Annotated in this window: 59 protein-coding genes and 1 pseudogene (1 of these 60 only partly in view); 33 read left to right on the forward strand and 27 right to left on the reverse strand. The window is 70.7% G+C overall.

What is annotated here, in order from left to right; all coding sequences use genetic code 11:
- Positions 1-127: 127 nt before the first annotated feature.
- Complete coding sequence (locus OQ02_RS34895) at positions 128-907, forward strand: phosphodiesterase (RefSeq protein WP_033442949.1); 780 nt, start codon at positions 128-130, stop codon at positions 905-907.
- Between the two features lie 456 nt (positions 908-1,363).
- Here OQ02_RS34895 and OQ02_RS34900 read toward each other — a convergent pair whose 3' ends face one another.
- Complete coding sequence (locus tag OQ02_RS34900; RefSeq protein ID WP_442973724.1) at positions 1,364-1,786, reverse strand: carboxypeptidase regulatory-like domain-containing protein; 423 nt, start codon at positions 1,784-1,786, stop codon at positions 1,364-1,366.
- 59 nt (positions 1,787-1,845) lie between these two features.
- Complete coding sequence (locus OQ02_RS34905) at positions 1,846-2,451, reverse strand: RNA polymerase sigma factor (RefSeq protein ID WP_033442950.1); 606 nt, start codon at positions 2,449-2,451, stop codon at positions 1,846-1,848.
- Positions 2,452-2,891: 440 nt separating this feature from the next.
- Between OQ02_RS34905 and OQ02_RS34910 the strand changes: the two genes are divergently transcribed.
- The 5 genes from OQ02_RS34910 (at position 2,892) to OQ02_RS34930 (ending at position 8,006) form a co-directional block, all read left to right on the forward strand.
- Positions 2,892-3,545 (forward strand): copper homeostasis protein CutC, encoded by a 654-nt coding sequence (locus OQ02_RS34910; RefSeq protein WP_033442951.1) that lies wholly within the window; start codon positions 2,892-2,894, stop codon positions 3,543-3,545.
- A gap of 99 nt (positions 3,546-3,644) precedes the next feature.
- A complete protein-coding gene (locus OQ02_RS34915; RefSeq protein WP_033442952.1) occupies positions 3,645-4,922 on the forward strand; it encodes an extracellular solute-binding protein in 1,278 nt (425 codons plus the stop codon).
- Positions 4,919-5,809 (forward strand): carbohydrate ABC transporter permease, encoded by an 891-nt coding sequence (locus tag OQ02_RS34920; protein WP_033442953.1) that lies wholly within the window; start codon positions 4,919-4,921, stop codon positions 5,807-5,809. Before OQ02_RS34915 ends, OQ02_RS34920 begins: the two co-directional genes overlap by 4 nt.
- Positions 5,806-6,651, forward strand: a complete 846-nt coding sequence (locus OQ02_RS34925; RefSeq protein WP_051773168.1) for a carbohydrate ABC transporter permease — start codon at positions 5,806-5,808, stop codon at positions 6,649-6,651. The genes OQ02_RS34920 and OQ02_RS34925 overlap by 4 nt, the downstream gene beginning before the upstream one ends.
- A complete protein-coding gene (locus tag OQ02_RS34930) occupies positions 6,651-8,006 on the forward strand; it encodes a beta-N-acetylhexosaminidase (protein WP_442973725.1) in 1,356 nt (451 codons plus the stop codon). The genes OQ02_RS34925 and OQ02_RS34930 overlap by 1 nt, the downstream gene beginning before the upstream one ends.
- Positions 8,007-8,030: 24 nt before the next feature.
- Here OQ02_RS34930 and OQ02_RS34935 read toward each other — a convergent pair whose 3' ends face one another.
- Positions 8,031-8,252, reverse strand: coding sequence for a PspC domain-containing protein (locus tag OQ02_RS34935; RefSeq protein ID WP_033442954.1), 222 nt, complete (start codon positions 8,250-8,252; stop codon positions 8,031-8,033).
- Positions 8,253-8,402: 150 nt separating this feature from the next.
- On the opposite strand from OQ02_RS34935, the gene OQ02_RS34940 reads away from it, so the two are divergent.
- A complete protein-coding gene (locus tag OQ02_RS34940) occupies positions 8,403-9,287 on the forward strand; it encodes an AAA family ATPase (RefSeq protein ID WP_033442955.1) in 885 nt (294 codons plus the stop codon).
- A gap of 94 nt (positions 9,288-9,381) precedes the next feature.
- Here OQ02_RS34940 and OQ02_RS44385 read toward each other — a convergent pair whose 3' ends face one another.
- From OQ02_RS44385 to OQ02_RS34950, 4 genes are all read right to left on the reverse strand, one after another.
- Complete coding sequence (locus tag OQ02_RS44385; RefSeq protein WP_156077498.1) at positions 9,382-10,164, reverse strand: hypothetical protein; 783 nt, start codon at positions 10,162-10,164, stop codon at positions 9,382-9,384.
- 152 nt (positions 10,165-10,316) lie between these two features.
- Complete coding sequence (locus OQ02_RS43065; protein WP_081916162.1) at positions 10,317-10,748, reverse strand: very short patch repair endonuclease; 432 nt, start codon at positions 10,746-10,748, stop codon at positions 10,317-10,319.
- Positions 10,749-10,758: 10 nt separating this feature from the next.
- Positions 10,759-11,550, reverse strand: coding sequence for a GIY-YIG nuclease family protein (locus OQ02_RS34945; RefSeq protein ID WP_197043635.1), 792 nt, complete (start codon positions 11,548-11,550; stop codon positions 10,759-10,761).
- Between the two features lie 4 nt (positions 11,551-11,554).
- Positions 11,555-12,736, reverse strand: a complete 1,182-nt coding sequence (locus OQ02_RS34950; protein ID WP_231500355.1) for a DNA cytosine methyltransferase — start codon at positions 12,734-12,736, stop codon at positions 11,555-11,557.
- 139 nt (positions 12,737-12,875) lie between these two features.
- Here OQ02_RS34950 and OQ02_RS34955 point away from each other — a divergent pair, with 139 nt between their 5' ends.
- The 7 genes from OQ02_RS34955 to OQ02_RS34985 all read left to right on the forward strand — a co-directional run bounded on the left by OQ02_RS34955 (position 12,876) and on the right by OQ02_RS34985 (position 20,724).
- Entirely contained in the window at positions 12,876-13,961 is a 1,086-nt protein-coding gene (locus tag OQ02_RS34955) for a vWA domain-containing protein (protein ID WP_156077500.1), read from the forward strand.
- Positions 13,954-15,060 (forward strand): XdhC family protein, encoded by a 1,107-nt coding sequence (locus tag OQ02_RS34960; RefSeq protein WP_033442956.1) that lies wholly within the window; start codon positions 13,954-13,956, stop codon positions 15,058-15,060. Before OQ02_RS34955 ends, OQ02_RS34960 begins: the two co-directional genes overlap by 8 nt.
- 76 nt (positions 15,061-15,136) lie before the next feature.
- Entirely contained in the window at positions 15,137-15,682 is a 546-nt protein-coding gene (locus OQ02_RS34965; RefSeq protein ID WP_033442957.1) for a (2Fe-2S)-binding protein, read from the forward strand.
- Positions 15,679-18,144: a xanthine dehydrogenase family protein molybdopterin-binding subunit gene (locus tag OQ02_RS34970; RefSeq protein WP_033442958.1), complete on the forward strand. Its 2,466-nt coding sequence runs from the start codon at positions 15,679-15,681 to the stop codon at positions 18,142-18,144. The genes OQ02_RS34965 and OQ02_RS34970 overlap by 4 nt, the downstream gene beginning before the upstream one ends.
- Positions 18,141-18,995, forward strand: a complete 855-nt coding sequence (locus OQ02_RS34975) for an FAD binding domain-containing protein (protein WP_033442959.1) — start codon at positions 18,141-18,143, stop codon at positions 18,993-18,995. The genes OQ02_RS34970 and OQ02_RS34975 overlap by 4 nt, the downstream gene beginning before the upstream one ends.
- Positions 18,992-19,627: an SRPBCC family protein gene (locus tag OQ02_RS34980; protein WP_033442960.1), complete on the forward strand. Its 636-nt coding sequence runs from the start codon at positions 18,992-18,994 to the stop codon at positions 19,625-19,627. The genes OQ02_RS34975 and OQ02_RS34980 overlap by 4 nt, the downstream gene beginning before the upstream one ends.
- Positions 19,628-19,701: 74 nt before the next feature.
- Positions 19,702-20,724 carry a CapA family protein gene (locus tag OQ02_RS34985; RefSeq protein WP_231500356.1) on the forward strand — a complete coding sequence of 341 codons (1,023 nt, stop codon included), beginning with the start codon at positions 19,702-19,704 and terminating at the stop codon, positions 20,722-20,724.
- Between the two features lie 85 nt (positions 20,725-20,809).
- Here OQ02_RS34985 and OQ02_RS34990 read toward each other — a convergent pair whose 3' ends face one another.
- From OQ02_RS34990 to OQ02_RS35015, 6 genes are all read right to left on the reverse strand, one after another.
- Entirely contained in the window at positions 20,810-21,766 is a 957-nt protein-coding gene (locus OQ02_RS34990; protein ID WP_033442962.1) for an o-succinylbenzoate synthase, read from the reverse strand.
- Positions 21,767-21,790: 24 nt separating this feature from the next.
- Positions 21,791-23,542, reverse strand: a complete 1,752-nt coding sequence (locus OQ02_RS34995; RefSeq protein ID WP_156077501.1) for a flavin monoamine oxidase family protein — start codon at positions 23,540-23,542, stop codon at positions 21,791-21,793.
- Positions 23,543-23,601: 59 nt separating this feature from the next.
- A complete protein-coding gene (locus OQ02_RS35000; RefSeq protein ID WP_331281569.1) occupies positions 23,602-25,527 on the reverse strand; it encodes a thiamine pyrophosphate-binding protein in 1,926 nt (641 codons plus the stop codon).
- 221 nt (positions 25,528-25,748) lie between these two features.
- A complete protein-coding gene (locus OQ02_RS35005) occupies positions 25,749-26,351 on the reverse strand; it encodes a hypothetical protein (protein ID WP_156077502.1) in 603 nt (200 codons plus the stop codon).
- A gap of 42 nt (positions 26,352-26,393) precedes the next feature.
- Complete coding sequence (locus OQ02_RS35010) at positions 26,394-26,612, reverse strand: DUF397 domain-containing protein (protein ID WP_033442998.1); 219 nt, start codon at positions 26,610-26,612, stop codon at positions 26,394-26,396.
- A gap of 5 nt (positions 26,613-26,617) precedes the next feature.
- Positions 26,618-27,487: a Scr1 family TA system antitoxin-like transcriptional regulator gene (locus OQ02_RS35015; RefSeq protein ID WP_033442999.1), complete on the reverse strand. Its 870-nt coding sequence runs from the start codon at positions 27,485-27,487 to the stop codon at positions 26,618-26,620.
- A 141-nt stretch (positions 27,488-27,628) separates the two neighbouring features.
- Here OQ02_RS35015 and OQ02_RS35020 point away from each other — a divergent pair, with 141 nt between their 5' ends.
- Positions 27,629-27,880 carry a hypothetical protein gene (locus OQ02_RS35020; protein ID WP_033442964.1) on the forward strand — a complete coding sequence of 84 codons (252 nt, stop codon included), beginning with the start codon at positions 27,629-27,631 and terminating at the stop codon, positions 27,878-27,880.
- On the opposite strand, the gene OQ02_RS35025 is transcribed toward OQ02_RS35020, so the two are convergent.
- Complete coding sequence (locus OQ02_RS35025) at positions 27,873-29,534, reverse strand: DNA repair helicase XPB (RefSeq protein WP_033442965.1); 1,662 nt, start codon at positions 29,532-29,534, stop codon at positions 27,873-27,875. The two genes, OQ02_RS35020 and OQ02_RS35025, sit on opposite strands and share 8 nt — an antisense overlap.
- Before the next feature lie 223 nt (positions 29,535-29,757).
- Here OQ02_RS35025 and OQ02_RS41635 point away from each other — a divergent pair, with 223 nt between their 5' ends.
- From OQ02_RS41635 to OQ02_RS46840, 4 genes are all read left to right on the forward strand, one after another.
- A complete protein-coding gene (locus OQ02_RS41635; RefSeq protein ID WP_051773171.1) occupies positions 29,758-30,336 on the forward strand; it encodes an LppU/SCO3897 family protein in 579 nt (192 codons plus the stop codon).
- Positions 30,337-30,404: 68 nt separating this feature from the next.
- Positions 30,405-30,962, forward strand: a complete 558-nt coding sequence (locus tag OQ02_RS35035; protein ID WP_033442966.1) for an LppU/SCO3897 family protein — start codon at positions 30,405-30,407, stop codon at positions 30,960-30,962.
- 68 nt (positions 30,963-31,030) lie between these two features.
- Positions 31,031-31,504, forward strand: a complete 474-nt coding sequence (locus OQ02_RS41640) for an LppU/SCO3897 family protein (protein ID WP_051773172.1) — start codon at positions 31,031-31,033, stop codon at positions 31,502-31,504.
- A 63-nt stretch (positions 31,505-31,567) separates the two neighbouring features.
- On the forward strand, positions 31,568-32,515 hold the full coding sequence (locus OQ02_RS46840) for an LppU/SCO3897 family protein (RefSeq protein WP_156077503.1): 948 nt from the start codon (positions 31,568-31,570) through the stop codon (positions 32,513-32,515).
- 93 nt (positions 32,516-32,608) lie between these two features.
- Here OQ02_RS46840 and OQ02_RS35050 read toward each other — a convergent pair whose 3' ends face one another.
- Positions 32,609-33,475 carry an ABC transporter substrate-binding protein gene (locus OQ02_RS35050; protein ID WP_231500357.1) on the reverse strand — a complete coding sequence of 289 codons (867 nt, stop codon included), beginning with the start codon at positions 33,473-33,475 and terminating at the stop codon, positions 32,609-32,611.
- 553 nt (positions 33,476-34,028) lie between these two features.
- Between OQ02_RS35050 and OQ02_RS35055 the strand changes: the two genes are divergently transcribed.
- The 4 genes from OQ02_RS35055 to OQ02_RS35070 are packed head-to-tail and all read left to right on the forward strand — an operon-like array spanning position 34,029 to position 39,188.
- Complete coding sequence (locus tag OQ02_RS35055; RefSeq protein WP_231500358.1) at positions 34,029-37,397, forward strand: sensor histidine kinase; 3,369 nt, start codon at positions 34,029-34,031, stop codon at positions 37,395-37,397.
- Positions 37,394-37,813, forward strand: a complete 420-nt coding sequence (locus tag OQ02_RS35060; RefSeq protein WP_033442969.1) for a roadblock/LC7 domain-containing protein — start codon at positions 37,394-37,396, stop codon at positions 37,811-37,813. Before OQ02_RS35055 ends, OQ02_RS35060 begins: the two co-directional genes overlap by 4 nt.
- Positions 37,814-37,843: 30 nt before the next feature.
- Positions 37,844-38,602 (forward strand): DUF742 domain-containing protein, encoded by a 759-nt coding sequence (locus tag OQ02_RS35065; RefSeq protein WP_033442970.1) that lies wholly within the window; start codon positions 37,844-37,846, stop codon positions 38,600-38,602.
- Positions 38,583-39,188: a GTP-binding protein gene (locus tag OQ02_RS35070; protein WP_033442971.1), complete on the forward strand. Its 606-nt coding sequence runs from the start codon at positions 38,583-38,585 to the stop codon at positions 39,186-39,188. The genes OQ02_RS35065 and OQ02_RS35070 overlap by 20 nt, the downstream gene beginning before the upstream one ends.
- 112 nt (positions 39,189-39,300) lie before the next feature.
- Here OQ02_RS35070 and OQ02_RS35075 read toward each other — a convergent pair whose 3' ends face one another.
- From OQ02_RS35075 to OQ02_RS35085, 3 genes are all read right to left on the reverse strand, one after another.
- Complete coding sequence (locus OQ02_RS35075; protein WP_033443003.1) at positions 39,301-41,547, reverse strand: helicase-associated domain-containing protein; 2,247 nt, start codon at positions 41,545-41,547, stop codon at positions 39,301-39,303.
- A 91-nt stretch (positions 41,548-41,638) separates the two neighbouring features.
- Positions 41,639-42,076: a TSCPD domain-containing protein gene (locus OQ02_RS35080; protein WP_156077504.1), complete on the reverse strand. Its 438-nt coding sequence runs from the start codon at positions 42,074-42,076 to the stop codon at positions 41,639-41,641.
- A gap of 159 nt (positions 42,077-42,235) precedes the next feature.
- Entirely contained in the window at positions 42,236-42,826 is a 591-nt protein-coding gene (locus OQ02_RS35085; RefSeq protein ID WP_033442973.1) for a 3'-5' exonuclease, read from the reverse strand.
- 61 nt (positions 42,827-42,887) lie between these two features.
- Between OQ02_RS35085 and OQ02_RS35090 the strand changes: the two genes are divergently transcribed.
- The 4 genes and pseudogenes from OQ02_RS35090 to OQ02_RS47025 all read left to right on the forward strand — a co-directional run bounded on the left by OQ02_RS35090 (position 42,888) and on the right by OQ02_RS47025 (position 45,973).
- The gene (locus tag OQ02_RS35090) at positions 42,888-43,073 is read left to right on the forward strand and encodes a hypothetical protein (RefSeq protein ID WP_033442974.1); all 186 of its coding nucleotides are present in this window, start codon (positions 42,888-42,890) and stop codon (positions 43,071-43,073) included.
- Between the two features lie 96 nt (positions 43,074-43,169).
- Positions 43,170-44,564 carry an NAD-dependent malic enzyme gene (locus OQ02_RS35095; RefSeq protein WP_033442975.1) on the forward strand — a complete coding sequence of 465 codons (1,395 nt, stop codon included), beginning with the start codon at positions 43,170-43,172 and terminating at the stop codon, positions 44,562-44,564.
- Positions 44,565-44,574: 10 nt separating this feature from the next.
- Entirely contained in the window at positions 44,575-45,048 is a 474-nt protein-coding gene (moaC, locus tag OQ02_RS35100) for a cyclic pyranopterin monophosphate synthase MoaC (RefSeq protein ID WP_033442976.1), read from the forward strand.
- A pseudogene (locus tag OQ02_RS47025) lies at positions 45,045-45,973 on the forward strand (molybdenum cofactor biosynthesis protein MoaE). Before moaC ends, OQ02_RS47025 begins: the two are co-directional and overlap by 4 nt.
- 107 nt (positions 45,974-46,080) lie before the next feature.
- Here the strand turns inward: OQ02_RS47025 and OQ02_RS35115 are convergent.
- The 3 genes from OQ02_RS35115 to moaA all read right to left on the reverse strand — a co-directional run bounded on the left by OQ02_RS35115 (position 46,081) and on the right by moaA (position 48,441).
- Positions 46,081-46,749, reverse strand: a complete 669-nt coding sequence (locus OQ02_RS35115) for a LysM peptidoglycan-binding domain-containing protein (protein ID WP_033442979.1) — start codon at positions 46,747-46,749, stop codon at positions 46,081-46,083.
- Positions 46,750-47,126: 377 nt separating this feature from the next.
- Complete coding sequence (locus OQ02_RS35120; protein WP_331281570.1) at positions 47,127-47,369, reverse strand: MoaD/ThiS family protein; 243 nt, start codon at positions 47,367-47,369, stop codon at positions 47,127-47,129.
- 13 nt (positions 47,370-47,382) lie between these two features.
- Positions 47,383-48,441, reverse strand: coding sequence for a GTP 3',8-cyclase MoaA (moaA, locus tag OQ02_RS35125; protein ID WP_051773176.1), 1,059 nt, complete (start codon positions 48,439-48,441; stop codon positions 47,383-47,385).
- Between the two features lie 116 nt (positions 48,442-48,557).
- Here moaA and OQ02_RS35130 point away from each other — a divergent pair, with 116 nt between their 5' ends.
- Together OQ02_RS35130 and OQ02_RS35135 are read left to right on the forward strand one after the other, a co-directional pair.
- Positions 48,558-49,022, forward strand: coding sequence for a MarR family winged helix-turn-helix transcriptional regulator (locus OQ02_RS35130; protein WP_033442982.1), 465 nt, complete (start codon positions 48,558-48,560; stop codon positions 49,020-49,022).
- An 18-nt stretch (positions 49,023-49,040) separates the two neighbouring features.
- Entirely contained in the window at positions 49,041-49,835 is a 795-nt protein-coding gene (locus tag OQ02_RS35135; RefSeq protein WP_156077505.1) for an HAD-IIA family hydrolase, read from the forward strand.
- A gap of 30 nt (positions 49,836-49,865) precedes the next feature.
- Here OQ02_RS35135 and OQ02_RS35140 read toward each other — a convergent pair whose 3' ends face one another.
- A complete protein-coding gene (locus OQ02_RS35140) occupies positions 49,866-50,207 on the reverse strand; it encodes a hypothetical protein (RefSeq protein ID WP_051773177.1) in 342 nt (113 codons plus the stop codon).
- A gap of 151 nt (positions 50,208-50,358) precedes the next feature.
- On the opposite strand from OQ02_RS35140, the gene OQ02_RS35145 reads away from it, so the two are divergent.
- Positions 50,359-51,162, forward strand: a complete 804-nt coding sequence (locus OQ02_RS35145; protein WP_033442983.1) for a metallophosphoesterase — start codon at positions 50,359-50,361, stop codon at positions 51,160-51,162.
- Here OQ02_RS35145 and OQ02_RS35150 read toward each other — a convergent pair.
- The gene (locus tag OQ02_RS35150) at positions 51,159-51,533 is read right to left on the reverse strand and encodes a YccF domain-containing protein (RefSeq protein ID WP_033442984.1); all 375 of its coding nucleotides are present in this window, start codon (positions 51,531-51,533) and stop codon (positions 51,159-51,161) included. The genes OQ02_RS35145 and OQ02_RS35150 overlap by 4 nt on opposite strands.
- A 32-nt stretch (positions 51,534-51,565) precedes the next feature.
- Here OQ02_RS35150 and OQ02_RS35155 point away from each other — a divergent pair, with 32 nt between their 5' ends.
- Positions 51,566-52,525 carry a Gfo/Idh/MocA family protein gene (locus OQ02_RS35155; RefSeq protein ID WP_033442985.1) on the forward strand — a complete coding sequence of 320 codons (960 nt, stop codon included), beginning with the start codon at positions 51,566-51,568 and terminating at the stop codon, positions 52,523-52,525.
- Here OQ02_RS35155 and OQ02_RS35160 read toward each other — a convergent pair.
- A complete protein-coding gene (locus tag OQ02_RS35160; protein WP_033442986.1) occupies positions 52,522-53,082 on the reverse strand; it encodes a TetR family transcriptional regulator in 561 nt (186 codons plus the stop codon). The two genes, OQ02_RS35155 and OQ02_RS35160, sit on opposite strands and share 4 nt — an antisense overlap.
- Before the next feature lie 35 nt (positions 53,083-53,117).
- Here OQ02_RS35160 and OQ02_RS35165 point away from each other — a divergent pair, with 35 nt between their 5' ends.
- Positions 53,118-53,762 (forward strand): HAD family hydrolase, encoded by a 645-nt coding sequence (locus OQ02_RS35165; RefSeq protein ID WP_033442987.1) that lies wholly within the window; start codon positions 53,118-53,120, stop codon positions 53,760-53,762.
- On the opposite strand, the gene OQ02_RS35170 is transcribed toward OQ02_RS35165, so the two are convergent.
- Complete coding sequence (locus OQ02_RS35170; protein WP_051773178.1) at positions 53,728-53,922, reverse strand: hypothetical protein; 195 nt, start codon at positions 53,920-53,922, stop codon at positions 53,728-53,730. The two genes, OQ02_RS35165 and OQ02_RS35170, sit on opposite strands and share 35 nt — an antisense overlap.
- Positions 53,923-54,048: 126 nt before the next feature.
- Here OQ02_RS35170 and OQ02_RS35175 point away from each other — a divergent pair, with 126 nt between their 5' ends.
- A complete protein-coding gene (locus tag OQ02_RS35175) occupies positions 54,049-54,435 on the forward strand; it encodes a cold-shock protein (RefSeq protein WP_033442988.1) in 387 nt (128 codons plus the stop codon).
- On the opposite strand, the gene OQ02_RS35180 is transcribed toward OQ02_RS35175, so the two are convergent.
- Positions 54,432-54,935, reverse strand: a complete 504-nt coding sequence (locus OQ02_RS35180) for a DUF2771 family protein (RefSeq protein ID WP_051773179.1) — start codon at positions 54,933-54,935, stop codon at positions 54,432-54,434. The genes OQ02_RS35175 and OQ02_RS35180 overlap by 4 nt on opposite strands.
- Before the next feature lie 11 nt (positions 54,936-54,946).
- A protein-coding gene (locus tag OQ02_RS35185) for an MFS transporter (RefSeq protein WP_037329756.1) crosses the window boundary here: on the reverse strand, positions 54,947-56,286 show its 3' portion. 343 nt of this gene lie beyond the right edge of the window; only the last 1,340 of its 1,683 coding nucleotides appear in the window; the start codon falls outside the window, past its right edge — the gene reads right to left on this strand; it ends in the stop codon at positions 54,947-54,949.

Genomic DNA, 56,286 nt, shown 5'->3' on the forward strand with positions numbered 1-56,286 from the left:
GCCACCCGCCACCCCCGCCACCCGGCTACCTCCGCCGCTCGCCGCAGCCCGACCGCCGCAGCCCAGCCGCCGCAGCCCAGCCGTCATCGCCCCGCCCCGCTCGCCTACGAGGACTGGAGCCGACCACGTGCTCATCGCGCACCTGAGCGACCCGCACCTGCGCACCGACGCCCTGGCCGCCGAACCCGCCGCCTCCCTGCGCCTCGCGCTCGGCCGGGTGCTGGCACTGGACCCGCGGCCCGACTGCGTGGTGATCACCGGGGACCTGACGGAGTACGGGGACGTCGACTCGTACGCCCAGCTCCGCGAAGTCATCGGAGCCTTCCCGCTGCCGCTCCACCTGACCACCGGCAACCACGACAACCCCGCCGCGATGCTGGAGGTGTTCGGCGGCACGTCGTTCCTCGGCGGCGGGTCGTCGGCGCATTACGCGGTCGCCCATCCGGGCTTCACGGTCGTCGCCCTCGACTCGTGGCGGACCGACGGGCCTGCCGGGCACCTCGGTGACGATCAGCTGTCGTGGCTGGACGACGTCCTCGGTCAACGCCCCGACGTGCCCGCCTTCGTGTGCCTGCACCACCCGCCGGTCGCGGTGGGTGTGCCGTTCCTCGACGGGATGCGGCTGGAGAACGGGCCGGCTCTCGGGGCTGTGCTCGCCCGTCATGGCAACGTGGCGCGGGTGCTGGCCGGTCACGTGCACCGCGCGATCAGCGTGCCGTTCGCCGGCACCTTGGTGTCCGTCGCACCGAGCACCTACCGCCAGACGTCGTTGACGCTGCGCGCCGACCGGGAGATCGGGTACCTGGCCGAGCCGACCGGGTTCCTGCTGCACGTGGCCACCGAGTCCGGGTTCGCCACGCACACGGTGCAGGTGAGTCATGCGGGGGCGTTGATCGGCGGGTTCTGACGGTTCGCGAGTCCGACGGTTCGCGAGTCCGACAGTTCGCGGGGTTCGACGGTTCGCGGGTTCTGAGGTCGGCGATAGGCGAGAGGTCGGCGATACCCCGGAGGGTGGCGATACCCAAGAGGTCGGGTGAGAGATCGAGCTGGGTCGACGGAGGCCGACGACAAGCGGAAGTGCTGTGGAGCCCGGTCGTCGTGGACATGCGCCGGGGGCCACGGGTGGGTGAACTGCGGTCGGGTTCGGCCGGTGCGTTGGGTCGGTCGCGTCGGGCCGGTCCCGTTGGTCGAGTCGGTCGAGCCGGTCGGTCGGGTCGGGACCGTGGCTGGGACGGCGGCTGTGACGGCGGCTGGGGCCGTGACTTGGGACGGCGGCTGGGACCCTGGCAGGGACCGGGACCGGGGCGGCTGCTCGCACCGCGACTGGGCGGCGGCGCCTCTGGAGGCCGCGTACGACGAACCGCTACAACATGATCGTCGGTGTCACGACCGTCCGGCCCCGCTCACCCCGCGCGTTCACCAGGTGCACCACGATCTGCGTGGTCCCGGCGGGTACGTCGGACAGGACGAAACGGCCACCGTCGTCAGCCTTCGTGGTGCTGGACGCGTGTTCCGCCACCCGCACCTCGACGGTGTGCTCCCCGGCCGGCACCAGCCAGCCGTCGATCCGGTGCCTCGCCCCGGTCGACGTGAAGTTCACCATCAACGTCAGGTTGTCCACCGTGAACGTGATCGTCCCGGGGCTCCCACCACGCACCCCGGCGAACGAACCGGCACGCTCCCAGCGGGCCACTTCGACGTCCAGGTTCTCCAATGCCACCGCGAACTGGATTCGTTCGACGAGCCCCGGTGGGGGCGCGTCCAACTCGTACACCAGGCGGTTCAGTTCAGTGAGGACAGCGGTGTCCTCTTGGCCTCTGCGGTCATCGCGCGGGTCGATGTCGTTCACCGCGATCCTCCTTCCGCGTCGAGATGTGTGCGCAACATGGTCAGGCACCGGCCCCTCGTGGGGCCGATGCTGCCGCGCGGCATGGACAGTGCTTCTGCTACCGCGCGGTACTCCGCGCGCCCGGCCAGCACGGTGAGCCGCAGGAGTTCCTGGCACTTCTGCGACAGCCGTCCGAACGCCCGCCACAACCGGTGGTCCCGGTCGTCCACCAGGGCGGCGTCCTCGGGCAGGCCGTACTGGCTTTCGAGTTGTTCCGACAGCTCGTCGCTCAGCGACGCTTCGCGACGAGCCGGTGTCCAGGTCCGTTGTGCCTCGCGGCGCGTCGCGACGACGAGCCACCCGGCCAGCGCCCGGGGTTCGATCAACCGGTCGAGGTGGCGCAGCAGCGCGAGCCAGACCGTCTGCACCACGTCCTCCGCGGTGTTGCGGTCCAGCCCGTGCCCGCGGGCGACGTGCCACACCAGCGGGGTCAGGTCGGCTACCAGCACGTCCAGTGCCCGCCGGTCGCCGTCGCGCGCGGCGACGACGCAAGCGGCGTGCCGGTCCGTGCCGTCCAGACCTTCCCACGGTGGGCGCTCACCGGCCGTGCGCAGTTCTCCCACGTCGTCACCTCCTTCTCGGCGTCCCCCAGCCGAAGCTGATCGTCACACACCACCGTCACCGGTGGTGCGGTGGCGGTCCGCGATGCCCCCCTCGCACCGCGGACCGCCCTTCCCCCCTCACCCGACGGGCGACACCGATCGGCACCCCTCGAAGCCGACCGAGGCCACCCTTCCCCCAGCGGTCTCAGTCCGGCTCCCCGATGCCGTCGGGCGTGGCATCGGGCCGCACGCCAGGCGGGGTGACGCTCATGCGTTCCCCCTCCGTCGTGGTCGAGGACCGGTCATCAGATAAGGAGTGAGTAGTTCTACGCTGGATACGTCGGCCCCCGTTAACAGTTCACTGTTTGTGTCGGAGGGCTGACTGGCCGCAGGCGTGCCCGACGTCCAAGACCACCCGGACGAGCTAACGGCGCCGCGAACCCGTCGGTATGGTCTAGACCATGCTTGAGGTCATTGCCCTGGACGCCGCCGACGCCGAGGCCGCGCAGGCCGGCGGGGCGCACCGGTTGGAACTCACCGTCGACATGGCCGCGGACGGGCTGACGCCCCCGGTCACCGTGCTGCGCGAGGTGCTGGCGGTGACCGACCTGCCGGTGCGGGTCATGCTGCGCGACGCGCCCGGCTTCGCGCCCGGCGACCTCGACCGGCTCAGGAGGGACGCGGCGGCGCTGCGCGACGCGGGTGCGTCCGAGTTCGTGCTCGGCTTCCTCGACGCGAACGCGTGGGTGGACGAAGCGGCGTGCGCGGCGCTGGTCGGGGAGTTGGCCGGCTGCGCGTGGACGTTCCACCGCGCGCTCGACAACTCCGCGGACCCCGAGGCGGCGTGGGCGGTCGTCGGGGGACTGGGCTGCGACACGGTGCTGGCGGCGGGGAGTCCTCGCGGCGTCGCGGACGGGTTCCCGGTGCTGGAACGCCTCGCCGCGCGGCAGGGCGGGGTTCGGCTGCTGGTCGGGGGAGGGCTGAAGGTCGAGCACGTGGCGCCGTTGAGGGCGGTCGGGGTCACCGGGTTCCACGTCGGGGGCGCGGTTCGACCGGACGGGTGGGGTGGTCCGCTGTCCGCCGACGCCGTCCGGATCTGGGCAGATTTGGTCTAGACCGTCCGCCGATCCGGACATTAGCATCGCCGTTGCTTCCTGTGGAATAGCCGTTGCGTATTACGCAACAGGCCGATCACACCTGAAGGGTGGGCGAGGATGCGGATCGCAGTGGCAGCGGCAGCCGTTGGCGCCGTCGTGCTGGCCGGGTGCGCCCCGGTCCAGTCCGGCTCGGCGCCCACCGGCGGTGACGAGCGGACCGGGCAGCTCCGGGTCTGGCTGTTCGACGAGGTCAACCGGGGCCCGAAGGAGGCGGTCGTCCGCGAGGCGGTCACCGAGTTCGAACGGGCGCACCAGGGCGTGACCGTCGACGTCCAGTACATCCAGGTGCAGACCCGCGCCGAGCGGTTCAAGGCCGCGTTCAGCGACCCGGCCAGCGCGCCCGACGTCGCCGAGTTCGGCAACACCGACCTGGCCGGCTACGTCGCGGGCGGCGGGTTCGCCGAACTGGACCTGGGCCAGTGGCCCGACGCGAAGGACCTGCTGCCCGCCGTCCTCGACACCGGCAAGGTGGACGGCAAGGTCTACGGCGTCCCCTGGTACGTCGGCGTGCGCGCGCTCTACTACCGCACGGACATCTTCCAGGAGCTGAACCTCGCGCCACCGGCGAAGCTGGACGAGATCGCACCGCTCGCACGGCGGATCCGTGCCGCGAAACCGGACATGCTCGGCATCTCCGCAGGCGGCAAGTACACCTACGGCGCGATGCCGTTCGTGTGGGCGAACGGCGGCGACATCGCCCGCAAGGACGGCGACAAGTACGTCTCCACCATCGACAGCCCCGAAGCGAAGGCCGGTCTCCGGCAGTACACCGAGCTGATCGCGGACGACATCTGCCCGCCGGCCCAGTGCGCGGGCAACGGCGGTGACGCGAGCGTCGAGGCGTTCCGCGCGGGCAAGGCGGCGATGGTGGTCGGCGGCGACTTCAACCGCAAGTCGGTCGACGCGTCCAGCGCCGCCGGGAAGTACGCCGTCGTGCCGCTGCCGGGGAAGGACGCCGGTGACATCGCGCCGGCGTTCGCGGGCGGGAACCTGCTCGGCGTGATGAAGGGCAGCTCGCGCCGGACGCTGGCGGACGAGTTCGTCCGGCTGCTGGGCGGCAAGTCCTACCAGCGCAAGATGTTCGACGCGATGGGCAACCTGCCGACGTTCGGGGACGTGCAGGCGGACGTCGCGAAGGCCAACCCGGTGCTGGACCCGTTCATCAGGACCCTGGAGGCGGGCACGCGGTTCGTGCCGGTCACCCCGGACTGGGCCAAGATCGACGCGCAGGCCGTGCTGCCGACGCTGTTGCAGCAGGTCGCCGCCGGTGGTGAGGACCTGGACCGGGCCGCCGCGCAGGCCGCCGAGCAGATGAACGCCGCTTTCGGCGGATGATGCCGACGAGGAGGGGCGACGGGCGGATCGCGTTCGCCTACCTCGCCCCGGCGTTGCTGGTGCTGGCCGGGCTGCTGGGCTACCCGATCTACCAGCTCGTGCTGATCTCCCTGTTCGACTACGGCCAGGAGCAGGTCAGCGGTGGCGCGCCGCTGACGTTCCTGGGGCTCGGGAACTACGCGGAACTGCTGTCGCAGGACAGGTTCTGGGCCGTGCTCGGGCAGACGGTCGGGTTCGCGGCGGTGTGCGTCGCGGGGACGCTGCTGGTCGGCGCGGCGCTCGCGGTGCTGGCGACGCGGGTCCGGACGTGGGCGCGGATGACGTTGTTCCTGGCGGCGCTGGGCGCGTGGGCGACACCGGCGGTGGCCGGGTCGACGATCTGGCTCTTCCTGTTCGACGCCAACTTCGGGTTCGTCAACGAGGTCCTGGGCACCACCGGGTTCTCCTGGACCTACGACAGGTGGGTGGCGTTCGGGCTGGTCGCGGCGCAGGTGGTGTGGTGCTCGTTCCCGTTCGTCATGGTCACGCTGTACGCGGGCATCAAGTCGATCCCCGGTGAGGTGCTGGAGGCGGCGGCGCTGGACGGGGCGTCGACCGCGAAGACGGCGACGAGCGTGATCCTGCCGCTGCTGCGGCCACTGCTGATCGTCGTGACCATCCAGTCGGTGATCTGGGACTTCAAGGTGTTCACCCAGGTCTACATCATGACCGGCGGCGGCGGGATCGCCGGGCGGAACCTGGTGCTCAACGTCTACGCCTACCAGCAGGCGTTCGCCGCGTCCGAGTACGGGCTGGGCGCGAGCATCGGCGTGGTGATGACGGTGCTGCTGCTCGCCGTCACGGTCGGCTACCTGCGGGCGTTGCGGCGGAGCGGGGAGGTGCTGTGAACCGGCGGGTGTCGCGGGGCGTCGCGGAGGGCGTCACGGTCGTGGTCGCCGCTGTGGTGGCGTTCCCCCTGTACTGGATGGTGCTGACGGCGCTGAAACCGGAGGCGGAGGTGATCTCGGCCGATCCCCGGCCGTGGACGCTCGCGCCGACGTTCGACAGCTTCGTGCGGGCGCTGACCGTGCAGAGCTTCGGCCGCTACCTGCTGAACAGCGTCGTGGTGGCGGTCGCGGTGGTGCTGCTGAGCCTGCTGATCTCGTTCCTGGCGGCTGCCGCGCTGACCCGGTTCCGGTTCCGCGGCCGGACCACCCTGCTGATCATGCTGCTGGTGGTGCAGATGGTGCCGGTGGAGGCGCTGACCATCCCGCTGTTCTTCCTCATGCAGTCCGTGCGGGACGTGGCGCCGGTGTTCGGGCTCAACCACCTGGGTTCGCTGGTGCTGGTGCACCTGGCGTTCAGCCTGCCGTTCGCGATCTGGATGCTGCGCGGGTTCGTCGCGGCGGTGCCGGTGGAGCTGGAGGAGGCGGCCACGCTGGACGGCGCGTCCCGGTTCCGGTTCCTGTGGCAGGTGCTGTTCCCGCTGGTGGCGCCGGGGCTGGTGGCGACGAGCGTGCTGTCGTTCATCCACGCGTGGAACGACTTCCTGTTCGCCAAGACGTTCATCATCTCGGCGGCGGAGAACCAGACGCTGCCGCTGGCGTTGCAGGTGTTCGTGAAACCCGACCAGAACGACTGGGGTGCGATCATGGCCGGTTCGACGTTGATGACGATCCCGGTGCTGGTATTCTTCGTCCTGGTCCAGCGGCGGCTGGTCGCGGGCCTGGCGGGGGCGGTGAAGTCGTGATCCTGCCGCGTCCGGTGTCGTTCGCCGGGGGAGGGGGCGAGGTCGGGTTCGACGGCGCGGTGCACGTCTCGCGGGTGGGTGGGCCGGCCGAGGGGTACCGGCTGTCGATCACCCGGGACGGCGTCCGGATCAGGGCGTCCGACGACGCCGGCGAGTTCTACGCGCGGCAGACGCTGCGGCAGTTGAGCGGGCCCGCGGCGTTCCGGGCCGTTCCACCGGATCGGGTGGTGTTGCCGGTGTGCGAGGTGGAGGACCACCCGCGGTTCGGGTGGCGCGGGGTGATGCTGGACGTGGCGCGGCACTTCCTGCCCAAGCCCGACCTGCTGCGGTACGTCGACCTGCTGGCCGCGCACAAGCTGAACGTGCTGCACCTGCACCTGACCGACGACCAGGGCTGGCGGTTCGAGTCGCTGAGGTTCCCCCGCCTGCACGAGGTCGGCGGGTGGCGGGCCGACTCGCGGTTCGGCGACCGGCGGTCCGGCGGCATGGCCGGACGGCCGCACGGCGGCTACTACACCCAGGACGACCTGCGGGAAGTCGTCGCGTACGCGGCGCGGCGGCACATCGCGGTGGTGCCGGAGATCGACGTGCCGGGGCACAGCCAGGCGGCCGTCGCGGCGTACCCGCACCTCGGCGCGCACGGGGGCGGCGTGTGGACGGACTGGGGCGTCAACCCGAACGTGCTGCGGCCCGACGAGTCCACTGTGGACTTCTACCGGCAGGTGTTCGACGAGGTGCTGGACGTGTTCCCCGGCGAGGTGATCGGCCTCGGCGGCGACGAGGCGGAAGGTGGTGCGGCGGAGGGCGGTGACGGCTGGTTCGTGCGCCGGATCGCGCAGCACCTGCACCAGCGCGGACGCCGCCCGTTCGGGTGGGACGAAGTGCTCGACGCCGGTCCGCTGCCCACCCGCACCGTCATCGCGTCGTGGCGCGGCGAGGACCCCGGCCTCACCGCGTCGGAACGCGGGCACGACGTGGTGATGTGCCCGGAGGAGCACCTGTACCTGGACTACCGCCAGTCCGACGACCCCCGTGAACCCGTCCCCGTCGGCACGGTCACCACGCTGGAGGACGTCTACCGGTACGAGCCGCCCGACTGGGTGCTCGGCGCGCAGGCGAACGTGTGGACCGAACACCTCGACTCGCCGCGGCGCCTCGACTACGCCGCGTTCCCCCGGTTGAGCGCGTTCGCCGAGGTCGTGTGGAGCCCCGCCGGGCGGGACGTGGCGGAGTTCCGGACCCGGCTGGCCGAGCACCACCTGCCGCGGCTCGACGCGCTCGGTGTCGAGTACCGCCCCCTCGACGGTCCCCGGCCGTGGCAGGAGCTCCCCGGCGTGCCCGGCTTCCCCCGGTAGGTCCCCGGTAGGTCCCGGTGGGTCTCAGTCCTCCTCGGGCATGATGATCCACGCCGCGAGGTAGAAGACGGCGCCGGCGCCGAACCCGAAGAGCGTGGCGGCGACCAGCAGGATGCGCAGCAGGGCCGCGTCCACGCCGATGAGCTTGGCGACGCCGCCGCACACGCCGGCGACCATCTTGTCGTTCCGGCTGCGCTGGAGCTTCTTGACCTTGGCTGTGGCTTCGTTGAGCACGTCGTTCGTCATGGCTCAAGAGTGCGCCGCCGGGCGTTGCGGGACATCGGGGACGCACCCTGACTTCACCCGGACCCGCGCTCTCGGGGTTCCACCAGGCTCGTGACGCGCCTCCCAGCGCGGCACGGCGCCGGGCCGCTCCCGCCGCCTACCCTCGGACCTGTGACGCCTGACGCACCTGAGGAGCTCGCCGCCGAGTTGGACCGGGTCGGCTACCTGCCGGACGCGGGCATCGCGACCGCGGCCTACCTGGCGCTGCGCATGCACCGCCCGCTGTTCTGCGAGGGCGAGCCGGGCACCGGCAAGACGTCCCTCGCGGTGGCCCTGGCGCAGGCCCTCGACCTGCCGCTGATCCGCCTCCAGTGCCACGAGGGCATCGACGCCACCCAGGCCCTCTACGACTGGGACTTCCCGCGCCAGCTGCTGCACCTGCGCGCCCTCGAAGCGGCCGGGCCGGTGGACGCGGAGGCGGCCGAGGCGTCCCTCTACACCCGCCGCTTCCTGCTCGCCCGCCCGCTGCTCCAAGCCCTCGAAGACGCGCCGTGCGTGCTGCTGGTCGACGAGGTGGACCGGGCGGACGACGAGTTCGAGGCGTTCCTGCTGGAGGTGCTGGGCGAGAACTCGGTGACGATCCCGGAGCTGGGCCGCGTCACCGCGAAGACGCCACCGCTGGTCGTGCTGACGTCCAACCGGACCCGCGAGGTGCACGACGCCTTGAAGCGCCGTTGCCTCTACCACTGGCTGGAGCACCCCGACCTGGCCCGGGAGGTGGCGATCCTCCGGCGTCGGCTGCCCGGCGTCACCGAACGCCTCGCGCACCAGGTGGCGTCAGCCGTGCGGCGGTTGCGCGACCTCGACCTGATCAAGCCGCCGGGCGTCGCCGAGTCCCTCGATTGGGCGGAAGCCCTGCTCACCCTCGGTCGCACCGAGCTGGACGCGGAAACGGCGGCCACCACGCTCGGTGCCGTCCTGAAGTACCGGGAAGACGCGCAACGCGCCCTTTCCGCCGGTGTGCCGGCCGGCGTGAGCGGGAGCACAATCGTCTGATGACCGGAGCCGGCGCGTCGACCGGGTGACCTCGCGTTGAGCCTCGCCGGCGGCCAGTTCTAAGTCGAGGGTTGAAGCGGTCCGCAGTTGCCCGCTACTTCCGTGCGACTTCCATGAACACCTGGCGTTCCCGGGTGATGCCTGCGTGGCTGTACAACTGCTTGAGTAGCCTATTCATGGCTTCGATCGAGAACAGTCGGAATCCGTTGACAACCTGCTTTTCGTCCGCCGTGACCTGAATCTCGAATGACGACATTTCCTTAAATGCCTCATTATTCCAGTGTGCTGACTCTGCGGTGTTTCGCTTCTGCTCGCGTTCATTTTTTTCGCGCTGTCGTTCGATTTGCGGTCGACTCTCGCTTGGCCCGAAGTACGCATTTACACGCATCGTGTGGCCGTTCATATGCACCACGAGGTCGGACTTCAGCTTCCAGTCCACTCTGGGGTCGTACAGCACCATTCCGACTTTGGCTCTATCTTCCAAGGCCTCCACGAGGCATGCGTACAGGTACGTTTCTGCCATTCCAGACTCGTACCAGGCTCCCACTCGTTGCCGCATTCCGTCGCGAAGGTCGTCCTCGAAGTATTCTTTGTACCGATCCTTCTTCGGGTGATCCTCGGTATATGCTTTCTGGCATAAGTTGAAGAACTTTTCGAACGAGAAAAGCCGGTAGCCTGTGCTGTGGCCATGTAAAGAGAGGGCTGTGAACAGTGCCCGCCATGCTGGGAAATTGGCCTTCCATGCCCGAGGGTCTCGCGTGTCATTCGGGTAAAACCTGTCCAAGTTGCTCAACTCTTGCTTGAAGCGGCTTTCGTACATATCGACCGACATCGGTAGTGACTCTTTTCGTTTGTTCTGTGCTTCCGTGTCGTGCATGTGTCGTATGGTATGGAGTGCCGTATCCGCTCTAGGTGACACCTGTGGCGTATTCCGCACGGGCGCAAGTTTTAGGCGAGCGGAGCGCGTTCCGCGTGGTGGCCTTGCTCTTAATGTCCGGCTGCCTTTTAGGCTAGGCGAGCGGAAATTCATCAGGTGATTCGACCGGTGTGGGATTCGACTTGCCTTGCGATCATTTCAGCGGTCGCGTCCAAGTCGTCGTGTTCCCATACGACGGTCAGCGTCCAACCCGCTTTGTCAAGGAGCGCTGCGGTGTCCTCATCGCGCCGAATGTTTCGCTGGACCTTTTCGGACCAGTAGTGGCCGTTTGCGGACGGGGCGCGGTAGTGCTCCGGGCATCCATGCCAAAAACAACCGCGCACTTCGACCGCGATCCGTGCCCGGCGGAAGACGATATCAACGGTGCGCCGCACTTCCGGCAATGGTCTCGCGCAAACCCGGTAGCGGAGACCCATCGCGTGCAGTGCCCTGCGCAATCGTAGTTCCGGTTTGGTGTCCCGGCTCTTGTTTGCTTGCATGGACTTGCGGGCTGCCTGGCTGGTGGCCCACGAGTCTTTGGCCATTTCACTCACCTCAGTCGTGCTCGTCGAAGTCCAGTTCCTCATCACCTTCGGCGGTGTCTGTGTCGGCATCGTTGAGCGGTCGGTTGACGTCTCCGACCAAGCCGTACATGTTGATGGCTGCGGCGCTCGGTTCGGGCCGGCCTTCGGCTTCGGAGAGTCGAGTGGCCGCCAGGTAGGCAAGCCTGACCGCCTGGATGACGAGCACTCGTCGCAGGCCTGCGGACACCTCGCCACGTTCGTGGGCGACGGCCGCGAGCCGGGAGACGGTCTCTGCCCGGCGGGCGATACGCACATCGGGATGCCCGCGCTCGGCTCGTGTCGTTTCACTGATCAAATGGAACCTCATAGAAGGCGGCAACTCGCCTACCGGAGAGACGGGCGGAATCTTCTCGTTGAGGATCGCCTTGAATCGACTGTCTTCAATCGCGCACGTGTACGCCGTGTACTCGACGCGGTTCAGGTGCTGCTTCGCCCCTGCCTTCGCTGGCCCGGCGATGCCTTCGTACTCCCAGAGGGGCCAGAGTTCCATCTCAGCCACCTCGAAAACATCCAGGATGCGCATCGCCACGGCGTCCGTACGCTGATTGCTCAGGTGCCTGCGGATCCGGGTGCGCAAGCGCTCATTGGTCTGACCAACGTAGATCGGCTCGCCCTCGTAGTCATAGAAGGCATAGCAACCCCATTGTGCGTCAGCCCATTTGCGCCCTAGCTCGTCCTTCGTTTCCAGCGCTTGTTCGAGCAGGGCTCGGAAGTCTTGGACCGACTTCGCCGGCAGGCTCTTCCTGGGTGGCTTGCGAGACATCCGGTCAGGCTCCCACAGAAACCAATCGCCTGTCCGCGTTTTGGGTGCTCTTCTTGACCATGGGCATCAGGTAGTGTTCGGCGAGCCACGCGACAGCTGGAACGCACACCGCGTCGCCGAACCCGAAGACGAGGTGGCCGTCCTTGTGGCCGGCGATGGTGTAGTCACCCGCGCCCATGAGGCGGGCGTACTCGACGCCGGTCATCCAGCGGACTCTGAGTTCGCCGTGTCCGACCTCGACCACGGCCTGCTTCGAGGAGCCGCCGCGAGCAGTGCGGAGACAACCCGCGATGTCGTCCGGGCGGATCTCCCACTGAGGCCTGCCCTGGCGAGTCCTGCGGTAGGCGGTCCGGTGCGTCCTCTTCCGCGCCTTGCGCAACTTCTCCAGGCGGTCGACTTGGAGGGGTGAGAGTTGAGCCTCGAAAGAGGCCACTCGGCCGGTGTCCCACCAGCGAGGGTCCTCTGTGGGTAGTCGCTCAACGGCCTGTGACAGCGAGATATCTGGGGACGGGTCGATGTCAGGGAGCAGGTACTGGTGAGTCTGCAGGGACTCGTCGTCGAACGGCGCTCGCAGCCATGCGGGCCGGAGCATCGGGTTCGCGCCGGGCGTGTCCGGGGGAGGTGTCCGCGCGCCCACGACGAACAGACGAGGCCGCGACTGTGGCACGAACCACCGAGCGTCCAAAGTGAGCACATCTACGGAGTACCCGAGGTCGTTCAGTTCCCTGACCGCAGCCTTGAGGTCCTCACCGCCGTGACTCGTGGCCAGGCCGACGACATTCTCGAGGGTGACCACCTCGGGGCGCTCACTGACGGGCAGTTCACGCAGGATGCGGGTGAACTGGTAGAACGCGGATGACCTGGCCCCGCTCAGCCCGAGGCGCGCTCCAGCCAGCGACACGTCGACGCACGGCGACGAGGCCCAGGCGAGCGATAGACCGCAAGGAAGGTCTTCGCCACGGATGTGCGTGATGTCACCTTCGATGAAGGTGTGGTCGCTCTCTTGACCGAAGTGTCTGGCGTACATGTTGTGCTTGGCCGGATCGATGTCATTCGCCCAAGGGATGCGGAACCCGGCAGCCTCCAAGCCGAGCCTGGCCAGGCCGATACCTGCGAAGAACTCCGCTGCGGCTGGTTCCGTGCGCTCGAACGGCAGCATCAACGCGTTCTCGACTAGCTTCGACACGGCAGGCACTGGAGGGAACCTACTCTCTTCACCACACGACGCCGAACATCGCACTCATGTTCGATCCTAAGGCTGGGTCTCTGATCATGCTGGACGACCGGTCATGCGCGATGGTCGTGATCTGGAGCACAATCGTCTGATGACCGGAGCCGGCGCGTCGACCGGGCTCGTGGGGTTCGCCCGCGCGCTCCGGCACGGTGGCGTCGCGTGCGGGCCGGACCGGGCGCAGGCGTTCGTCGCCGCCGTCGACCACCTCGACGTCGCCGAGCGGGACCAGGTCTACTGGGCCGGTCGGCTCACCCTCTGCGCGGAGCCGGACGACCTGCCCCGGTACGACGCGGCGTTCGCCGCCTGGTTCGGTGGGATGCCCCCGCAACCGCCGGGTAAACGGGTCCGGCAGACCAGCCACTTGGCCGCGCTCGGCGAGGGCGCCGCGAAGCACGACGGGCGGGCGCCGACGCTCAAGGTCGCGGCCAGTGACGTGGAAGTGTTGCGGCGCAAGGACATCGCCGAGCTCAGCGCGGCCGAGAAGCGGCACCTGCACGAGCTGCTGGCCGCCCTCGACCCGGTCCCGCCGACCCGCCGCGCCCTGCGCCGCACCCCCTCCCGGCGGGGCGTGATCGACCCGCGCCGCACCCTGAAGGACATGCTCGCCACCGGCGAGTCGACCCGGCCACGCCGCCGCAGCCGGACGACCCGTCCGCGCAAGGTGGTGCTGCTGATCGACGTGTCCGGCTCGATGAAGCCCTACGCGGACGCCCTCCTCCGCTTCGCGCACGTCGTCTCCCGCCGGATGCCCGTCGAGGTCTGCACCCTCGGCACCCGGCTGACCAGGGTCACCCGCCAGCTCCGCCACCGCGATCCCGACCAGGCCATGGCCGCCGCCGCCCGCGCCGTCCCCGACTTCGAGGGCGGCACCCGGCTCGGCGAGACGATCAAGGTGTTCCTGGACCGCTGGGGCCGGCGCGGCGCCGCGCGGCGGGCGGTCGTGGTCATCTGCTCGGACGGCTGGGAACGCGGTGACCCGGCCCTGCTGGCCGACCAGGTCGAGCAGCTGAAACGCCTGGCGCACAAGGTTGTCTGGGTCAACCCGCACGCCGGCCACGACGGCTACCTGCCCGTGCAGTCCGGTATCGCCGCCGCCCTGCCGCACCTGGACCGGCTGCTCGCCGGCCACAGCCTCGACACCCTGCACGCCCTGCTGGAGGAGGTACGACTTGCGTGACGTCCTGGCCGAGCTGGCCCGTCGCGTCGACCGGGGTGAGACCGTCGGCGTGGGGACGGTCGTCGCCACGTTCAGCTCCGCGCCCCGACCTCCCGGCGCGTCGATGCTCGTCGGCGCGGACGACGCGGTGGCCGGCAGCGTCTCCGGCGGCTGCGTCGAGGGCGCCGTGTACGAACTGGCCAAGGAGGTCGTCCGGTCCGGCGCGCCGGTGCTCCAGCGGTACGGGGTCAGCGACGACGACGCGTTCGCGGTGGGCCTGACCTGCGGCGGGATCATCGACGTCTACGTGGAGTCGATCGACAAGGACTCGTTCCCCGAGCTGCCCGAGGTGCTGGAGGCGGTCGAGGCGCGCGAGCCGGTCGCCGTCGCCACGGTCGTGGAACACCCCGAGTGGGTCGGCCGGCGGCTGGTCGTCCGGCCCGACCGGGCCACCGGCGACATCCCCTCGGACCGGGCGCGGGACGCGATCACCGACGACGCGCGCGGCCTGCTCGCCACGGGCCGCAGCGGCACGCTCCACTACGGGCCGGACGGCCAGCGGCGCGGTGAGGGCATGACGGTGTTCGTGAACTCGTTCGAGCCGCCGCCGCGGCTGCTGGTGTTCGGCGCGATCGACTTCGCCGCCGCCCTGGCGAGGCTGGGCTCGTTCCTCGGCTACCGGGTCACGGTGTGCGACGCGCGGCCGGTGTTCGCCACGAGGTCCCGGTTCCCGGAGGCCGACGAGGTGGTCGTGGACTGGCCGCACCGCTACCTCGCCGCGCAGGCCGACGAGGGACAGGTGGACGAGCGCACGGTCGTCGCCGTGCTCACCCACGACCCGAAGTTCGACGTGCCGCTGCTGGAGGTCGCGTTGCGGCTCAAGGTCGGCTACGTCGGCGCGATGGGTTCCCGCCGCACGCACGACGACCGGCTGCGGCGGCTCCGCGAGACGGGCCTGACCGAGGGCGAACTGGCCCGGCTGGCGTCCCCGATCGGCCTCGACCTGGGCGCGCGCACGCCCGAGGAGACGGCGGTGTCGATCGCGGCGGAGATCATCGCGCTGCGGTGGGGCGGGGGAGGTGGGCGGCTGGGTCGCACGGACGGCTCCATCCACAAGTGAGGGGGTTGTTTGACGCGACAACTAAGAGCAGGCTCGGTTGTGACTCCCATCACCACCACACATGGAGGGTCGGTCAATGAGGATCACCGTCACGGTCGACGGAGTCGACTACAGCGACGAGGTCGAACCCCGCACGTTGCTGGTCCACCACCTGCGCGAACGACTCGGCAAGACCGGCACCGTCGTCGGCTGCGACACCAGCAACTGCGGCGCGTGCACGGTCCACCTCGACGGCCACAGCGTGAAGTCGTGCGCCGTGCTCGCGGTGCAGGCCGACGGCCGCGAGGTCACCACTGTCGAAGGGCTGGCCCGCGAGGGTCGGCTGCACCCCGTCCAGCAGGCGTTCCACCGCAATCACGCGCTCCAGTGCGGGTTCTGCACCCCCGGCATGATCATGCAGGCGATCGACCTGCTCGCGGACAACCCCGATCCCGACGAGGACGAGGTGCGGCACGGCCTGGAGGGCAACCTCTGCCGCTGCACCGGCTACCAGAACATCGTCCGCGCGGTGCGCGACGCGGCGCGGCAGATGCGCCCCGGCGCCGGCCCCGACGCCGAGCGGGTGGACGAGGCGAAGCTCGTCGGCCGCACCCCGACGCACACGGGCGGTGGTGGGGAATGACCGCCACCGCCGAACCGGAGGCCTCCGACCGGGAGGTGGGCAAGGCCAGGCTGCGCAAGGAGGACGCGCGCCTGATCACCGGCGCCACCCGCTGGACCGACAACATGCAGCTCACCGGGATGCTGCACATGGCGTTGCTGCGCAGCCCCGTCGCGCACGCCCGGATCACCGCGATCGACGTCACCGAGGCCGTGAAGATGCCCGGCGTGCTCATGGTCCTCACCGGCCAGGACGTGGCCGCCGAACAGGGCAGCCTGCCGTGCGCGTGGCCGATCACCGAGGACATGCTGGCGCCGCCCGCGCCGTCGCTGGCCGTGGACCGGGTGAACTTCGCCGGTGAGGCGGTCGCGCTGGTCGTCGCCCGCAGCGCGGCCGAGGCGCACGACGCGCTGGCCGCGATCGACGTCGACTACGACGACCTGCCGGTCGTGCTCGACATGGAACGCGCCGTCGCCGACGACGCCGACCTCGTGCACCCCGACCTGGGCTCGAACAAGAGCGCCACCTGGATCTTCGACTCCGCCGAGGCCGGCACCGGCGCCGACGTCGACCAGGCCCTCGCGGACTCCGAAGTGGTGGTGGAGCGGACGTTCCGGCAGCAGCGGCTGATCCCGGCGTTCATGGAACCCCGCTCGGTCGTGGTCGACCCGTCACCCGACTCGGTGACCATGTGGTCCGCCACCCAGGTGCCGCACATCCTGCGCTGGATGCTGTCCGCCGTGCTCGGCATCCCCGAGCAGCAGATCCGGGTCATCGCGCCCGACGTCGGCGGCGGCTTCGGCGGCAAGCTCCAGGTCACGCCGGAAGAAGTGCTGACGCTGGTCGTCGCCCGCCGGCTCGGCAAACCCGTCAAGTGGACCGAGACCCGCACCGAGTCGATGCTGTCCGCGCACCACGGCCGCGACCAGCTCCAGCGCATCACCGTCGGCGCGAGCCGCGACGGCAAAGTCACCGGCCTGAAGGTGGATTTGCTCGCCGACATGGGCGCCTACCTGCGGCTCGTCACGCCGGGCGTGCCGATCCTCGGCGCGTTCATGTTCAACGCGATCTACAAGTTCCCCGCCTACCGGTTCACCTGCACCAACGTGTTCACGAACAAGGTGCCGACCGACGCGTACCGGGGCGCGGGGCGGCCGGAGGCGACGTTCGCCATCGAGCGGATCATGGACGAGCTGGCCGCCGAACTCGGCCTCGACCCGATGGACCTGCGCGAGCGGAACTGGATCAAGCACGACGAGTTCCCGTTCACCACGGTCGCCGGCCTCACCTACGACTCCGGCCACTACGAGGCCGCCACCGACCGGGCGAAGGAGCTGTTCGGCTACGACGCGCTGCGCCGCGAGCAGTCCGAGCGCCGCGCCAACGGCGACCCGGTGCAGCTCGGCATCGGCATCTCCACCTACACCGAGATGTGCGGGCTCGCACCGTCGCGCGTGCTCGGCGCCCTGCGGTACGCGGCGGGCGGCTGGGAGCACGCGGCGCTCCGGATGCTGCCCACCGGCAAGGTCGAGCTGATCACCGGCACCTCGCCGCACGGCCAGGGCCACGTGACGGCGTGGAGCCAGATCGTCGCCGACCGGCTCGGCGTGCCGTTCGAGGACGTCGAGGTGCTGCACGGCGACACGCGCGTCTCGCACCGGGGCATGGACAGCTACGGCTCGCGGTCGCTGGCCGTCGGCGGCGTGGCCGTCGTGCTGGCCGCGGACAAGGTGCTGGCCAAGGCCCGCACGGTCGCCGCGCACCTGATGGAAGCGGGGGAGGGCGACGTCGAGTTCGCCGCCGGCAAGTTCACCGTCCGCGGCACGTCCACCGCCCTGTCCCTCGGTGACGTCGTGGTCGCCGCCCACGTCGCGCACAACCTGCCCGACGGGATGGAACCCGGCCTGGACGCCGAGGCCACGTTCGACCCGGACAACTTTTCCTACCCGCACGGCACCCACCTGTGCGCCACCGAGGTCGACACGCGGACCGGCGCGGTGAAGATCCGCTCCTACGTGTGCGTGGACGACGTCGGCAAGGTCGTCAACCCGATGATCGTCGAAGGCCAGGTCCACGGCGGACTCGCGCAGGGCATCGCCCAGGCCCTGTACGAGGAAGCGGTGCACGACGAGTACGGCACCCTCACCACCGCCACCCTCGCCGACTACCTGCTGCCGTCCGCGGTGGACCTGCCGCACTTCACCACCGACCGCACCGAGACACCCGCGCTGAGCAACCCGCTCGGCGTGAAGGGCGTCGGCGAGGCGGGCACCATCGCGTCCACCCCCGCCGTGGTCAACTCGATCGTGGACGCCCTGCGGCACATGGGCGTGGACGACGTGGAGATGCCGTGCACCCCGATGCGGGTGTGGAAGGCCATCAACCGCCGTGGTGACGCGGTGCCGACGACACCCGGCGCGGGCGGCGGCCTCGGCTCTGTCAACGTCGACGATCAGGCGCACGCGCGAGGAGGTGCGGAATGATCCCGGCCGCGTTCGACTACGTCGCGCCCACCACCGTGGACGAGGCGGTGCGCGCCCTCGCCGCCGGCGGTGAGGACGCCAAGGTGATGGCCGGCGGGCAGAGCCTCATCCCGGTGCTGCGGATGCGGCTGGCCGCGCCGACCCTGGTGGTCGACCTGTCCGGGCTGACCGAGCTGACCGGCGTGCACGACGACGGCGACTCGCTCCGCATCGGCGCCATGACCACGCACTACGAGGTGCAGCGCGACCCGCTGGTGCGCGAGCACGCCGGGCTGCTGCGCCTGGCCACGGACACCGTCGCCGACCCGCAGGTCCGGCACCGGGGCACGTTCGGCGGATCGCTGGCCCACGCCGACCCGGCCGGCGACCTGCTCGCGCCCGCGTTGGCGCTCGACGCGGTGATGGTGTGCGCCGGGCCGTCCGGGACGCGGGAAGTGCCGGCGGCGGAGTTCTTCGTCGACTACTTCACCACCGCACTGGCCCCCGACGAACTGCTCACCCACGTGAAGGTGCCCAAGCTGACCGGCTGGGGCGCGCACTACGAGAAGTTCAACCGGGTCGCCCAGGCGTGGTCGATCGTGGCGGTCGCGGCGGCGGTGCGGGTGTCCGGCGGCCGGATCACCGCGGCCCGCGTCGGCCTGACCAACATGGCGTCCACGCCCGTGCGGGCCCGTGCGGTGGAAGAAGCCCTGGTCGGGCAGGAGGCGACGGCCGAGGCGATCACCGCCGCCGCCACCCGTGCGGCCGAGGGCGCCGACCCTCCCACCGACAACAACGCCGACGCCGAGTACCGGTCGCACCTGGCCCGGGTGCTCACCGAACGCGCCGTGACGGCCGCGGTGAGCGCATGAGGCTCGAGCACCGGTTCACCGTTCCCGCGCCCGTGCCGGACGTGTGGGCGGCGCTGCTCGACCCGGAGAAGGTGGCGCCCTGCATGCCGGGCGCCACCCTCACCGGGGTGGACGGGCCGAAGTTCACCGGCACGGTCAAGGTCAAGCTCGGGCCGGTCACGCTGCTGTACAAGGGGACCGGCGAGTTCACGTCCGTCGACGAGCGGGTGCACGCCGCCGTGCTGAAGGCGTCCGGGAAGGACACCAGGGGCAACGGCACCGCGTCCGCCACCGTGTCCGTGGCGCTGACCTCGGCCGACGGTTCGGGCACCGAGGTGAACGTCGTCACCGACATGAACATCACCGGTCGGCCGGCCCAACTCGGCCGCGGTCTGATCAGCGAGGTCAGCGGTCGGATCATCGGAGAGTTCGCGGAATGCCTGGCGACGCGGCTCGCGCCGGCGGAAGCTGAGGAGGTGACCCCCGCCGAGACCGCCACGCCCGCCCGGCCCAGGCTGCACGCCGTGCCGGACGAGCCGATCGACCTGCTCGACACCGCCGGCCTGCCCGTGCTCAAGCGGGTGCTGCCGGTCGCGGTCGGGCTGCTGGTGCTGGTGCTGATCGTCCGCGGACTCCGCGGACGGCACCGCTGAACGGGCGCGGCGGGCGACCGGTCCTCGGGCTGGTCGCCTGCCTGTCCGTGCTGGCGGCGTGCACGGGGTCGCCGGTGGTGATCACCACGGCCCGCGCGCCCGCGGCGACCACCTCGTCGGCGGTCCCCGAGCCGCCGTCGTTCACGCTGGCCGCCGGCGGCGACATCCTGGTCCACCCGGCGCTGACCGAACAGGCGGACCGCGACGGCGCCCGCGACTTCGTGCCGTTGTTGGAGGGACTGCGCGAGGCGATCGACGCCGACGTGTCCATCTGCCACCTGGAGACGCCGCTGTCCGCGCCCGGCGAGCCGACCTACGGGTACCCGGCGTTCAGCGCGCCGCCCGAGGTGGCCCGCGCGTTGAAGGCGATCGGCTACGACAGCTGCTCCACCGCGTCCAACCACAGCCTCGACCGGGGCGCGCCCGCGATCAGGACGACGCTGGACGTGATGGACGAGGCCGGGTTGAAGCACACCGGTTCGTTCCGCTCACCGGAGGAGTCCGCCACGCCGCTGCTGCTGGACGTGGGCGGCGTGAAGGTCGGGCACATCGCGTTCACGTACGGCTTCAACGGCATCCCGCTGCCGAAGCCGTGGATGGCGAACCAGCTGTCGACGGAAGGTGTGCTGGCGGCGGCGCGGGCGGCTCGGGAGGCCGGTGCGGAGGTCGTCGTGGCGAGCCTGCACTGGGGCAACGAGTACCAGCACGAGGCGACGCCGCAGCAGCGGGAGATGGCGCGGGCCGTGCTCGCCGACCCCGCCGTCGATCTGATCATCGGCACGCACGTGCACGCCGTGCAGCCGATCGAGCAGGTCAACGGCAAGTGGGTCGTGTACGGCATGGGCAACGAGGTGGCCCGCCACTCCGAGCCGCGCGGCATCACGGAGGAAGGCATCATCACCCGCTTCAAGTTCGTCAAGGGGCCGGGCGGCTGGGCCGTCCAGGAGGCGTCCTACATCCCGACCCTGGTCGAGCTGGGCCCCCCGATCCGCGTGGTCGACCTGACCCGGGTACCCGCCAACCCCCGCCGAACCGAAGCCCTGACCCGCACGGACGGCATCGTCCACAGCCTCGGCTCCCCCATCACCCACCCCTGACCTCGCGTGAGTCCTACGTTCAGAACGCGTGAGTCCTACGTTCACGTCCGGTGAGTCCTACGTTCAGGACCCCCGAGTTCAACGCTCAGGACGTGCGACCTGCGTGTTCGAGCACGCCCCGGACGCGGTCCAGGCGGGTGAGCCAGCGGGTGGTGGTCTCGTCGTCCGCCGCGAAGTCCGCGTAACGGTCGGGCGTCGGGGCGTGCGCGGGAACGGGGAGCCAGCCGTCGACCGGGGTCAGCGAAGCACCCGCCACGTCACCGTCCAGCAACGCCAAAGTCCCCAACCCGCAGGCGAAGTCCAACTCCGGCAACGCCCCCGCCAACGCCAGGCCGGCCGCCATCCCCACCGACGTCTCCACCGCCGACGACACCACGCACGGCAGCCCGCACGCCTCCGCCACGGCCAACGCCCGCCGCACCCCGCCCAACGGCGCCACCTTGATCACGGCCACGTCCGCCGCACCGGCCACCGCCACCCGCAACGGGTCCTCCGCCCGCCGGATCGACTCGTCCGCCGCGATCCGCACGTCCACCCGCCGCCGCACCGCCGCCAACTCCTCGATCGACCGGCACGGCTGCTCCACGTACTCCAACCCGCCCGCCGCCCGCTCCAACGCGCGGATGGCCACCACAGCCTCGTCCACGTCCCAAGCCATGTTCGCGTCCACCCGGATCGCCCCCGACGGACCGAGGGCGTCCCGCACCGCCGCGACCCGCTCCAAATCCGACCCGAGCACCGACCCCGGGTCGGCCACCTTCACCTTCGCCGTCGAACACCCCGAAGCCGCCACGATCGCGTGCGCCCGCTCCGCCGACACCACCGGAACCGTGCAGTTGACCGGGATCCGGGACCGGACCGGCGCGGGCCACCCGTCCTCGGCCGACTCGCGCGCGCAAGCCAGCCACGGCGCGGACTCGGCGTCCGAGTAGTCCTCGAACGCGCAGAACTCACCCCACCCCGCCGACCCCTCCAGCAACACCCCCTGACGAACGGTGATGCCGCGGAACCGGTTGCGCATCGGGATCGAGTAGACCAGCACCGACCGATCGTAGAGCGGCCCCGATCAGGGACGCATGGCGCGTGAGTCCGGCACCCGGTGCACGACGGGCGGCTCCCGGCGTTCCGGGTCGGTCATCAGGTCCACCACGTACTCCGCGGACATCAGCGCGCCTTCCTGCCACCCCGGCAACGGCGACACCTGGTCACCGACGACGTAGAACAGGCCCTGGTCCGGCGAGAGCATCGTGCTGTACGCGACGGCCGCGTCCGGGTCGGCGGGGTTCCAGTGCACGGACACCCCGGCCTGGTACGGCACCTGGTGCCACGCGATGGACAGCCCGTTGGGCAGGACGACGGTCTTGTCCGCGAACTCGGGGTGCAGCCGGGCCGCCGACTCGCGCGCGACCTCCAACCGGTCCGGCGGCGCCATGTCGCCGAGCTTGATCGCGTCCGCGTCGAAGTTGTACGCGCCGGTCATCGTGCCCTTGCCGGTGAAGTAGTCGTTCGACGGGTACCAGACCTGGTTGATGATGTCGTTCGTCCAGCTGATGCCGCCGTAGATCTGGTACTCGTCGTTCTCCCAGAACCGCTTGTCGGCCTGCCACCCCACCTTGCACGACGGGTCGAACTGCACGAAGCCGATCGCCTTCAGGTAGTTCGACGAGAACCCCGTCTTCCGGATGCCGGCGAGCACCGGGACCGGGATGTTGCTGACGACGTGCTGCACCTCGGCGGACGCGGTCTGGCCCACTTCCTTCCACGTCACCCGCACGCGGTCGTCCAGGATGTCGATGGCGGTGACCGGGGCGTTGTAGGTGATCACGCCGTCGGGCAGCTCGGCGACCAGCGCGTCGACGATCTTGTCCATGCCGCCGACCGGCTGGAACATCGTGCCCTGCCAGAGGAAGTCGACGGGGTTGTAGAACTGGTGGTCCCAGAACCCGGCGTCGATCAGCTCGGCGAGCGGCGCCGGCGGTGGCGGCTCGGGGAAGATGTCCACGGCCAGCGGCTTGCGGTAGCCCGAGCGGGTCGAGCCGGTGTACGCGTAGTTGTGGCCGCGGTCCAGGTCGCCGAACTTGACCAGCAGTTCCAGCAGGCGCTTCTGCTGGCCCGCGTCGAGCAGGGAGAGTTCGTTGGCGAGCTTGCCCTTCCGGATCGCTTGGTGGAGCAGCGCGGCGACGTGGCCGCGGGTGTCGTTGGCCACGCCCCGGTTGGTCTGCGCGACGCTGTCGAAGCCGCCCGCCCACCGGTTCGCGGTGCTCTCCATGATGTACGGCTCCAGCGCCACCCCCGTCCGCGTGCAGAACTCGATCACCCGCCGGTGGTGGTAGGGGATCCGGCCGGGGCCGAGGTTGAGGTACAGGCCCTTGTCGAACGTGCACTCCTGCTCGGTCGACCCGCCGCCCTTCAGCACCTCGACCACCTTGGTGCCGTTGCGGGCGGTGAAGTTCCGCCCGCCCGGCCGGCCCAGTGCCTCCAGCACCTTCACGTCGTAGCCCTCGTCCAGGAGCTGCGCGGCGGCGCTCAGGCCACCGACCCCCGCGCCGAGGACGAGCACCGTCTCGCCGTTGCGGACCTTCCGCGGCGTGTTCCGCCGCCGCAGGGGCGCCGCTTCGACCGGCGCGGCACCCGTCATGGACTGGAGCAGCGCGGACGACGCCGTCACCGCACCCAGCGCGCTGAGGAACCGGCGACGTGACGGACCCGCAGCCACGGGCTCAACGGGCTCAACGGGTCCGATGGGCGTGGCGTCCGGTGCGGAGGTGACGGCCTCGCCTGGTGTCGGGTCCTCGGACGGCTTGTCGGTGGTGGACACGGTCGGATCTCCTCGCTGCGGTGCCGGAACGGCGGTGGGGAGGGGGAGAGCCGGTCGGGTCAGGCCGGGCCGATCCAGTCGAACGGGTCCTCGTCGCCGCCACGCTCCGCGTAGAGGACGTCGATGCGGGGCATCTCCTCCGGCTCCGGTTCCGTCATCACCTCCAGCACGTACGGCACGCCTTCGCCCCGCACGACCCGCAGCGCCTCCCGCAGCTCACCCGCGAGCGCCGACCGCAGGGACACCCGCGCGCCCCGCTCCACCCCGAACGACTGCGCCATCCGCACGAAGTCCAGCTCCGGCGGCGGTTCGATCCGCAGGTAGTCGGCGGGCCCCGAGGGCTTCCAGCCGTACGTCGCCTCGATCACCTCCATCCCCTTGATCAACGTCTGGTAGCGGTGGTTGTTGGTGATGATGTAGAGGATCGGCATCTCGAACTTCGCCGCCGTCCACCACGAGTGCGGGTAGAACAGCGCCGACCCGTCACCCACGATGTTGACCACCGTGGCGGCGTCGTCGAGCGCGAGGTGGATGCCGAGGGCGGCCGGCATGGAGAACCCGAGCGACCCGCCCTGCGCCTCGAAGTAGTCGGTCGGCGCGTCGAAGCGGACGTACTGCTGCAACGCGGCCGAGTCCGAGACCGCCTCGTTGACCAGCACCATCCGGCCGATCGCCGCACCGTCCTGCGCGCCGCGACCCCGTTGCAGATCGCGCAGCGCGCGGGCGATGTCCGAGCCGTGGATCACGTCGTCGGCCCGCTCGGCCCGACGCCCGTACTCCTCGAAACGCCGCGTCCGGGTGTCCGCCAGCCGCTTGAGCTCTTCCCCGCGCTTCCGGGCGCGGTCCTCGTCGAACGCCTTGTGTCGGGTGATCTTCTCCAGGATCCGCGGCAGCGTCACCTTGATGTCGCCGAGCACGGCCGCTTCGCCGTAGTGGTTCTTCCCGATCTGCCACGGGTCGTTGTGCAGGTACAGCTGCCGGACGCCCTTGGGAATGAGCGGCCCGGTGGCCCAGTCGAACACCACGAGCTGCGCCTGCGCGTTGAACCCGCAGAAGAACGCGACGTCGTGCATGCCGAGCTTGGCCCGCATCCCCTCCTGCGTGCCGGGCAATTCACCCTGCCATTCCGCCCGGTCGTTGGGGTAGTTCATGTAACTGCTCAGCTGTTCGGTGTAGACCGGCGCGCCGAGCTTCTTCGCGAGTTTCTCCACCTCGTCCCACGCGTGCGCCGCGCCGACGCCGTCACCCGCGACGATCACCGGAGAAGTGGCGCCCGCGAGGATTTCCGCCAGCTTCGCCACTTCGGCCATGTCGCCCAGGAAACCCCGCCCGATCCTGGTGAACCGGCCGTCGCCGCCGTCGGTCGGCTGGACGGGCCGGATCAGGAACTCCCACGGGATCGACAGGAACACCGGACCCGTCGGCGGGGCCATCGCGACCTTCAGCGCCCGCTGCATGGCCATCGCCAGTTCGTTCGGCCCACGCACCTCGTACGACCACTTCGTGTACTGCTCGGCCACCTTGACCAGGTCGGATGCCAGCAGTGGTTCCTGAAGGAGCAGGTTGCTGTGCTGCTGGCCGCAGAGCACCACGAGCGGGATGTGCGACTTCGCCGCGTTGAACAGGTTGCCCAGCGCGTGGCCGACGCCCGGCGTGACGTGCAGCTCCACGACGCCGGGGACGTCCTTGGCGCGGGCGTACCCCATGGCCGCGCCGAGCGCGATGTTCTCGTGCAGGCAGGGCACGTACGTGATGTTGTTCGCGGGCACGTCGGTGCCGTCGATGAGCGGGATCTCGTTCGTGCCGGGAACGCCGAAGATACGATCGATTTTCGCATTCCGCAGATACCGGAAAATCACATCCCGACCCAGCGTCAGCCCTGAGCCGGCGTCCCGGACGGTCTGCACGGGCACCGCTCCATCGGGTGCCGCGCCGTCGGGTGTTCGGGCTTCCTGGACGGATAGCGGTTGTTCGAGTTGCGTCACGACGGATACCTTTCACATCGGGTGCTCCCTTTGTGGAAGGTATCCGGGAAATGCGTCGACGTAAGTAGCGTCCCCCGCAGGTCGCGCGCGACCACTCGGTGGTGGAAATGGGATCGCACTGGGTGTCCGGAAACCGGTGACGCGTCCGCCGGAGTCCACGACAGGCCAGTGAACAGGCCCCCACGAGGTGACGGGCGGTGCGATCCCTGCCGGTGCGATCCCTACCGCAGTGGGTCCAGGGAGGCGACGCGGCGCAGCGCGCTGTCCGTGAGGTCGGGGTCGGACTCCTCGGCCACGATCCGCAACGCGTCTTCGAGCTGGTCCAGCCGCCGGTCCAGTTCGGCCAGCTCACGGGTCGTCTCGGCGATCGCGGCGGCCAGGCCGGGCCGGTTCTCGGTGCGCTGCAACGCGTCCCGCACCACCAGGCTGTCCCGCAACGCCACCAGTGCCTGCCACAGCAGCGATTCCACCCGGGCGACCCGCCGCGCTTCCAGGCCGCGCACCGCGTCGAAGTGCGCGCACAGCCGGCCGGCACGGCGACGTTGGACCGGATCGGTGAACTGCCCGCAGTGCACGACGTCCCGCGCGACGCCCGCCGACACGACGTCCCACTCGGCCAGCCGGACCGGCAGGACGGCGATCAACGCCAGGACGAGCAACGGGACGCAGGCCAGCCCGGCAGACCACCACAACGTCGGCGCCATCACCGCCAACACCGCGGAGAGCACCACCGCGACGACGGCGAGAGGCCGGAGCCGGTCCCGTCTGGCACGGCGGGTGGCGGCACGTCGAGCAGGCCCCACCTCGGCTTCCGGTCGCCACATCCACCAACGGGGTAACGGCACCACCTGGTTCATGTCCACCAATCAGCGGGTCGCGAGGAACGCCCTGAACGCTTTGGGGGAGAAGGAAAGCACAGGGCTCGCGTCGCCCAACTTCGAGTCCCGCACACCGACCGCCGTGGGGGTGGAACCGACCTCGACGCAGCCGTTCGCGGACTGGCTGTAGGACGACTTGCGCCAGCCGATCTCGACGCAGCCGTTCGCAGCCTGGCTGTAAGACGACTTGCGCCACTGGTACCTCATGTCGATCACAAGTCCTTCATAGTCCTCTTGACCCAACCGGGGAAGTCTTCCGGCTTGTCCGCGCGGACCTTCAAGCGGGTCAACACATCGCGGTAGGCCGACACCTGCGCGGGCTCTTCGAAGTAGACGCCCCTGATTCGCGTCTCGGAGTACACGCAGCCGGGATCGTGCGCGACCTCCGTGGGGAAGGTCAGCACGATGAAGGCTCCCTCGGTTCCAGTGTGCGCGCCGGCAGAGGCCGGCAGTACCTGCATTTCGACGTTCGGGTCCTCGCGCCGCTCCACCAAGTGGGCCAACTGCGCCCGCAGAACAGCCGGCCCACCGACCTGGAGCCGGAGCGCGGCCTCCGAGATCACCGCCCACACCTGCGGCGAGTCCTCCTGGTCGAGCACTTCCTCCTGACGGGCGATCCGAAGCTCCACCCGCCGCGCCACCTCGGTGTTCGACAGGCTGGGGTCACCGTCGCGGATGATGGCGCGGGCGTAGTCGGGTGTCTGGAACAGGCCGGGGATCACGATGGCGTCCCAGCTCTCGATCTTCACCGCCGACGACTCCAAGCCCAGGAAGAGCTTGAAGTACTCGGGCACGGTCGACTCGTCGAACCCGATCCACCAGTCGCGGCCCTTCTTGGCGCGCATCCGCAGTTCGAGGAAGAACTCCGACCGCTCCGGCACGCCGTACAGCTCCAGCAACCGCTCCAGCTCCAGCGGCTTGGGCAGCGACCGGGCGGTCTCGATGTGGCCGATGTTCTGGATGCTGCCCTTGATCGCCTTCGCCGCGTCGTCCCGGCTCAGGCCACTGTCCTCGCGGAGCTTGCGCAGCTCGAAGGCGACCCAGCGCTTGAGGACGGTCGGGCTGGTGGAGGAGGCGACCACGGCGAAACCTTTCACTCCGTCGAGCGATCCCGCTTGGGGTGCGCTCGCTTGTAGTGTGCTCGAAACTGACTACCCAGTTATAGGCAAGCCAGTTATAGGCAAGCAAGGTACTGCAACCGGCGTCGCGGAAAGAGGTTTCAGGTGTTCACGAATGGTGGAATCGCGGTCGACTCGTTGGTCCGGATCGAGAAGGGCTGCACGATCGACTCCGACGTGGTGGGCGACGAAGCCCAGTTCACCTTCGGCGGCCGGCGGGGCGGTGAGCTGAGCCTGGTCGTCACCGAGGACGGGCTGGAGCAGGTGGTCGAGCACTTCCAGCGAGCGCTCGACCAGTTCCGGGCCAACCCCACCCCGTCCGCGGCACCGGACGGCGGGTCGGCCGGCGTCAGCTGATGTCGGGCAGCTTCGGGCCGAGCAGGTCGTCCGCGTCCACGATCTTGTACGCGTACCCCTGCTCGGCGAGGAACCGCTGCCGGTGCGCCGCGTAGTCCGTGTCCAGCGTGTCCCGCGACACCACCGAGTAGAAGTGCGCCTGCCGCCCGTCACCCTTGGGCCGCAACAACCTGCCCAGCCGCTGCGCTTCCTCCTGGCGCGACCCGAACGTCCCCGACACCTGGACGGCCACCGACGCCTCGGGCAGGTCGATGGAGAAGTTCGCCACCTTCGACACCACCAACGTCCGCAGCTCGCCGCGCCGGAACCGGTCGAACAGGGCCTCGCGCTCCTTGTTCTTGGTCGACCCCTGGATGATCGGCGCGTCCAGCGCCTCGCCCAGCGACTCCAACTGGTCCAGGTACGCCCCGATCACCAACGTCGGCTCGTCCGGGTGCCGGTCCAGGATGGCCCGCACCACGGGCAGCTTCGTCCGCGCCGTGGAGCACAGCTTGTACCGCTCCTCCGGCTCGGCGGTCGCGTACTCCAGCCGTTCGTTGTCGGTGAGCGTCACCCGCACCTCGGTGCACTCGGCGGGCGCGATCCAGCCCTGCGCCTCGATGTCACGCCACGGCACGTCGTACCGCTTCGGCCCGATCAGCGAGAACACGTCGCCTTCCTGGCCGTCCTCGCGCACGAGCGTCGCGGTCAGCCCCAGCCGACGCCGTGACTGGAGGTCGGCGGTCATCCGGAAGACCGGCGCGGGCAGCAGGTGCACCTCGTCGTAGACGATCAGGCCCCAGTCCCGCGAGTCGAACAGCTCCAGGTGCTTGTACTCGCCCTTCGACTTGCGGGTGATCACCTGGTACGTCGCGATGGTGACCGGCCGGATCTCCTTGCGCTCGCCCGAGTACTCGCCGACCTCTTCCTCGGTCAACGTGGTCCGCGCGACCAGCTCGCGCTTCCACTGCCGTCCGGCGACGGTGTTCGTCACCAGGATCAACGTGGTCGCGCCGGCCTCGGCCATGGCCGCCGCGCCGACCAGCGTCTTGCCCGCGCCGCACGGCAGCACGACCACGCCCGAACCGCCCGCCCAGAACGCCCGCGCGGCCAGCCGCTGGTAGTCGCGCAGCTGCCAGCCGTCCTCGACCAGGTCGATGGGGTGGGCCTCGCCGTCGACGTACCCGGCCAGGTCCTCGGCCGGCCACCCGATCTTGAGCAGCAGCTGCTTGAGCCGGCCGCGTTCGCTCGGGTGCACGACCACGGTGTCGGGGTCGACCCGCGCGCCGAGCATCGGCTTGACCTTCTTGTGCCGGAGCACCTCCTCCAGCACCGCGCGGTCCAGGGAGTTGAGGACCAGGCCGTGGGCGGGGTGGTTGGCCAGCTGGAGCCGGCCGAACCGGCCCATCGTGTCGACCACGTCCACCAGCAGCGGCTGCGGCACGGGGTAGCGGGAGAACCGGACCAGCGCGTCGACCACCTGCTCGGCGTCGTGGCCCGCCGCGCGCGCGTTCCACAGCGCCAGCGGTGTGACCCGGTAGGTGTGGATGTGCTCGGGGGCGCGTTCGAGCTCGGCGAACGGCGCGATCGCGGTGCGCGCGTCGTCCGACAGCGGGTGCTCGACCTCCAGCAGCAGGGTCTTGTCCGACTGGACGATCAGTGGGCCGTCGGTCACTGGTGCGCACTCCTGTCGCTTGGCGTTCCTCCAGTGTGCATACGGGGTGCAAGTCGGAAGCCGAAGTCGGTAGCGGACCGTGTCCGTCCGATCACCTACCGCTTACGGACTCGGTTCGGTAAAGCCGATCCCGAACGGGTGATCGACTCGGTAACTTCCCTGCGCCCCGCCACGCGACCATACGCGCGGACGTTCGGGGCTACCCGGATGAACGAAGGTCTTCATGAGCACGGACATGCCCGCGTCCGCCCCGCAGTACCAGAACGCCCCGCAGGCCGAGCCGATTCCCCCGGCGCCGAAGAAGCCGAGCGTCATGGGGCGCATCCTCCGGGCCGTCCTCGGCCTCGTGGTGGCAGGCGCGGTGGTCTACGGCTTCAACTACTTCACCAGTGACGCGGCCCAGTCGAAGGCCGGTGAGTGCGCCAGCGTGACCGGCACGTCGACGAAGCCGGAGTTCAAGGTCGTGGAGTGCGGCGCGGCCGAGGCGAACTACACCATCGGCAAGGTGCTGGGCTCCACCACCGAGTCGTGCGGCGGCGACTACGACGAGTACACCGAGTCCGCCCGTCGCGGCCCGGACTCGAAGCTGTGCCTGGTGCCGAAGCTGGCGGAGGGCAAGTGCTACGACTCCAGCAGCACCACGATGGGCCCGTCGGCCATCGACTGCACCAAGTCCGGCGCGATCCAGGTGGTCAAGCACCTGCCGGGCACCGCTGACGGCACCGTGTGCGGCGACGCGCAGCCGATGGTGATCCCGGAGCCGAAGCTGACGGTCTGCTTCGGGGTGCCCGAGAACGCCTGACCCGCCTCGCGGGTGCGCGTGCCGTACCTTTCGGGGCGGTCACGCGCACCCGTCCAGCGAGGATGAGCATGAACGACGAGTCGAGCCGGTCCACCGGCGACGCATCCCCGTCCCGGTTCCGGCCTGGCGGCACCGCGATGAAGGTCCTCGTCGGGGTGCTGGCCGTCGTGGTGATCGCCGCCGTCGCGTACGGGGTGCGCTACCTCACCACCGACGCCGCGTCCGCCGAGGCCGGTGACTGCGTCGGCGTCGCCGCCGAGGCGGACGGCCGTGCCGACGTCAGCACCCTGGACTGCGACGCGGACGAGGCGTCGTTCAAGGTCGGCAAGGTCCTCGAAGCCGCCGACGACCCCTGCCCCGAAGAGGGCGTCTACACCGAGATCGTGCCGAACGGCCCGGTCGGCGACGGCTACAAGCTGTGCCTGATCCCGAACATGGCCGAGGGCGCGTGCTACGGGCCGGCCGAGGGCAGCGGGTTCGACCGGATCGACTGCTCCGGACCCGAGACGGTCAAGGTCACCAAGGTGATCCGGGGGTCCACCGACACGACGGCCTGCCCGTCCGGCTCCGGCATGGCCTACCCGGAACCGGCGGTCACGTACTGCCTGGCCCCCGCCGACAGCTGATCCCGCTCGGGCACACGCGTGGGTGAACCTGCTCAACCGGGCGTGCGGCCCTGCCGATGCCCTGTTCCATGCGGAAGATCGGACTGGGCGTCGGGACGGTCGGGGTGCTGGTGGCGGGCGCGTTCGCGTTCACGCTGCTCGGCGGCGGCCCCAAGAGCCCTGAGCCGGGCGTCTGCGGGCACATCGAACGGGCGGACGAGGGTCACGGCGCCAGGTACCGCGCCATCGACTGCGCGGCCGAGCACGCCAACGTGCGGGTCGCCAAGGTCGTCGACGACGCCTCCCAGTGCCCCACCGGCGGCTCGCCGTACACGACGTTCACCCGCTCGGCCACGCTGTGCCTGATCCCCAACTTCGTGGAGGGGGTCTGCTACGCGGGCGACAAGATGGTGGGGATGCGGAAGGTCGCCTGCACCAGTGCCGAGGCGGTCCGCGTGACGAGCGCAGCCAAGGGGCGCGCGGAGTGCGCGAACGGGCACAAGGTCACCTACCCGGAGCCGGCCGTCACGTTCTGCCTGGTCCGGGTGGCGGAGATGCGCTGAACCGCTGCGCCGCCCCGCCGCGCGCGGGTACGTTCCGCTCGTCCGAAGCGAGAGGAACACCAGGTGACCACGCCGCCCGATCAGCCGCCCGGCCAGCCGCAGGGTTATCCGCCGCAGGGTCATCCAGCGCAGGGTTATCCAGCGCAGGGTTATCCAGCGCAGGGTTACCCAGCGCAGCCGCCCGTCCCGCCGCAGTACCAATCGCCCGGCCAACCGGGCTTCTCGCCGGACCCGGGCTTCCCAGGTCAGCCGCAGTTCCAGCAGCCCGCTCAACCCGGCTACCCGCAAGACCCCGCCGGCCAAGGCCCGCCGCAGTTCCAGCAGCCCGGCCAGCCTGGCTACTCGCCGGACCCGGGCTTCCCAGGTCAGCCGCAGTACCAACCCGGCCAACCCGGCCAACCCGGCTACCCGCAAGCCCCCGGCTTCCAGGGCGGCCCCGGTCACTACCCGCCCGTCCAACCCGGTCAGCCCGGCTACCCGCAGCAGCCCGCACCCCCCACCAACGGCACGTCGCGCGGCGCGAAGACGTTGATCGCCGTGGTCGGCCTGGGCATCGTCGGAGTCGTGGTCGCCGGTGTCATCGCGAGCACCACCGCCCCGGCGGGCGCGGAGGTCGGCGAGTGCATCAAGGTCGTCTCCTCCACCGCCACCTCCACCAAGGTGGACAAGATCGACTGCTCTTCCCGGGAAGCCACCTTCAAGGTGGGCGCCAACCTGGACAGCAGCACCGACTCGTGCCCGTCCGGCGACTACGCCAAGTACAGCGACCGCGGCGGCCGGCGCAGTGACGGCTTCGCGCTCTGCCTGATGCTGAACGCCGCCGAGGGCGAGTGCTTCAAGCAGGAAGGCACGCGGTCGGCTGAAGCGGTCAAGGTCACGTGCGATTCGAGTGCCACTCACAAGGTGGTGAAGGTCTCCGAAGGCCGCTCGGACGAGAACGAGTGCAACAGTGGCGAAATCGTGTTCGTCTACTCACAGCCTGCGACCACGATCTGCTTGACCGAGGAGTGAGCCGGTCGTAATCGATCCATAAAAGCGCGAAAAATCAGGGGCCTTCCCGCAATGGGAAGGCCCCCGTAGGAATGCCTGGCTGCTGACGGTGCGTCAGTTGACGGTTCCGGGCGGCAACAATCCGCCGACGTCCAACCGCTCCGGAAGCACCTCTTCGGTGTCCATCATGTCCGCGACGCGCTGCAAGCGGACCGGGTTGAGCGAGAGCGGGAACGTGCCCACCGACACGAGCGCCGCGGTCTGCTGGTCGACGTCCATGTAGCCGGTCAGCGCGTTCTGCACGGACAGCTTGTCGTTCGACGCCGCCTCCTGCGCGTCCCGCAGGACCTGCCGGAACAGGGCCAGCGTGCGCGGGTTGGTGTCGGCGAACTTCTTGCTCGAGGAGTACCCCGACATGGGGAAGTCCTTGGTCGGGCCGACCGCCGTGTCGGTGAGGATGCGGGCGCCGGCGTCGCGCTGGGCCTGCGTGATGTACGGCTCGGTCATCCACGCCGCGTCGACCCGCCCGGCCCGCAGCGCGTCCACCATCTCGGCGAACGGCATCTCCTCGGGCTTGATCCGCTGCTTCTCCACGCCCGCCGTCTTGAGCACGGCCTTGGTGGTCAGCGCGCCGACGTCACCGGTGGACGGCACGGCGATGCGCGGGCTGGGCAGCTTGCCGGGGCTGTCGTACGCCTCGTCCAGCGTGACCAGCGCCATCGTGTTCGTGCCCGCCTGGTACGCCTCGCCCTGGAGCTGCAGCTCGGTGCCCTCGGCGAAGCTCCGGAACAGCGTGACGTGCGTCGACCAGGTCAGGTCGAGCGTGGTGTCGAGCTGCTTGATGCCCTCGACCTCGCTGTTCAGCGGCACCAGCTGCACCTGCAACCCGGCCTTCTCGAACAACTTGTTGTTGTAGGCGAGGCGGAGCGGTGCGACGTCCACCACGGGCAGCACACCGATGCGCAGGGTGTTGCGCTCCACTTCGGGGCGGTCGTTCCCGTCGGTGCCGGGAAGGAGTCCGCATGCCGTCAAGGTGGCGGCACAAGCGAACAACGCTGCCGCACGTCGCAGAACACGTGCTGGGGTAGGCATGGCACCTCTCGCCGGGATGACCTAGAGAGCGGGGTCTATTTGATCAACGAATTCTCGACGCAGTTGTCGATGCGGGGGATCGTAACCACCCAGAGGTATGAAACGACAGCCCTGCTCCGATACGGTGAGTGCTTCCGGAGTCTTCCCCGACGCCGGGGTCGAGCACTACGCTCCCCGCCTGGTGGCACTGGTCGTCGCTGACCGTGGTGTCCCTGTGCGGAGGTGGGGTGCCTAGCCGGCACCACCGCTCCTGTGCTGCAATTCGGCCCGATTTCGAGTCCATGCTTCGGTCCGCGGGGGAGAGGCCGGGGAACACTGCTGCCGGAAGAGGAAGCCCAGGGTGGCCCGTCGAGAGAGAGGTCCCAGCCAGACAGGCGTGGGGATTACACCGCGCTCCGAAAGGCCCGGAACGGGTGACGGACTGGCTGCGCAGAGTGATGGAATGGTGACCGAGTCAACGGGTGTCCGGCCGGGTCCGGTGAACAGGGCCGCGGCCGATCGGGAAGCGAAGGCCCGCGGCGGTGCGGGCTGGCGGCTGCGCAACTGGCGGCTGCCCACCAAGCTGACCGCCGTCCTGCTGATCCCCACCATCGCCGCGGTCGCCCTCGGCGGCCTGCGGGTGAACTCGGACCTCGCCGACGCGACCGACCTGAACCAGCTGGCGAACCAGATCCAGCTGGAGGCGGCGGTCGCCGACCTGGTGCAGCAGCTCCAGCGCGAACGCGACCTGAGCGCGAGCCACGTGGCGTCCGGCAAGGAGCTCGACCGCGTCGTGCTGGACCGCCAGCTGCGCCGCGTGCAGGACACCGTGCAGGCCCTCAACGGCAAGATCGCGGAGCTCAGCGCCGACCTGGACGACGAGGTGGTGACCCGGTTCCGCCGGGCGTCCAGCCAGCTCGACCGGCTCAACAGCCTGCGCAACGCGGTCCGCGACACGCAGTACCCGTCCGAAGCCGTGATGCGCACCTACTCCGAGTCCGTGGAAAGCCTCCTGGACCTCGGTGAGCAGGCCATCGCCGGCATCAACGAGCCCGAGCTGGTGCGGCTGCACCTGGCCACCAACGCGATCGCCCGGATCAAGGAGCAGGAGTCGCGCAAGCGCGGCATCATGCTCGACGTCTTCCAGGGCGGCGTGTTCGGACCGGGTCAGGAACGCGCGCTGCTGGCCGCGAACGCCGAGCTGGACGCGGCCCGCAACGACTTCCGCAAGTCCGCGACCGCCGACCAGGCCAAGATCTACGACGACACCGTCACCGGTCTGATCGTCGACACCGCGAACGACATGCAGGAGACGGCGCTGAACCTGGCCGCGGCCGGGAAGCCGATGACGTCGCTGCGGCCGGAGAAGTGGGACATCGCGTCCACGCTGACGGTGAACCTCACCCGTGACGTGGAGAACCTGCTGCTGGAGCGGCTGCAGACCCGCACCGACGAGCTGACCGGCGCCGCACGCGCCGCCGCGTTCCGCGACTCCGGCGTCGTGCTGGGCGCGCTGCTGCTGGCGTTGATCATGGCGCTGTTCGTGGCCCGCTCGATCCTCAACCCGCTGCGCGTCCTGCGCCGCACCGCGCTGGAGGTGGCCGACCACGGCCTGCCCGAGGCGGTCGGCCGGATCCTGGTGGACCCGAACCCGCACGAGGCGGCGAAGACGGCCATCGCGCCGGTGCCGATCACCACCCGCGAAGAGGTCGGCCAGGTGGCGCGGGCGTTCGACGCGGTGCACGGCGAGGCGGTGCGGCTGGCCGCCGAGCAGGCGCTGCTGCGCGACAACGTCAACTCGATGTTCGTCAACCTGTCCCGCCGCTCGCAGGCCCTGGTCGAGCGCCAGCTGAACCTGATCGACCGGCTGGAGCAGGACGAGCAGGACCCGGACCAGCTGGCCAGCCTGTTCGAGCTGGACCACCTCGCCACCCGCATGCGTCGCAACAGCGAGAACCTGCTGGTCCTGTCCGGCACGGACCTGTCCCGCCGGCTGACCCGCCCCGTCCCGGCTGCCGAGGTGCTCGGCGCCGCCGTGTCCGAGGTCGAGCAGTACGCCCGAGTGCAGGTCGGCCAGACCCCGGAGCTCACCGTCCAGGGCCGCGCGGTCAACGACCTCGTGCACCTGATCGCGGAGCTGCTGGACAACGCCACCGCGTTCTCCGACCCGGTGACGAAGGTCACGGTGCGCACCGCTCGCACCCGCAACGGCGAACTGGCGATCGAGATCCAGGACCGCGGCGTCGGCATGGGCGAGCAGGAGATCACCGACGCCAACGTCCGGCTGGCCGACCCGCCGGACGTGGACGTCGCGGTGTCCCGCCGGATGGGCCTGTACGTGGTCGCGCGGCTCGCCAAGCGGCACGACATCAAGGTGCGGCTGCGCGCCAACGAGGACATCGAGGGCGGCACCACCGCGCTCGTCGTCGTGCCCGACACGCTGGTCCAGTCGCCCGGCGCGATGGGTTCCCCGATGGGCGGCGACGCTGGACCCGCGTTCGGCGACTCCGCGTTCGGGGACTCCCGGTTCGGCGACGAGCAGGCGTTCGGCGAGTCCGGTTTCGGGAACACGGCGCAGCGCGCGTCCGGCATCGCCGGTGCGTTCGGCACCGGCACGCTGTCCCGCCTGGACGACGACGCGAGCTTCCCGAGCATCCCGCGCGTCGAGGACGAACCGGCGTTCCCGGTGAGCTTCGTGCAGGGCGAGGGCGACCACGACCCGGTGCGGATGCCCGCGTTCGGCGAGACGCCGACGTTCGGCCAGTCGCCGCCGGAGACGTCGGGCGAGGTGTCCCAGTGGCTGCCGATGGGCGAGGAACGCGACGTCGAACGCGAGCCCGCGGGCTCGTTCGGCGAGCCGACCCTGTTCACCGCCTACGAGGACCGCGAAGAGCACGACGCCGCCTACGAACACGGGTTCGAGACGACGCAGTTCGCCCCGGCGCTGGACCAGGGCTTCCTGGTCGACCCCGACCCGGAGCCCGAGCCCGTGCACCTCAACGGCTCGGTCACCGAGTCCGCGCCGCAGCGCCGGATCGAGCACGACGACGCGCCGACCGAGCGGCTGCCGATCTACGAGGCCGTCCTGTCGCAGTGGTTCCAGGCCGTGGGCAGCGAGACGTCCGCCGCGACCGCGCAGGCGGTGCCGCCGGCGGCCGACCCGGAGCCGGTCGCGCGGGCCGAGGCGGAGCCGGTCGCACGGGCGGAGTCGGTGTTGCCGACCCGCACGCCGCGTCCCGTGCCGCCGGTCGCGCCCACGACGTCCGAGGACGCGCTGCCGCAGCGCGGCTCCCTGGCCGCGTCGGCGAACCGCCTTTCCCCGCGGGAGTCCGAAAGCGGCCTGCCCCAACGGGGCGAGGTCGCCGGCGCCCGCGCGGAGGGCACTAGTCTGACCGAGGGCGGGCTGCCCAAGCGGCAGCCCGGCTCATCCGACAACCTGCCCAAGCGCGCCGCGGAGGTGCACCGCGTGACCGAGCCCGAACCGGTCGCCGAACCCGAGCCGGCCGCGCCGCCGGCCGAGTCGGTGTGGGAGTCCCCCGCCGACGAGGGCTGGCATGCAGCGCAGTCCTTGCTCAGCAAGGAACCAGAGACCACGACACAGGCGGGGTTGCCCAAGCGGGTGCCCAAGGCTCAGCTTGTGCCGGGATCCGCCGCACCGAAGCCGCAGGTTTCGGAGCGGCAACCGCAGCGGCCCCCGCTGCCACCACGATCGGCTGACGCGATCCGTGGACGCATGTCGAGTCTTCAGCAGGGCGTCCATCGAGGGCGACACGCTTTGATCGACGCTTACGCTGGTGACATGTCGAGCCGGCAAGACGAGGAGCAGGAGTGACGACCGCAGCTCAGCCAGGCAGCTTTGGTTGGCTTATCACCGACTTCGTGCGCCGGGTTCCCGGTGTGGCACATTCCGTGGTCGTGTCGGCGGACGGGCTACTGCTCGCCGGCTCGCAGGGCCTGCCCCGCGACCGCGCCGAGCAGCTGTCCGCCGTGGCATCCGGGCTGGTCAGCCTCACGGCTGGCGCGGCGCGGTGCTTCGAAGCGGGCACCGTGAACCAGACCGTGGTCGAGATGGAGCGGGGATACCTGTTCCTCATGTCGATCAGTGACGGGTCGTGCCTCGCGGTGCTCGCGGCCCCGAACTGCGACATCGGCCTCGTCGCGTACGAGATGACGCTTCTGGTCGAGCGAGTGGGCCAGCAGCTCACCCCGGAGCTGCGCGCGCAGCTCCAGGGTGTGGTTCGGCGGTAGATCCTCATGAGATCGTGGGGGTGAAGGTAGATGGCTGAACGATCTGGCGCCGGCGGCCGACGCTTCGGTAGGAATTTCGACTACCAGGAGTGGGCGGTCGGCGGCTTCCAATTCGCTGAGCCGGATGCCGACCCCGCACAGGACGAGGAAGCCGAGGACGTACCCAACTCGTGGTCGGGCCGCCGGGCGGAGCAGGCGCAGCGGCCACGGGTCGAAGGCACAGGGCAGGGGCAAGACGATATGTCTCAGCGTGAGGTTGACGACTCGTCGTACGACTACGACGACGTTCCCAACCGGTTCGACATCGACGGGTACGGCAGCGGCCTGTTCGGAGGTCCGGGAGCCGATCTGTTCGGTGCCCACGGCCTGCCCGACAGCGTGCCGGAACAGGTGCCCTACACGACCGGTCCGCAGCCGGTCGTGCGGCGCGAGGAGAACCCCGCGGCGGAGTCGGGTTCCCTGGTCCGCCCGTACACCCGGACCGGTGGCCGCACCCGGCCCGACTACGACCTCGCGATCGAGGCGCTGATCTCCACCAGCGAAAAGGGTCTCGACCGCGACGCGGCGGTGCTGCCCGAGCACCGGTCGATCTGCGGGTTGTGCACCGACACCAGGTCGGTGGCCGAGGTAGCCGCTCACCTCAGGCTCCCGCTCGGCGTGGCCAGGGTGTTGATCGGCGACATGGCGAGCATGGGTTTGGTTTTGATTCATCAGGGCGGTCTGGTCGTGGGGGACCGACCGTCCATTGATTTCCTTGAGAGGGTGCTCAGTGGGCTTCGCAGGCTCTAGCCCCAACGCGGCCGAAGGCGAACGGAAGCCGACGACCTCCGCGAAGATCGTGGTGGCCGGTGGCTTCGGCGTGGGCAAGACTACGTTCGTCGGTTCCGTGTCGGAGATCGTTCCGCTGACCACCGAAGCGGTGATGACCGAGGCCAGCGCCGGGGTCGACGACCTCTCGGCCACGCCGAACAAGGTCACGACCACGGTGGCCATGGACTTCGGCCGGGTGTCGCTGGACCAGGATCTGATTCTGTACCTGTTCGGCACACCGGGCCAGCACCGGTTCTGGTTCATGTGGGACGACCTGGTGCGGGGCGCCATCGGCGCGATCGTGCTGGTCGACACCCGCCGGTTGGCCGACGCGTTCGCGTCGATCGACTTCTTCGACGACCGGCAGCTGCCGTACGTCGTCGGCGTCAACTGCTTCGACGGCCTGCTGCACCACCGCATCGAGGACGTCCGCGACGCGCTCACCATCGACCAGTCCGTGCCGATAGTGACTTGCGACGCGCGCAACCGGCAGTCGACCAAGCAGACGCTCATCACGCTGGTCGAGCACGCCATGCGCCAATGGATGTCGGTCCGCGCGGGCTGATCGTCCCCCCGGGGTCGACGCTTTCGCTGATCTGACGGCTGCACTGCACCGAAGGGCGGTCTCCTCAAGGAGGCCGCCCTTCGGCGTGTCCGGCTTCTCGGTCCTCGCCCCGCTACGCGCGGTCGTCTTCGACGAGGGCGGCGGACGTGATGCGGTGCAGGGGGAAGCGGCGGACTTCGCCGTAGCTGACGTCCACGCCTTCCAGCACGCCACCGCCCACGAGCTGCGGGGTGATGACGCGGCGGGCGGCGGTGCCGTGGCTGTCCACGAAGTCCACCAGCACGCTCCGACCGTCACGGGCGGCCTGTTGCAGCAGTGCGAGGGTGGCCGACGGCCCGGCGCCCAGGTGCCCCGGCACGGAAACCCGCGCGCCGCCGGTGGTCGTCGCCGCGCGGTCGCCCGCCCGGACCAGCCGGACCAGTTCGCCCAGCTGCTCGTCGGACGGCGTGCTCGGCTGCACCCGCGGGCGGCGGCCCTTGCCGGCGATCCGGCGGCCACCGACCCGCAGGTCCAGCACGTGGCCGTCCGGCCCTTCGGCGGCGGGCGCGAAACCGGCCGCGCGCAGCCCGTCCAACACCTCGGCCAGCGGCAGCGGGCTCACCACCACGGTCGGCGCGATCTTGCGCAGCGCCAACCGCTCCGCCGCCGCGTGCGACAGCACCTCCGTGATCAGCACCGGGTCGTCGCACCGCAGGAACGACCCGGCCGAACCGCCCCGCAGCCGGCCGTGCCGCCGGGCCGCGTCGTCGATCAGGTACGTCAGGGACTGCGGCACGGGGGTGCGTGACCGGGTCTTGAACAGCTCGTGCAGGTCCGCCGCGCTCCGGCCGGCGTCGAACGCGCGCCGCACCGAACCCTCGCGCACCCGGTACACGGTGGCGCTGCCCGCCGACTCGACGTCCGCGACCAGCGCGATCTCGTCCGCCAGCTCCGGGTCGAGCCGACCGGGCGCGACGACCGTCAGGTCCGCCTGCACCAGCACGTGGTCGACCGGCGCGGGCAGCGCGTCACCCAGCCGCTTCGCCGCCGGCCCGGTGCCCTCGGTGAGCAGCGTCCGACCCTGGGCGGTGATCGCGTTGTGCGCCACGATCCCCGTCTTGGTGCCCTCTTCCACGGTCCAGCGCACCAACTCGTCGCGCAGCCGCCCGCCACGCCTCGGCGCACGCCACGCCAGCACGGCGGCCAACTCGTCCGGGTCGGTCACCACGGTGCCCGGCTCCAGCGCGGCGAGGGCTTCGAGGATGCGCCGGCGGTCCCTGGGCGCGCCCGGCCGGTTCAGCTCGGGGGCCAGCGGGTTGAGCAGGCGGTCCCGGTCGTCGCGCTGCCCGATCAGGCCCGGCAGCCGGGGCAGGTCGAGCCAAGCCTGGGCCAGCGTCGCCCACCGGTGCTCGGGCGCGGCCACCAGCCACGGGTCGGCCTGCGTCGTCGGCACCCACTCCGGTTCGACGCCCTCGGTGTCGGCGACCAGGCCCGCGTTGACCACCAGTTCGACCAGCAGCGCGGCCTGGCGTTCGTCCACGTCCAGGTCCTTGGCGAGCTTGCGCAGGTCACGCACGCCGAGACCACCCGACCGCAGCACCGCCGGAGGGTCCTCCGACCAGCTCTTGAGCAGCGTCTCCACGTGCCGCGACAGCTCCAGCGCCTCGCCGCCGCCGGTGTGGTCGATGCCGGACGGGTCGCGGTGCGCGGTGGTGAGCGGCGGCTCGGTGGTCTGGATCGGGCCGAGCGGCCGGTCGCCGCGGACCTTCAGGCCGACCTCGCGGGGTAGTTCGACGGTCAGCGAGTCACGGCGGACCAGCAGGCCGCGGGCGAGGAGCTTCTGGATCGGCGTGCGCGCGTTGGCGAGCGACACGACCTGCGCGGCGTCCTTGGTCTGCCCGACGGGGGGACCGGCGGCCAGGGTGCCGAGGACGCGGAGCTCGTCCGGCTCCAACGGCGTCAGGTCGACGTCGGCGAGGCGCGGCACCGACCGGCCGAGGCCGCACGGGAACGGGTTGACCGCGTCCCTGGTGGCGGGCGGGGTGGAGATCGCGTCGTCGTCGCCCCACAGCAGGGCGCGGGCGCGGAGGCCGTCGACGGCCTGGCGGACGTCCGTCGAGCCGAACAGCCCCTGCACCGCCGACAAGGGCACGGGCGCGACGTCCGCGTCCAGCACGAGCAGCGCTTCCATCACCGTCAACGTCAGCGTGTCGAGGTCTTCGCAAGCGCGCGCCACCGAAGCCCGCGACCCGATGCGGGTGGCGAGCACGGTCGTGTCCGCCGGTGGGGGCGTCGCCAGGTCCGGACGGGCGCGCAGCAGAGCCACGAGCGCCGTGTCGTCCTGCGCCCGCAGCCACTCGGCGAGGGTGGTGCCGGACATCCCCACCACGGTATCTGTCGACCACCCGGTGCGCGCTGACCAGCCCCTGAAACTCGCCCCGAACCGTCAGCCCGATCCGCCAACCGATCCGTCAGCCCAGGGCGCGGGCCCGCTCCTCCGGCGTCAGCACGCCGAGCTTGATCCGGTCCTCCGCGGGCATGAAGTCGAACGCGAGCCGTCGTGCTGTGTAATCCATCACGGACGACGCCTCGGGGATCTCCGGGTCGTCGGTGCGGCCCATCGGCTCGTACCGGGTGTTGATCAGCTTCTCGACCAGGACGTCGAGCGGCACCCCGTGCTGGAGGCCGATCGAGGTGACGGCGGACAGCGCGTCCAGGAGACCCGCCAGGGTCGACCCCTCGTCGTCGAACCTGGCGAAGACCTCGTCCAACCCGCCGTCGTCCCGGGCGTTGCCGGTCAGGTGGAACCCCGCGCCGCCGATGGTGAACGACGTGGTCCGGCCGGAGCGCGTCCTCGGCCTCCGCTCCGGGGCGGCGGACCGGTCGGTTCCGCAGGTCGGGCAAGTCATCAGGAACGTCCCCATCCTCAAGATGTAGTGGGTGCCACCAGTCCTAGCCCCCAGATGTGGGTGAATCTTGAGGTGTTGATCAGGGCGAAGCAAGCCGCCACGCCGCGTCGGCCGGGTGATCGGACGGGCCATCGGAGGGGTGATCGGGGGCGTGGCGCCTCACCGGTAAGCGTCGGCCGGGGTGGTGGGGTCGGCCGGCCACGCGTCGCGGGCCATCACATGGAGGACCAGGGCGGCGATGTTCCAGGCGTCGTCCTCGCCCCGGTGGTGCCTGCCCTCCAGCGGCAGCCCGGCGACGGTCAGGGCCTGCGCCATCCCTGGCCGCTTGCGCAGCCCGTGCGCCTGCGTGAACACGAGCTTCGCGTTCCAGTGCCGCCGCCCGAACGGGTACCGCACCCCCGTCGCCCGGCACTGGCGGGTGAACTGGTTCCGGTCGTAGTCGCCCCAGCTCGCCCACGCCCGCACGCCCGAGGCGTGCTCCACCTCCAGCAGTCGGCACGCCTCGGCGAACGTCACACCGGTGTCGACCTCCGCCTGCGTCAACCCCGTCAACTCCGTGCAGAACGGGCTGACGGCGGACCGCTGCGGGCGCACCACGATCCGGTGCTTCCCCACCCGTTCGCCGGCGACCGGGTCGACCGTCGTCAGCCCGATCTCGATGATCTCGTTCACCTGGCCGGGAGGCGGCTCGCCGTCCCAGCACGTCGCCTCGACGTCGACCACGTTGACCAGTGCCCCCGGAGTGCTCACCCGGACGAGGGTAGGGATGGGGCACACTTGTCCCGACCGCAGGCATCACCGAGGAGGAACCGTGGCCAAGGCCCGCCCCGAGCGCATCGACCCGCACTGGCCGGAGCCGCCGGTCGGCGACAAGCACCCGGTCACCGAGCTCACCAGCCACCTCCAGGGTGCGCTGTCCCCGTTCGGCACGACCACGTTCCCGCTGCCGGTCGAGGAACTGGGCTACCACCACCCGGTGACGGAGATCAACCGCTAGCACCCGGACGCGCGCGGCCGTCGAGCCGCGCGCGTTCCGTATTCCGGTGCGGACTACTCTCGAAACCTCTTGAGCTGTGCTGTTCTGGGAGGTTCGATGCCGGTCCCCGGCCCTGGGTACTCGATCACCGTCCGGCTGGAGGCCCCGCCGTCGGCGTCGGCCGCCGGTGACCTGACCTCGGCCGTCGGCCGGGCGGGCGGCGTGATCACCGCGTTCGACGTCGTCGAGTCGCACACCGACCGGGTGATCATCGACCTCACCTGCAACGCCCTGTCGGCGAACCACGCCAAGGACATCACCGACACCCTGGAGCTGCTGCCCGGGATCGTCGTCCGCAAGGTGTCCGACCGGACGTTCCTGGTCCACCTCGGCGGCAAGATCGAGATCTCGTCCAAGGTGCCGCTGCGCAACCGCGACGACCTCTCCCGCGCCTACACGCCCGGCGTCGCCCGCGTCTGCATGGCCATCGCGGAGAACCCGGACGACGCCCGCCGGCTCACCATCAAGCGCAACACGGTCGCCGTGGTCACCGACGGCTCGGCCGTGCTCGGCCTGGGCAACATCGGCCCGGCCGCCGCGCTGCCCGTGATGGAGGGCAAGGCCGCGCTGTTCAAGAAGTTCGCCGGCGTCGACGCCTGGCCGGTCTGCCTGGACACCCAGGACACCGAGGAGATCATCCGCGCGGTGGAGCTGATCGCCCCGGTCTACGGCGGCATCAACCTGGAGGACATCGCCGCGCCCCGCTGCTTCGAGATCGAGGCGCGGCTGCGGGAGAAGCTGGACATCCCGGTGTTCCACGACGACCAGCACGGCACCGCGATCGTCGTGGTCGGCGCGCTGCGCAACGCGCTGCGGGTGGTCGGCAAGAAGATCTCCGACTGCAAGGTCGTGGTGTGCGGGGTCGGCGCGGCCGGTTCGGCGATCATCCGGCTGCTGCTCAAGCAGGAGCCCGGCGACGTGGTCGCGGTCGACGTCGACGGCATCGTGCACCGGGACCGGCCCGGCCTAGACGACAACCTGAAGTCCGTCGCCGCGTCGACCAACAAGGAGAACGTCAGCGGGCGGCTGCACGACGCGCTGGTCGGCGCGGACGTCTTCATCGGCGTGTCCGCCCCGAACCTGTTCGGCGCCGAGCAGGTCGCCACCATGAACAACGACGCGATCGTGTTCGCGCTGGCCAACCCGGACCCGGAGATCGACCCGATGGAGGCGCAGAAGCACGCCGCCGTCGTGGCCACCGGCCGCAGCGACTTCCCGAACCAGATCAACAACGTGCTGGCGTTCCCCGGCGTGTTCCGGGGCCTGCTCGACGCCCACGCCCGCACCATCACGGACTCGATGCTCATCGCCGCCGCCATGGCGATCGCGGACGTGGTCGACGGCGAACGCCTGAACGCCTCGTTCATCGTGCCGAGCGTGTTCGACGCCACGGTCGCGCCCGCCGTGGCGGAAGCCGTGCGCAAGGCCGCCACGGAGTCCGCTTCGGCCTAGCATCGGCCCCATGAGCAACCAGTTCACCCACCTGGACGCCGCCGGCGCGGCACGCATGGTCGACGTGTCCGAGAAGGAGCCGACCACGCGCACGGCGGTGGCCTCCGGGGTGCTGCGCACGACGGACGAGGTGGTGGCGTTGCTGGGCAGCGACGGGCTGCCGAAGGGCGACGCGCTCGCCACGGCCCGCATCGCCGGGATCATGGCGGCCAAGCGCACCTGGGAGCTGGTGCCGCTGTGCCACCCGATCGCGTTGTCGGGGGTGAAGGTCGACCTCGTGCTCGGTGACGCCGAGGTGCGCATCACCGCGACCGTCCGCACGACGGACCGCACGGGCGTGGAGATGGAGGCGTTGACGGCTGTGTCGGTGGCCGGGCTGACGCTGCACGACATGGTGAAGGCGGTCGACCCGGCGGCGTCGCTGGACGCGGTGCGGGTGGAGCGCAAGGAGGGCGGGAAGACCGGCCTGTGGGAGCGGAAGTGACCCCGGCCGGCGCACGTCCCGAGGCGGCTGCGAGAACAGCTCGGGTGATCACGGCGTCGAACCGGGCGTCGGCGGGCGTGTACGCGGACCGCGGCGGGCCGATCATCGCCGACTGGCTGCGCGAACGCGGCTACGACGTGCCGGACCCGGTGGTCGTGCCGGACGGCGAGCCGGTGGCGGAGGCGCTGCGGGCGGCCGTCGCGGGCGGTGTCGCGGTGGTCGTCACGACCGGCGGCACGGGCATCAGCCCCACCGACCGCACACCGGAGGCGACCAGGTCCGTGCTGGACTTCGAGGTGCCGGGTGTGGCGGACGCCATCCGGATGTCAGGCTGGCCGCGCGTGCCCACCGCCGTGCTGTCGCGCGGGGTGGCGGGTGTCGCGGGCCGCACGTTCGTGGTGAACCTGCCCGGTTCGACCGGCGGGGTCCGCGACGGGCTGGACGTGCTGGCGACCCTGCTGGAGCACGCCGTCGACCAGGTTGCCGGAGGTGACCACGCATGACCGAAATCCTGCGCGCGACCGTCAGCGATCAGCCGCTGTCGGTGGAGGAGCACGCCAAGCTCGTGGAGCACGCGGCGGCGGGCGCGGTGGTGACGTTCGCCGGGGTGGTGCGGGACCACGACCACGGGCGTTCCGTGCGCGAACTGGAGTACGTCGGCCACCCGACGGCCGGCGCGGTGGTCGCCGAGGTGGTGGCGGACGTCGTGGCCCGGTTCGAGGGCGTCCGCGCGGTCGCCGTGTCGCACCGGGTCGGACCGCTGGCGATCGGGGACGTGGCGCTGGCGTGCGCGGTGTCCGCCGAGCACCGGGCCGAGGCCTTCGCGGTGTGCTCGGACCTCGTCGACGAGGTGAAGCGGCGGCTGCCCGTGTGGAAGCGGCAGGTCTTCACCGACGGCACCGACGAGTGGGTCAACATGCCCTGAGCCAGGGCGGTTCGAAGCAGGTCCTGAAACGGGTCGGAGACCCCGAACCGCCGAGGGGGCGGTCCGAGGTCTCCCTGCCGTGGTGCGCCGGCTCTCGCCGACCGCCGTCACTTCGTGGCGATCTTGTGCCCCGGCATGATCAGGTCGGCGTTCGGGATGAACTGCTTGTTCAGCTCGTGCAGCTTGGCCCAGCCGCCCTCGATCTTCAGCTCCTCCGCGATCTTCGACAGGCTGTCGCCCGACTTGATCTCGTAGTCGCCGTTCGGGTTGGTGGACGGCAGCGCCACGGTCACCGGAGCGGGCGCCTGCTGGACGGGCGCGGTCTGCTTCGGGGCCGGAGCCTGCTGCTGCGGCGCGGGGGCCGCCTGCCGGGGCGCGGGGGCCGGGGCCTGTCGCGCGGGCGCGGGGGCGCCGCCGAGGCCCTTGGGCCCGCAGACGGGCCAGGCACCGATGCCCTGGGTCTTCATGACGTTCTCCGCGATGCGGATCTGCTCGTCGCGGGAAGCCTGGTGGGGCATGCCGGAGCCACCGTGCGACGTCCACGTGGACGGCAGGAACTGGAGGCCGCCGTAGTAGCCGTTACCGGTGTTGATGCTCCAGTTGCCGCCACTCTCACACGCGGCGACCGCGTCCCAGTTGACGCCGGACTGCGCGTTGGCGGTGCCGGCGGCCATGGCCAGGGGGGCACCCACGATGACGCCGGCGACGGCGACCTTCGCGATGCGACGGCTGGTGACGCTGGTGGTCGGGCGGTGCTTGCCTCGGTAAGAAGCCATTTCCCTCTCTGCCACCCGCACCTGCCCAGGCGACTCGGGTTCGGGCCCGGTACGTCGTCTGGCTTGGCCTGTCCGGCGGTTGTCTCTCGCTCGGGGTTGTTCCGGGACACCCTTGGACAGGCTCGGTGCGTGGTGTCCCGGTCTTGCTCTAGTCGGTCGGGGCCGACCAGAGAGCGACGGTACGTAACCACGAGCGCCATGCCAAACCTTCGCACCTGTGACGCACGTCACTGTAACGCGGCCGGGTGACGTCACGAACGCGACGTTTATCGAGGTCAGAGCACCGTTATCGGTCTGTTTCCGTACCGAGATCCACCGAGATCAATCACGTTCGGTGAGGTATAGCTCACGCGTTAACCCGTCCGTGGAGCACGGTCTCATCCCCCGGCGAAGGGTGGCAACACGTCCAGTTGCGCACCGGCCGACACGGGCGTGTCGTGATTCCGGACCGCGACACCATCGAGGAGGAAGCTGCACGCGGGCAGGACACGACCCAATCGGTCACCGTGCCGCGCCCGGAGGAACTCGATCGCGGACGCCACGGTGGCCTCGTCACCGGACAGCTCGACGCTCTCGTCGGCGACGCCCGCCGCCGCGCGCGCACCCGCGAAGTACCGCACCGTGAGCCGCACCTCAGCCCCCGATCGCGCTCATGGGCCGGTCCGGCTGGCTGAACCCGGCCGTGTTGATGCCGTGCCCGGCCGCCTTGGCCCACGAGTTGCCGCGCCACCGCTCGGCGATCTCCTCGTCCGGCGCGCCACCGCGCAGCAGCGACCGCAGATCGGTCTCCGACTGGCTGAACAGGCAGTTCCGCACCTGGCCGTCGGCGGTGAGCCGGGTCCGGTCGCAGGCGGCGCAGAACGGGCGGGTCACCGACGCGATCACGCCGACCACCGCCGGTCCGCCGTCCACCAGCCACCGCTCGGCGGGCGCGCCGCCCCGGTCGACCGGCTCCGGCGTCAGCGCGAACGCGGTGCGCAGGGCGGCCAGGATCTCCTCGGCGGTCACCATGTCGTCCCGGTCCCAGCCGTGCTGCGGGTCCAGCGGCATCTGCTCGATGAACCGCAGCTGGTAGCCGTTGTCCAGGCAGTACCGGAGCAGCGGCACGGCCTCGTCCTCGTTCACGCCGCGCATCAGCACCGTGTTCACCTTGACCGGCGCCAGCCCGGCCTCCCGCGCCGCGGCCAACCCCGAGAACACGTCCGACAGCCGGTTCCGCCTGGTCAGCCGGTGGAACCGGTCCGGGTCGAGGGTGTCGAGCGAGACGTTCACCCGGTCGAGGCCCGAGGCCACCAGCCCGGCGGCCCGCCGCGCCAAGGTCAACCCGTTCGTGGTCATCGAGATGCGGGGACGGGGCGTCAGCGCCGCGGTCGCCGCGATCACGTCGTCGAGGTCGGGCCTGAGCAGCGGCTCGCCGCCGGTGAACCGGACGTCGGTCACGCCGAGGCGGGTCACCGCGATGCCGATGAGCCGGGTCAGCTCGTCGCCCGTGAGGAGGTCCGGCTTCGGCAGCCAGTCGAGGCCCTCGGCGGGCATGCAGTAGGTGCAGCGCAGGTTGCAGCGGTCGGTCAACGACACGCGCAGATCGGTGGCGACCCGGCCGAACCGGTCCACCAGGAGCGGCGAGTCCGGCCGGCCGGACGTATCCGGGTTGCCGCGCACGACGGGTAGCCCCAACTCGACAGCTGTCACCCCTACCAGGGTAATCGGCCCACACTTGTGGGTGCTGGGGGAAATGGGGGATGGTCGGGCGCGGCGACGTGGACGAGGATGCCGATCCCGGCCGTTCGGACGCTAAATTGCCGGACATGACCAGTGAGCACGACGTGCCCGCCGACGTGCTGGAGCGGTTCAGCGCCTACGCGCGGGAGAGCAGCGCGCTCACCATCCTGTTCCACAGCCGGGTGGCGGAGCAGATGGGGCTGTCGCCGACCGACGAGAAGTGCCTCGACCTGGCGATGCGCGCGGACGGCCCGGTCACGGCCGGCCGGATCGCCGAGCTGTCCGGCCTGTCCACCGGCGCGGTCACGGGTGTCATCGACCGGCTGGAACGCGCGGGGTACGTGCGGCGCGTGCGCGACCCGCACGACCGGCGGAAGGTGCTCGTGGAGGTCACGGTCGGCGACGAGGGGAAGTTCGACCACCTGTTCGCCGGCGCCCAGGAGACCCTGCGCGAGGTGTTGTCCCAGTTCACCCCCGAGGAGCGGGACGTGCTGGAGCGGTACAACCACATTCTCATCGAGACGTTCCGCCGGCGTGTGATCGACGCCTGAGCCGGCAGCATTGCGCGCATGGCCGCTCAGTGGAACTACCTGATGGACATGGACGGCGTGCTCGTGCACGAGGAGCACCCGATCCCGGGCTCCGGCGAGTTCGTCGCCGAGCTGACCGCGAACGACATCCCGTTCATGGTGCTCACGAACAACTCCATCTACACCCAGCGCGACCTGCGCGCCCGGCTCGTCCGCACGGGCCTCGACGTGCCCGAGGCGGCGATCTGGACGTCCGCGCTGGCCACCGCGAAGTTCCTCGACTCGCAGCGGCCCGGAGGCTCGGCGTACGTGATCGGCGAGGCGGGCCTGACCACGGCGCTGCACGAGATCGGGTACGTGCTCACCGACCGCGACCCGGACTACGTGGTCCTCGGCGAGACCCGCACCTACAGCTTCACCGCGATCACCAAGGCCATCCGGCTGGTGGAGCAGGGCGCGAAGTTCATCGCGACCAACCCGGACGCCACCGGCCCGTCCCGCGAGGGCTCGCTGCCCGCCACGGGCTCGATCGCCGCGCTGATCGAACGCGCCACCGGCCGCGCGCCCTACTACGTGGGCAAGCCGAACCCGCTGATGATGCGGTCGGCGCTGCGCGCGCTGGGCGCCCACTCCGAGTCCACGCTGATGATCGGCGACCGGATGGACACCGACGTGCGGTCCGGCCTCGAGGCGGGGCTGCGCACGATCCTGGTGCTCACCGGCATCTCGGCCGAGTCGACCGCCGAGCTGTACCCGTACCGGCCGACGCGGGTCGTCAAGTCGATCGCGGACCTGGTCGGCCACTCCGCCGACCCGTTCCCGGACGGCGTCTGACCGCTGCGGTGTCCGACCGCTGCGGGGCGGTCACCGGAGAGGTGGCGGCTCGGGCCGGAGCGCGTGACCGGACTGCGTGACGGCACGCAGGTGGCCGCGCTGCTCCGGCGGCCCGACCCGGCGCGACCGCGTCCCGGTCGCCACCGGCATGCGGTTGATCCGGTCGGCCAGCCGCTCCGCCCGGTCGCGCAGCAGCTCCGCGCGGCCGGTGACGGGGCCGTCGCACGCGGCGCCCAGGCGGTCGAGCAGGTCCGCCTGGAGCCGCAGCCAGTCCACGTGCTGCCACGGGTGCCAGGCGTGCCCCGCTTCGGCGGCGATGGCCACCATCGCCTCGTCCAGTTCGCCCGCGACCCGTTCGAGGTGCTCTCTCATGAGGGGGAGATGGCGCCGCACGCCCGTCATCACGGCGTCCGGCCCGATCTCCCCCGCACGGGGGAGCCGCGCGGCTCGTGGCCGAAGCCGCCCGCCGCAGCGCTGATCGACTTTCGCGCACCACACCGCCGCGTCGCTTATCGTCGCGGGTGTGGATAGACCGCTCTTCGTGGTCGGCGACGTGCACGGGCACCTCGCCGAGCTGACCCGCGCCCTGCACGCCTCGGACCTGGTCGACGCCGACGGCGACTGGTGCGGCGGTGATGCGGAGCTGTGGTTCCTCGGCGACTTCGTCGACCGCGGGCCGGACGGCATCGGCGTCATCGAGTTCGTGATGCGGCTGGCCGAGCAGAGCGGTGGCCGGGTGGACGCCCTCATCGGCAACCACGAGGTGCTGCTGCTGGGCATGCACCGGTTCGGCGACCGGAACGTTCCGGGTGCGCCGACGCCCCGCAGCTTCGCCCGCAGCTGGCTGCTCAACGGCGGCCTGCGCAGCGACCAGGACCGCCTCACCGACGACCACATCGACTGGCTGACCAGCCGCCGGGTGCTCACGGAGGTCGACGGGCACCTGCTGATGCACTCCGACACGCTCGCCTACCTGGAGTGGGGCGACACGATCGACGAGGTCAACGAGGCCGTGCGGGACGTCCTCAAGGGCGACGACCTCGACCACTGGTGGGAGTGCTGGCGCAAGATGACCACCCGCTACGCGTTCCGCGGGCCGGGCGGCGGTGCGGTGGCGGACGAGCTGCTCGAAGTCCTCGGCGGCCGGGAGGTCGTGCACGGCCACAGCGTCATCGCCGACCAGCTCGGCGTCGCCCCGGAGGAGATCGACGGCCCGCTCAGGTACGCCGACGGCCGGGTGCTGGCCGTCGACGCGGGCCTCTACAGCGGCGGACCGTGCCTGGTCGTCGAGCTGGGCCAGGACGACCAGCCGGCCCGGGACGACTAGGGCGCGGGGACGATCTCCTTGCCCAACGGCATCAGCGACACCGGCACCATCTTGAAGTTCGCGATGCCCAGCGGGATGCCGATGATCGTCACGCACAGCGCGAGACCGGTGACGACGTGCCCGATGGCGAGCCAGATGCCCGCGACCACGACCCACACCACGTTGCCGAGCAGCGACGCCCCGCCCGCGCTCGGCCGGTCCACCACCGTGCGACCGAACGGCCACAGCGCGTAGTTCGCGATCCGGAACGACGCCAGCCCCCACGGGATGGTGACGATCAGCACGCAGCACACGATGCCGGCGACCGCGTACCCGACGGCCAGCCAGAAGCCGCTCAAAACCAGCCAGATCAGGTTCAAGATGATCCTCACGCGTCCATCTTGCCCGATTAAGCTCCCGCCCCGTGCCGAACAAACTCCGCTGGGGCGTCGTCGCGACGGGCGGCATCGCCGACGTCGTCACCGGCGACCTCCGTCTGCTGCCCGATGTCGAAGTGCTCGCGGTGTCGTCCCGCGCGCTCCCCAAAGCCGAGGCGTTCGCGGCCAAGCACGAGATCCCGCGTGCCTACGGCGACTACGCGGACCTCCTCGCGGACCCCGACGTGGACGTCGTCTACGTGGCGACGCCGCACGTCCAGCACCACGAGGTGACGCGTGCGGCGTTGGAGGCGGGCAAGCACGTGCTGTGCGAGAAGCCCGCCACGCTCACGCTGCCGCACCTCCAGGAGGTGGTGGACCTGGCGCGCGAACGCGGCCTGTTCTTCATGGAGGCCATCTGGAGCCGGTTCAACCCGCTCACCGTGAAGCTCCGCGAAGTCGTCGCGGACGGCGCGATCGGCGAGCTCCGATCGGTTCGGGCGGACTTCGGGTTCGCGCTGGAGCACGACCCCGCGCACCGGCTGTGGAACCGGGCCCTCGGCGGCGGATCGCTGTTCGACCTGGGCATCTACCCCGTGTCGTTCGCCCACATGCTGCTCGGCGAACCGGAGACCGTCGCCGCGCACGGCTCCCTGGTCGACGGCGTGGACGCCGAGGTCGGGATGCTGCTCGGCTACCCCGGCGGCGAGCACGCCCTGCTGGCGTCGTCGCTGGTCAGCCCCCTGCTGTCGAGGGCCGTCGTGTACGGGACGCGTGGCCTGGTGGAGCTGCCAGGCATGCACCACGCCCCGACCGCGATCATCGTGAACGGGGTGGAGCACCGGGCGGAGATCGAGGGCGCCGGGTACGTGCCGCAGCTGCGCGAGGTCGTCGCGCGGGTGAACGCGGGCGAGGTCGAGAGCCCGACGATCACGCACGCCGAGTCGCTGGCGATCCTGCGCACCATGATCGAGGTCGGCGACCAGGTCGGCCTCCGCTACGACTAGGACCTGTCGTCCCGACCCGCGGCCAGCAGCGCCTCCGTCACGTGCACGACCGCCTCGACCCGGCGGCTGCTCGGCGTGAGCAGGTGGCTCAGCGACACCCGCACGATCGTCTCGGCGATCAGGTGCACCCGCGGGTCGGGCAGGTCGCCCCAGTGCTGCCGGATGTGCCGGGCGAACACCGAGGTGGCGAGCGTGAGCACCGGCCGGCCCCTGGTGGTGAGGAACGGCAGCATGTCCTCGGCGTTCGCCCCGTTCAGCACGGACTTCGCCAGGTTGTCCCGCTCGGCCAGGTCGAAGGCGAACCGGATGCCCTCGCGCAGCCCCTCCAGCGGGTCGGGCGTGCCGAGCAGCCGTTGGCGCACACCGTCGACGAACTCGGCCGTCTTGTGCAGCGCCACCGCCTGCAACAGCCGTTCCTTGTTGCCGAACTCGTTGTAGACGCTCTGCCTGCTGACGCCGGTCCTGGCCGCGACCTCCGCCAGGCGCAGGCCGCGCGAACCGCGTTCGGCCACCAACTCGGCCGCCGCGTCGAGCAGGGCGCGGGTGAGTTCCGTCACGGCGCGAAGCTTTCCACAGCGCCTAAAGTGCGGTCGTGCCGCTGACCGTCGGATTCGACCTCGACATGACCCTGATCGACCCCAGGCCCGGCATGGCGGCGGTGATGGACGCGGTCGCGGCGGAGAGCGGCTACCCGCTCGACGGCGCGCACTTCGCGGCGAACCTCGGCCCGCCGCTGGACATGGTCTACCGCGAGTCCGGCGTGCCCGAGGCCGACATCCCGGACCTGATCGCCCGGTTCCGCGCGCTGTACCCGGAGGTCGTCATCCCGGCCACGGTGGCACTGCCGGGCGCCGCGCAAGCGCTTGCCGCGGTGCGCGAGCTGGGCGGGACGACGATCGTGGTGACCGGCAAGTACCGGGCCAACGCGGCGCTGCACCTGGCCGCGTTCGACTGGGAGGTGGACCACCTGTTCGGCGAGCTGTGGTCGACCGGCAAGGCCGAGGCGCTGAAGGTGCACGGGGCCGCCGTCTACGTCGGTGACCACGTGGGCGACGTCCGGGGTGCGAAGGCGGCCGGCGCGGTGTCCGTCGGTGTCGTGAGCGGGCCGTGCAGCGGCGACGAGCTGGCCGCGGAAGGCGCGGACGTGGTGCTGCCGGACCTGACCGCGTTCCCGGACTGGCTGCGCGCGAACGCCGACCGGCTCACCGCCGGGTCCGGGACTCCCGCACCGCGCTGAACACGCCCAGCGCGAGACCGGCCGGCGCGAGCAGCCAGCCGGCGGCGAACACCCAGGCGGGCAGGCCGCGTTCGCCCGCGACGAACATCGCGACGATGGCCACCACGCCGAGCGCGAACAACGCCACGGCGAGCGGCATCAGCTTCGGGGTCGTCGACATGGGTCGGATCGTAGTCGCGCTTTCGGAGGTGCCCCGGCGGCGGTGTTCTGGATAGTCTGGTGGGACGCGCCCTGGGCACGCCCCGGGCGCGTTCGTCGTGTGATCGCTTAAGGATTGGTGAGAACGGTGCCGACCGGCAAGGTCAAGTGGTACGACTCGGAGAAGGGCTTCGGCTTCGTCACACAGGACGGTGGCGAGGACGTCTACGTGCGGAAGTCCGCGCTGCCCCCGGGTGTCGAGGGCTTGAAGGCCGGTCAGCGGATCGAGTTCGGCATGGCCGAGGGCAGGCGCGGTCCCCAGGCGCTGTCCGTGCGGCTGGTCGACCCGGCGCCCTCGGTGGCGGAAGCCCGCCGCCGGCCCGCGGAGGAGCTGCACGGCCTGATCGAGGACATGATCAAGCTGCTGGAGATGAAGGTCCAGCCCGACCTGCGCCGCGGCCGTTACCCGGAGCGGAAGAACACCAAGCTGATCGCCGACGTGGTCCGTGCCGTCGCACGGGAGCTCGACCCCTAATCGCCGGCCGGCCGGCGATCACCGCGATCGTCGATCGACAGGACCCAGGTGCCACGGGCGACGAAGTCGAACGCGCCCGTGGTGCTCGTCTGGATGCGCGCGCCGTACTGCTGGACCTCGACGCTCTCCAGCTGGTCGTCCGGGTTCGGCAGCACGAGCGTGTACGCGTACCGGGGGTCCCGCTCGGTGAACAGCTTGCTGCGCAGCGGTTCCTGCGGCTCACCCCGCCCGTTGCGGTAGGTGAACTTCACCGACCAGGCGGTGTCGGCCAGCTCGCCCGGCACGGAGATCTGCACCGGCTTGCCCGGCCGCACCCGCAGCACACCGGCCGCGCCGGCGTCCGCCTCGCAGTTCTCCGACTGGAGGTCGCAGTACTGCGACGGCTTGACGTTGATCGCCTCACCGTCGGCGTAGAACGTCACCTCGGGGTCGACGGGGGCCGCGCACCCGGCCAGGACCAGGCCGGACAGGACGAGGAGCGACACGGGAAGCAGGCGCACGGCAGTCGAGCCTACGTGCCCGCCTGCGGGACGACGGGCGCGGCCCGCAGCGGGCGGTCGCCGCGCAGGCCGGGGATCAGCGTGGACCCGCGCCGCGTCTGGATCGTCTGCGCCAGCCCCACCGCGAGCAGCACCGACAGCACGGTGAACCCGATCCAGTACTCGGTCGGCAGCAGCACGCCCAGCGCGCCGCCGAACACCCAGCCGAGCTGGAGGATCGTCTCGGACCGGCCGAACGCGGACGCCCGCGACTCGTCCGGCACGTCGTCCTGGATCACCGCGTCCAGCGACACCTTCGCCAGCGAACTCGCCGTCGCGCCGATCAGCCCGACCGCCGCGGCCGTCGCCAGGCCCGGCAGCACGGCCGCCACGACCACCGTCGCCAGCGCCGCGACCAGGCACCCGATCACCACCTGGTCCGGCACGCCGAAGTGCAGCCGCGCGCCCACCGCGTTGCCGAGGAAGCTGCCGACACCGGCCGCCGCCGCGATCACACCCAGCAGCAGCACCTGCATGAACGCGTCGCCCTCGGTCTGGGCGCGCACCACGAACGCGGCGAACAGCATCAGGAACCCGGTCAGCATCCGGATCGCGCCGTTGCCCCACAGCGCCACCACGACCGTGCGGCCCAACGGCTGCCGCTTCGGCTTCGGGCTGGCCCGCAGCGACGCCGGCACCTCGCCCTCGGTGACCTCCACCCACGACGGGATGCGCAGGCAGAAGTAGGCGTTCGCCAGGCACAGCACGGCCGTGAACCACAGCGCGCCCGGCGACCCGAACAGGTTCGCGAACCCGGCCGCGACCGCGCCGAACACACCACCCGCGGCCAGGCCGAACACCGTCATCCGGGCGTTCGTCTTGGACAGCGTGATGTCCCGGGGCAGCACGCGCGGGGTGATGGCGGCCTTGAGCACCGTGAACGACTTGGACAGCACCATGCTGCCCAGCGCCGCCGGGTACAGGCCCCAGTTGTCGAAGTTCAGCGCCATCGCGATCGCCAGGAACACGCGCAGGACGCACGACGCCGCCAGCGCCACCCGCCTGCCGTGCTGGATCCGGTCCAGCGCTGGGCCGATGACCGGGGCGACCAGCGCGAACGGCGCCACCGTGATCAGCAGGTACAGGGCGACCTTGCCGCGGCTCTGACCGGTCGCGGCGGAGAAGAACAGGGTGTTGGCCAGCGCGACCGCCATCGCCGCGTCGGCCGCGTAGTTCAGCATCACCGCGTAGGTCAGCGACGACAGGCCGGACTGCTTGGCGCCGTCGGCGTGCGCGGCCTTGCGGAACGCGGCCACCGCCTGGCTGCTGATCTGCTTCGTGCGGAACCACACGACCCGGGTGACGGTGAGCT

Origin of the sequence: Saccharothrix sp. NRRL B-16314, assembly GCF_000716595.1 — a bacterium.
Lineage (GTDB): Bacteria > Actinomycetota > Actinomycetes > Mycobacteriales > Pseudonocardiaceae > Actinosynnema.

Coding starts and splice junctions, on each gene's coding strand:
- OQ02_RS35055 (WP_231500358.1), top strand. CDS start 34,029: ATGGTGACCGAGTCAACGGGTGTCCGGCCGGGTCCGGTGAACAGGGCC.
- OQ02_RS35005 (WP_156077502.1), bottom strand. CDS start 26,351: ATGTGGCGACCGGAAGCCGAGGTGGGGCCTGCTCGACGTGCCGCCACC.
- OQ02_RS35140 (WP_051773177.1), bottom strand. CDS start 50,207: ATGAGAGAGCACCTCGAACGGGTCGCGGGCGAACTGGACGAGGCGATG.
- OQ02_RS41640 (WP_051773172.1), top strand. CDS start 31,031: ATGCGGAAGATCGGACTGGGCGTCGGGACGGTCGGGGTGCTGGTGGCG.
- OQ02_RS35135 (WP_156077505.1), top strand. CDS start 49,041: ATGGCCGCTCAGTGGAACTACCTGATGGACATGGACGGCGTGCTCGTG.
- OQ02_RS34920 (WP_033442953.1), top strand. CDS start 4,919: ATGATGCCGACGAGGAGGGGCGACGGGCGGATCGCGTTCGCCTACCTC.
- OQ02_RS34965 (WP_033442957.1), top strand. CDS start 15,137: ATGAGGATCACCGTCACGGTCGACGGAGTCGACTACAGCGACGAGGTC.
- OQ02_RS34935 (WP_033442954.1), bottom strand. CDS start 8,252: ATGACGAACGACGTGCTCAACGAAGCCACAGCCAAGGTCAAGAAGCTC.
- OQ02_RS35075 (WP_033443003.1), bottom strand. CDS start 41,547: ATGTCCGGCACCACCCTCGCCGAGTGGCTGCGGGCGCAGGACGACACG.
- OQ02_RS35010 (WP_033442998.1), bottom strand. CDS start 26,612: ATGAGGTACCAGTGGCGCAAGTCGTCTTACAGCCAGGCTGCGAACGGC.
- OQ02_RS34910 (WP_033442951.1), top strand. CDS start 2,892: ATGCTTGAGGTCATTGCCCTGGACGCCGCCGACGCCGAGGCCGCGCAG.
- OQ02_RS44385 (WP_156077498.1), bottom strand. CDS start 10,164: ATGCACGACACGGAAGCACAGAACAAACGAAAAGAGTCACTACCGATG.
- moaC (WP_033442976.1), top strand. CDS start 44,575: ATGAGCAACCAGTTCACCCACCTGGACGCCGCCGGCGCGGCACGCATG.
- OQ02_RS35080 (WP_156077504.1), bottom strand. CDS start 42,076: ATGACTTGCCCGACCTGCGGAACCGACCGGTCCGCCGCCCCGGAGCGG.
- OQ02_RS35095 (WP_033442975.1), top strand. CDS start 43,170: ATGCCGGTCCCCGGCCCTGGGTACTCGATCACCGTCCGGCTGGAGGCC.
- OQ02_RS34945 (WP_197043635.1), bottom strand. CDS start 11,550: ATGTCTCGCAAGCCACCCAGGAAGAGCCTGCCGGCGAAGTCGGTCCAA.
- OQ02_RS35065 (WP_033442970.1), top strand. CDS start 37,844: ATGGCTGAACGATCTGGCGCCGGCGGCCGACGCTTCGGTAGGAATTTC.
- OQ02_RS35035 (WP_033442966.1), top strand. CDS start 30,405: ATGAACGACGAGTCGAGCCGGTCCACCGGCGACGCATCCCCGTCCCGG.
- OQ02_RS35130 (WP_033442982.1), top strand. CDS start 48,558: ATGACCAGTGAGCACGACGTGCCCGCCGACGTGCTGGAGCGGTTCAGC.
- OQ02_RS34915 (WP_033442952.1), top strand. CDS start 3,645: ATGCGGATCGCAGTGGCAGCGGCAGCCGTTGGCGCCGTCGTGCTGGCC.
- OQ02_RS35170 (WP_051773178.1), bottom strand. CDS start 53,922: ATGTCGACGACCCCGAAGCTGATGCCGCTCGCCGTGGCGTTGTTCGCG.
- OQ02_RS43065 (WP_081916162.1), bottom strand. CDS start 10,748: ATGGCCAAAGACTCGTGGGCCACCAGCCAGGCAGCCCGCAAGTCCATG.
- OQ02_RS35115 (WP_033442979.1), bottom strand. CDS start 46,749: ATGGCTTCTTACCGAGGCAAGCACCGCCCGACCACCAGCGTCACCAGC.
- OQ02_RS41635 (WP_051773171.1), top strand. CDS start 29,758: ATGAGCACGGACATGCCCGCGTCCGCCCCGCAGTACCAGAACGCCCCG.
- OQ02_RS34980 (WP_033442960.1), top strand. CDS start 18,992: ATGAGGCTCGAGCACCGGTTCACCGTTCCCGCGCCCGTGCCGGACGTG.
- OQ02_RS34955 (WP_156077500.1), top strand. CDS start 12,876: ATGACCGGAGCCGGCGCGTCGACCGGGCTCGTGGGGTTCGCCCGCGCG.
- OQ02_RS34970 (WP_033442958.1), top strand. CDS start 15,679: ATGACCGCCACCGCCGAACCGGAGGCCTCCGACCGGGAGGTGGGCAAG.
- OQ02_RS34975 (WP_033442959.1), top strand. CDS start 18,141: ATGATCCCGGCCGCGTTCGACTACGTCGCGCCCACCACCGTGGACGAG.